Here is a 57671-nt window from a genome sequence, read left to right on the forward strand (position 1 = left end):
GTGCCATCATAAATAAGAGTTGACGCAGCCCTCAGCACATTCTGATCTCATAATAAATTTCGGGCCACATCATCAACGGGCGTTAGTTTTGTATCACGGCAATTGGCTGTGAGGTGTTCCTGTGCGTCGAAATCATTAAACCATTGATTGAAGTTGAATGATGAAAATGATCAGAAAATATTTATTGGCAGCCTTGGTTCTGGGGTTGCTGGCTCCTGTGATATATGCTGAAACCCCATCGTGGCTGGAGCTGTCTTCGGAGCCCTTATTCGGAACGGCACGCAATGCCAAACCCACGCTGACACTGGCGCTGTCAGTTGAGTTTCCTACCGTAGGGGCCCAATATCTGAGCGCCACGTATGATGAGGGTGCGGAATACATTGGCTATTTCAACCAGAACCTGTGTTACAACTATGACCGTACCCAGGGGTATTTCATCCCTGATAAAACCGCCAGCTCACATAAATGCGGGGGGCGCGGGTTCAGCGGCAACTTTTTAAACTGGGCAACGGGCTCAGCCATTGATGTGCTGCGCTACAGCCTGACAGGCGGAGACCGGATTCTGGATACGGAATCAAAAACCGTATTGCAGCGTGCTGTGCTGCAACAGGGATGGTATGGTTCCAACAGTAATTTTCCTGTCAAAACATTGACCCCTGCCCAGGCACTGCAAGCGGTGCCTGATGAATTAAGGCGGTTGCCAAATAACACGTTGCACAACGGTACGGTTTATATCTACAACTGCTCTGACCGGATATATTTCCGTTCAGCCACTGGTGGATCCTGTAGCGATAATAAAGATAATAACCAACTGGGCCGAAGTCTTTCATTAAAGGTTTACTTTTTTACCCGTGTCGAAGTCTGTACCAAGGCTGCAGATGGCAGTTTGTTCGATGTTCGGACCGTAGGCGGGGAAGATTACCCCTTGTGTGAAAAATATCCGTCCGGCTATTTCAAACCAACCGGAAAACTGCAGCGCTATAACGATGCATTGCGTGTGGCGGCATTTGGATACCCGATTCACAATGTGCAGTCAGAGTACTCGGGAGTATTGCGGGCGCCCATGAAATACGTGGGGCCCGTGACATTCAATGCAGACTATGAAAATGTTGGCGACAACCCGCGCAAAGAGTGGGATCCGCAAACCGGGGTCTTTTATAAAAATCCGGAAAAAGATACGCAGTTTGGCATCAGCGGAGTCATCAATTACCTGAACCAGTTTGGACGCACGGGCCAGTACGGAGTCTATAAAACATATGACCATGGCAATGAGCTGTATTATGAAGCGCTGCGCTATCTGCAGGGCTTGAAGCCGACCGCAAAAGCACTGGAACCATTAAGATCAACGAGTGCTTATGATGGTTTTCCGGCATACAAGGAATGGACCGACCCGCATCCGCCGGTTTCTAATTTAGGCGCCACCGGAGATTATTCCTGCTACAGGAACCATATCCTGTTTATTGGCGATAAAAATACCCACTATGACAACCAGATTCCCGGAAATACGGGTGGTGCATCTGCAAACCGGGCTGCAAATCCGGCGGCGAATGAGCCTGATTTTGTCTACTGGACACGTATTGCCAGCGGGTTTGAGAATAACAGTGCAATGACCTACCAGGATGGTGCGGGCGAGAACCGGTCCACCAGGGGAAATCCAAGTCCGTATTCCATTAATCTGGAAACAGCCTGGACAGGCTCGGGGGGTAAAACCCGTTTCTATTTAGCCGGTATGGGCTATTGGGCCAATACGCACGATATCCGCGGGGCGCAATGGACAAATCGCAATAATGCGTCGGGTTCTGGAGACCCGAGACGGCCGGGGATGCGCGCGCGCAGCTATTTTATTGATGTTAACGAAGGCAATGCATCAGCGACTGCAACGCAGCGGCGTACCAACCAGTTTGTTTATGGCGCCAAGTACGGTGGGTTTGACTCAGATGTCAGTTATGGCGGCAATCCTTTTACATCCGATGGTGTTCATTATGCCAATACGTTGTGGCTGCGCGAGCCGGCGGCAGCGCTTTTTCCGAAGACCTACTTTCTGGCTTCTGAGCCCGAAGCGGTGATTTCTGCATTTGATACCATCTTTGCTTCCATCGTATCAAGCAATTACAGTATTGCCGGCATGGCATTTAGCAACAACTATACCGGGTATGTTGCTGATGGCGATCAGACATACCAGGCCAGTTTTAACGGTTCTAACTGGAGCGGGGATATCACACTGAATGACGTGAAGGTTGATGCCGATGACAAGGTGACATTGGTCAGGCACGAAAACTGGGGGGTGGCCCAGCCTTTGAATGAAAAGCTATGGTCGGAGCGCCAGATTTTTGTCGGGCAGCGGCTGGCTGGTGAGTATAAGGCGGTGGCATTTACCTGGGACCGTCTTTCGTCTTCGCAAAGAACGGCGATTTCCAGCGGTGCTTCAGCAACAGTGGGCCAGCAGCGTACCGATTATCTGCGGGGAGACCGCTCCAATGAAAGCAAAATGCGGTTACGCAGTGGGGTGCTGGGAGACATCATCAATTCCGGGGTTGTGTATAAAGGAGCACCTTTCAATCTGAAATACGATGCCGATTACGCTACATTCCAAAATGCTTTGAGAGACCGCACGGGGGTAGTTTATGCCGGTGCGAATGACGGGATGTTGCATGCTTTCAGTGCGGAGTCGGGTGAAGAATTGTTTGCCTATATTCCAAGTTTTGTGGTGCCTGATTTGTATCTGCTGACGTTGCCTGACTACAAACACCACAGCTATGTGGATGCCACCCCCGTTGTTGACGAGGCTAAAGTGGGTGACGAATGGAAAACGGTTCTTGTGGGCGGCGCCGGCGCTGGCGGACAAGGCGTGTACGCGCTGGATGTGACAGACCCGACCAAATTTGGTGCTGACAATCTGATATGGGAATTTACGGATGAAGATGATCCCGAACTTGGCAACGTGATGGGAAGCCCGCGCATTGTGCGGATTGCAACCCAGTCTGCGCCCACGATGCCTATTGAGTACAAATGGTATGCCATTGTGCCCGGAGGCGTGAACGCTGAGGTAGAAGGCAACGCCAGTGTGACGTTAGGAATAAATACGCTGTTTATTCTGGATTTGTCCAAGCCAGCAGGGCAGCCGTGGCGTTTAAACAGCAACTACTATAAAGTGGTATTGCCTGGTGTTGCTAACCAGGCGCTGGGCATTATTAACCTGAGTGTGGCTGTGAATCGCAACAATACGCTGGAAGCGATTTATGCCGGGGATTTGTCGGGAACGTTATGGAAGGTTCCGCTGGGGACAAATCAAAGCTTATGGTCTGCTGACAGTGCGCAGTTGTTGTTTATGGCGCCGCGAGGGCAGTCAATTTCCATGCCGCCGATGGTCAGTTCGGACAATGCCAGAACGTATATTTCGTTTGGAACTGGTAAGTACCTGGAAGTGGCTGATAACAACCCGCCTTACAAAGAACAGGCGATTTATACGATTATAGATACCGGGGAGATGGTCGACCTTGAGATGCTGGCACAGGCAACGATTGGGGCGGACCAACAGTTCGCGGTACCCTCCTTTGTTTGGGGCTCGCCATCGGAAATTCAGAGTAACCCAACAATGCGTGCCGGCTGGTATCTGAATCTTCCGGACTCGGAGAGCCGGGGAGAGCGCATTGTCTACAACATGGCACTCAAAGACGGCATTCTGGTGGCCAATTCGGTCATACCGTCTTTGGGCGGATGTGATGTGGGCAGCAGCAACCGCTACACCATGAATTTACGCAACGGAAGTGGTGAGTATGAAAACGTGCCGGACCAGATGCTGGGCGGGGCCTTCATTGTTGAAGGCGGGTATCGGGTGTGGGTAGACCCTGGAACCGGAACTGTCGTAGGCGGAACCGGTGGCGTTGCCGGCAGCGGGGGAACAAAAGATCCTGTGTTTGGCGGCGAGCTGCCGATTCCCGGGTCTATCACTGGCATTCTGGACTGGCGCGAACTGAATAATTACGACCAGCTTAAAAGCAGTTTTTAAAAAGGGGCATGCCGGTTTTCTGATGGAGCCGGCATGACATGCTGGCGGGCAATGTTGAGACTTATAAGCGATAAGCGGCCAAAAGGTTTGTATATGCAAAAAGAACAATGGAGTTTAAAGCGGAAGACGCAGCGTGCTGGATTCACGCTGGTAGAAATTCTGGTTGCGATTGTGATTTTGGGAATAGGCGCGATTGCCGTACTTGGATTGCAGGTGGCTGCCGTGAAATCCAGCATTGATGCCAAATACCAGAGCACAGCGCTGCAACTGGCTTCGGATCTGTCGGCCATGATGAGGGGTAACCCGACGGTTGCCAGCATGAACAGCAGCAGCAATCCGTATCTGATCAACAAAAACAATACGACGCCAGATGCGGTCAGCTCAGGCTCGGGGCTGGCGTCTCAGGGCAGTGCGTCGGCTATTGCGGTGGCAGACATCAAACAATGGTACGCACGCGCCTATGAAACATTGCCTGCGGCAAAGGTCGTGGTCTGTTTTGACGCCAACCCTTATGACAGCGCAGGTGTGCCGCGGTGGGAATGCAGCGGGTCCGGTGCTACACCTTATATCAAAATCGGCTGGTCTTTGCGGCGGGGCAACTCCGCTTTGGATCAGAAAGTACCGGGCGTAGTGATTCCAGTGGGGGTCTGTAACCCGTTGGATGCCAATGCAACGGCAGCGTGTGTCAGCGGCATTGCTGCAACACCGTAAATATGGGTGGTGATAAAGATGAATTTAATGATGAAAAAACAAAGCCGCTTCATTCAGAGAAGCCACGCTTTGCGTTTTGCCTGGCAGACGGGGTTGACGCTGGTAGAGCTGATGGTGGCGATGGCACTGTCTTTGCTGGTGATTGCTGTGGCGCTGTTGTCGCTCATGGGCGTTGGGCAGGGGCTTCGCAGTACCAGTGCAACGGCGCAGCTCAATGATGCAGCGATGCTGGTAACTTCCGTGCTGCAGCGTTCGGCCGCACAGGCAGGCTATCAGCCTTCGGGGACAGAGACATTCACGCGTGAAACTTATTATTCCGCTTTTAATGAACGCCCCGAGCCCGATGTCTATGGGCGGGATGCAACCCAAATGGCAACGGCTGCTGCTGAAGTATCGTCCAGTGATATCAGTGGTTTTTATGCTGGCGGCGGCGGTGGCGGGCTGGCAACCAGTGGCAATGCGGCGGGCAATGATTTGCTGGCAATCAGGTTTCAAGCGGTTCCCGAAACCGATGAAGAGAAAAAAGGGCTGACCGCCATGGCTGATTTATGTACTGGCAAGCCATTGACGACCAATCCTTATGACACTTATTCGGCCGCTGACCGGTTTGAAATGCATAAGCCGATCTATACGTTTTTTGTAACGAATGATGTGTTGTATTGTAAAAGCTGGGCCCGCGCTGCCGGGAATACCGAAGCCGTTGCAACGCCTGTCATGGATGGCGTGCTTGCGTTTGAGGTGCTGTACGGTGTGTGGGACAGGACCACAGGGGCACAGGGTGCGCCTAACCAGTGGAAGTCGGCAAGTGATATGGAAGCGGATGACTGGTATAGGGTCAAGCGTATTCGCGTTGGGCTTCTGCTGCAAAGCAAGGTGAACGCCGGACCGGCCCGAAATGAGACGGTAGATTACTATCCTTTGGGGGAAGGGTTTTATACCAGTGCCGATCAGGGCTCCAAGGTGACGGTGAATTTCAAAGATGGCCGGGTGTTCAGAGTGGTGAACTTTACGGTCAATGTCAGCAACATGATGATACCTCGCAATGAGCAGTCATCTGATGAGGCGCATCAGGGCTGAGTCCCGTCTGGTGTGGGAATCTTATGAAAAATAATCAGTCAGAAAAAAAGTGTTCTTTCTTTAAAAGCGCAACATGGTGTAACGATTGTTGTGGTGTTGATTGTGCTGATGTTGATGTCGCTGTTAGGGGTAGCGGCAGCCAAGGTTGCAATGCTTTCAAGTCAGTCGACGCGTTATCAGCGGGACTACCGTGTGGCGTATGAGTCGGCGCAAGCAGCACTTACCGATGCCATCATGGATATTGAGTCGGGCAGCCGGAAAGATATGTTTTTTGCTGGAAACGAAGCACAGTTTCCGGCGAACTGCGGCAACAGCGGCAATACCAAGGGGCTTTGTTTATACGAAGAAGATCCGCAGAAGACACCGGAAATTTATGCCGTGGACTTTGCAAATAGCGACAAGGTGGTTCCTTATGGCGCATTTACCGGCCGCAGTTTTGCAAGCGGCGCAACCGGGCTGAAACCAGTCAAGCCACCCCGTTACATCATTGAACGGCGGGAAGATACTGTTGGCCTGTATGCCAACCCGGTAAGCGGGCACTATATTCCGCGCCCGCCCATTTATCGGATTACGGCAATGGGGTTTGGCCCGAGTGAATCCGTTTATGCCGTCATACAGGCGGATTATCGAAAAGCAAACTGACTGCGGATGATTGAAGAAGTCATGCAAATAAATCGACAAGGGAAATGAACCATATGTTTTTACGCAGCAAATTTCTTTATGCAAAGCAGCGCGGGTTTACTTTGCTTGAGTTGATGGTGGTGGTTGCAATTGTCGGGATCATTGCTGTGTTTGCCTACCCAAGCTACAGGGATTCAATCGTTAAGGGCTGGCGGACAGAAGGGCGGGCGGCGCTGGCGGCATTGCAGATGGAGCAGGAGCAATATATCAACCAGACGGGACAATATAAGGCGTTTTCTGCGGGCGCGGCAGCCAGCGGTTTTACAACATATTCCGGCTCCAACAAGGAGAGTTCGGCTTATCTGCTGGGCGCGCGTGAATGTGCCGGAAAAAGCCTGCGTGAATGTGTTGTTGTTTTTGGCAAGCCCTCAGCGTCTAAATCCGATCCTGTCATTACGGAGTTGACATTGGATAGCGCGGGAAGCAAATCGTGCTCCGGTGCTGCCCTATCGGTTTGCTGGCCATGAGCGGCCATGAAGGTGCGACTGCTACTGTCTGTAGTCTTGTAGCCTGTAGATAGCAAAACATGAAAGTTGGTATGAAAGATAGATATGCTGCAAAAGGGTTCACGCTGATCGAGCTGCTGGTAGTGCTCATGCTTTTGGTCATATTGATGACCTGGGCAGTTCCCGGATTTAACGACTTTAAAAGAAACTATCAACTGGAGTCTGCACTTGTCAGGCTGGACTCTTCAATTGGTTGGGCGCGCAGCCAGGCAATTCGCATGCAGTCGTTTGTTGTTGTGCAGCCTGTGGGAGGCTCCTGGGCGCAGGGGTGGCGGGTATTTGCCGATAAGAACCGCAATGGGAGTTACGATGCAGGCACTGATGAGGTCCTTCAAACGGAAGAGAAGTTTGCCGACACGCTGACGGTGACGGGCGGCAATTCCGTTCAGATCAATCCTTCCGGGATGATTACTGAAATTACGGCTGTGGCCCGTCTGTCAAATGGTGCCAGAACGCGCAATGTATCGGTGCGCATGAACCGTCTGTTCATTTGTGATCCGGTGACTTCAGGGCTTCCTTCCAATGCTTCGATTCCGTCGTGCTCCTGATGGCGGGTGAAGCAAGTGATGAAGCAGGTGGCCAATAAAAAAAGCCATCTGGTCAGATGGCTTCCCAAGGAAGATATACGAAGGTTATACGCTCAGGGCAGCAATGGCTGCTTTGGCGTTGTCCATGGCTTTTTTCCAGGCATCTGGCCCCATGCCGAGACCTTCGGCGCGGATAAACGTGATATCGGTCATGCCCATGAAGCCCAGTACGACTTTCAGATAGCTTTCCTGATGGTCCATCGCCTGTGCGGCTTCGGATGTTGAATAAAACCCGCCCCGGGCAGAAAGTACATAGACTTTTTTGCCGGTTACCAGGCCGATCGGGCCTTTTTCTGTGTATTTGAATGTTTTGCCGGCCTGGGCCAGACGGTCAATCCAGTTTTTAAGCTGGGCCGGTATGGAAAAGTTATACATGGGTGCGCCAATGGCGATGGTGTCGGCGGCTTGCAGCTCGTCAATCAGTTGCAGCGTCAGTTTGTTTTCAGTGCGTTGCGGTTCTGTCAGGTCTGCGTGGTCAAGTCCCAGGCGGAAACCGAGGGAATCCATGTCCAGCGGCTTAATCGGCTGTTTGATCAGGTCCAGGTGCTTCACTTGTGCCTGCGGGTGTTTGGCCTTGATGTGTGTGACCAGTGCAGCGGTAAGCTGGCGTGATGCGGATTTTTCTCCCAACGGGCTGGAGTCGACTTGCAAAATGTTCATTTTGTGAAATACCTTTTTCTAAAAAATAAGGAGAAGCACGTTGTTTCCCTTGGTTCGTATTATGAACATGCATCAGTATTTTGATAAGAGGGCATTTTTGCGATATATTGTTGCATGTATAGAACAATAGATGATTATGCAGGATTGGAACGACATTCAAATATTCACCGAGGTGGCGCAGTCTGGCAGCTTTACCGCAGCGGCGATAAAGCTGGAAGTGCCTAAATCCAAGGTTTCCAGAAGGGTGGCCGCGTTGGAGAGCCGTCTGGGTGTGCGGTTGCTGCACAGGACCACCCGCACTTTGTCATTAACCCAGGCGGGTACTGCTTTTTTGCAGCATTGCCAGGTTATGCGGCAGGAGGCCGAAGCTGCCGAAGACGTTGTGGCTGGTTTGTTACAGGAGCCACGCGGAACGGTGCGGATTACGTGCCCTGTTACGGTGGCGCATACATGGCTGGGGGCGTTAATGCCTGGATTTTTGCGTAAAAATCCGCTGGTACGGGTTGAAATGCAGGTGACTAACCGCGTGGTCAACCCGGTGGAAGAGGGCATTGATGTGGCCTTGCGGGTTCGCAGCAGTCTGGATGAAAGCGGTTCGCTGGTGATTAAACGGCTGGGATATTCAAGACAGGAACTGGTGGCTGCACGTGAGCTGTTGCCGCCTGCCGGGTTTTTAACCAGACCGGAAGATCTTGACGAGCTGGAAACGATCGCCATGTCTGCCCTGGACGGGCAAACCACCTGGGTATTGCAGGCAGAGGATGGGCGTGTACACGAGTTCACACACCGGCCGCGTTATGTGGCTGATGACCTGCAGACGCTGAGGCTGGCGGTTTTGCAGGGTGTGGGTATCACGCTGCTTCCCGTTGAGCTGTGCTGGGAAGATATACATGCCGGCCGGTTGCTTAAAGTGCTGCCCGGCTGGGCTATGCCGCGCGGGTATGTCCATGCGGTGTTTGCATCACGGCGGGGAATGTCAACGGCAGTGCGTTCTTTTCTGGATTATCTGGGGACGGAGCGTGAGCACAATGAACACTGGTTTGGCGCCATGCTTTAATTGACTATCAAAAAGACCGTGTTTGTCAGTGCGGGGAAGTCTGAATTTTACGGATGTCGATGGCACCAGATAAAAAGCCGAAGACGCTGGTTTTCGGGATATTTTCAGGTATGATGAGTTCGGACAAAAAAATGTGTATGCATCAGGCTATTCCATGCAGCAAACAGAAGCGACTTTAACTGCGGCTCCAGTGCCAAGCACTGAAAAAAATGGCGGTTTATATCCACCGATGGAAATATTGCAAAAGCAGAAAAAAAGTCAGCCAAAGCGAAGGCATTGGCTGGGAGCGGCAGGGTGGTTTCTGATGGTTGCGGTATTGACGATTGCATTTATGGAACCCCGTAGTCTGGATAAGGTGTGGGGGGACTGGATTTTTTACTTGGGGCTGGCTCTGATTTTTTTAACTATCAGCATACCAATCAATATCATTTTGCACGAAGTGGGACACATGCTTGCTGGGCTGTTCTGCGGGATGCGTTTGTTGGTCTTAAGCGTGGGGCGGTGGCGTTTTGAACGGTCTGTGCAGGGGTTTCGGCTGAGGAGGGCAACACCTATTGCCGGTATCAGCGGGTTGGCGATGATGGTGCCAGATGTGACGCATACGAGAGCTTCTCCTAAGCGCGATCATGTGATTATTTTTTTAGGCGGGCCGGTCATGAACCTGGCCTGTGCAGCGCTGGCGTTGGTGGCGGCCTATGCACTGTCACTGCATCTGATAGTCAATGTGTTTTTGTATACGTTTGGTGCAATGGCGCTGTTTGTTGGTGTGCTGAATTTGATGCCGCTCAAAATACAGAACTGGCGTACAGATGGTCTGCAAATCATAGATGTGTTCAGGCATAAAGAAGATATTCTGATGCAAAACATCCAGTATTTGTCGGGGTTGGCGCTGACAGGTATAAGAGCGCGGCAGTGGCCGCCGGAGTTGATACCGCAAGAACAAGTGGCTGGTGATGGAGCGCTTCCTTTTTTTACCCGGATCAGCGCACAGAATGCGCGGCTGATTTACGCATTGGATTGTGATGATGAAAAAATGGCACGGCCTTGTGTAGAGTGGCTGGCAAAGCATTTTGACCAGATTCCTGACGGTTTGCGGCAACTGGTTGCGGTTTTGATTGCAAGTTATGCAGCACAGATGTGTGGCGACAAAGATCTGCTGGCGGCGTGGCGCCCCTGGTGTGACGGGGGCTTGACTGATACCGGCGCGGTATGTCATTGGCTGGATGCCGAGCTTGCATGGCTGAACGGGGATGCTTTAAAAGCACGGAAATATATACAGCAGGCACAAGCTGCCATGTCTACAGTGATGAGCCGGGTTGACCAGCAGATGCTGGAGGAAAGCTTATCATCTCTTCAATTGCGAATGCGCGGTGGCCATCAGGAAATATGCCACACGGGTTCTTAAAATGCATACCGTATATACCACTGATGAATGAAAATACGCCCCTGGGCTCAGAGCCAATGCTGTATCCGCCGCCAAAACGCAAAACCGGGGCGCAGGACACATCTGCAACCGGTGGAAATGAATGGCTGTTTTATGTCATCTGGGGTGTGGTTCTGGCTGTCACGACGCTGGTGGTTGCTTTGTTCATGGAGGGTGCAGAGGGAGCCAGAAACTCGGTGCCTACATTGCTGGGTGTATTTGGTTTTGGCGTATTGCTGCTGGTGTGTTTCTGGTTCAATGTGGTTTTGCATGAAGCCGGGCATTGCATTGCAGGCAGCATGGGGGGGCGGCGTGTTTATATCATTGCCGTTGGGCCTTTGTGGTTTAAGCGTACCCCCTGGGGGTGGCGTTTGCGCTGGTATAAGCGTATCCAGGAGATTGGTGGCCTTGCGTTTATGTTGCCTAAAGTCGGGCGGCAGCCTTCCAAGGCGGAGGATGTGATGTATTCGCTGGGCGGTCCGCTGGCTAATTTTGTTCTGGCGCTGGTCTGCTGGGGTTTGTTGTCATCGGGGGCAGATGGTTTGTGGCGCATGGTGCTTTACACAGTGATGGTTCAATCATTGATTATTGGTGTCATGAATCTGCTGCCATTTCATGTCGGTGCCTGGAGGACGGATGGACAGGCGGTTCTTGATGCCTGCTTTGCACCGCTATCATCCTTGGGGCAGCAAATCACACAGTTGACCGCGTTGGAGTTTGAAGGCGTATCCACCCGGAACTGGCCGCAAGACCTGGTGCCAACGGAAGCGCAGTTCCAGGCGGCCGAGCATGTCACGGTGGCGCATCTGATTCAGATTTTTCGCCTGACGCATGCCATTGCCTGCAGGGATGATGTGCAGGCACAGCAGTGTGCATACTGGTTTGCGCAACATTATGATACGCCGGAACTGGATGCAACATTGCAGTCTCAGACCGCGCTGATGATGGCAATTTATGCGTTGGTGATGTGTAAGGATGTTGCCTTATGCAAAGCCTGGCGCAGCCATTGGTCACAGGACCAGGTGCAGGTGTTTGATGGTTCTGCACAGGCATATATTCACTGGCTGGATGCGGAGCTGGCGCTTGCGGCCGGAAATATCGGGCAGGCTAAACAAGCGTGTGTGAAGGCGTATGGAGCGTTGCAGGATTGCATGGCTAAGAGCGATGTGATGCAACTGCAGGCATATCTGATATCTGTTGTTCAGCGCATTGATGCACTTGAGAAGGATATGAGCGGGGGATTTAAACAAGCCGTTTAAGAAGCAGACGTACCCGGTATCAAGTCTGGATTTGGTCTGCCATATGCAGATTTGCAATGGATATGATAGATTGGCTCCATTCCATTCTAACCACAAAATTCTTTATTTTTATCTTTTAAGGAGAAGGCATTCATGAAATTTCGTCCTACTTCATTATTGACCGCCATGGCTGTTGCCTGCGGCTTTGCTTTTTCTGTTGCAGCTCACGCTGACAATATCAAAATTGCATTTGTCGGCCCGATCACCGGCCCGGTGACGCAATATGGCGATATGGTCAAAGAAGGGGTGCAGACCGCAGTGGAAATGATCAATGCCAATGGCGGTGTGAATGGCCAGCAACTGGAGATTGTTTACATTGACGATGCCTGTGAGCCCAAACAGGGCCCGACCGCAGCCAACCGTGTGGTGAATGAGGGTATCGGGTTTGTTGTCGGACATGTGTGCTCAGGCGCTACGATTTCCGCAGTCGATATTTATAACAACGAAGGTGTGGTCATGGTCACGCCTTCGGCTACAGCGCCGGGGGTGACAGATGGCAAGAACCTGGAAACCATTTTCCGTACCATCGGGCGTGATGATCAGCAGGGGCCTGCGGCGGCGAAATTCATCATTGAGCATGTCAAGCCGCAGCGTGTTGTGGTGTTGCATGACAAACAGTCTTACGGACAGGGTATTGCGACGTCCGTGCGCGATAACCTGCAAAGCGCTGGCGTGAATGTGGTGTTTTTTGAAGGGATCAATGCCGGAGACAGTGATTATTCGGCAACGATTACCCGTATCAAGAGTTCAGGGGCTGATTTTGTTTATTTCGGCGGCTACCATCCTGAGATGGGGTTGTTGATGCGTCAGGCAGCCGAGCAGGGCATTAAAGCGCGCTTCATGGGTCCAGAAGGCGCGGGCAACCCGGAGATTAACGCGATTGCAGGTAAAGCGGTTGAAGGGATGCTGGTGACGTTGCCGGCAGATTTTTCCAGCGACCCTGAAAACGGCAAGATTGTGCAGGCCTTTGAAAGCAAGGGGCGTAATGCCAGTGGCGCTTTCCAACTGACAGCTTATGCGGCAGTGCAAACGATTGCAGAAGGTATTAAGGGTGCGGGGTCAACTGATCCGGTGAAAGTAGCTCAGTACCTGCATGGAGCGACATTGAATACCACCATTGGTAAAACGTCGTGGAATGCTCAGGGGGATTTGAATGAGTTCAACTTCCAGGTGTATTCATGGCACCAGGATGGTTCACGATCGCCTGCCAAATGAGCATGACGTAATTTGTTGAGTCTGATTTGAAAACGCTGCGCCTTAGTATGGTGCAGCGTTTTTTTATGGGGTTTTACAAGGGATATAGGGTAACTACCTATGGCAGGAGAGGTGAAAAAGAAATTATTGTGTAACTTTTGCAAGGTACGCGCATAGCCCGATGGGTAGGGTAAACGGTATCAGGTAAAAATTAAAAAATGGATATGCTTGTGGTGTACAGGCCTTGACCAGCTTGCCTCAAACATGCTCCCGATACAACCGGATGGCATATTGAAGCGGGTCTGGAAAAGCCAGGGTTTCATTTTTACTGGGTATCAGGATAGACGTCAGGCCAGAACCTAACCGTGTGCGACTCGATGGCCAGGCACATGAGATTGATGCAAGTACGCGATGAAGTGTTAGACAATGTTGTATACGTTTTGCTGGGCGGCATGATTCTTGCGGGTTTGTCATAGCGATAGAACATTTGTCGGAAGATCTCAAAAAGGGGCATGTAAAGTGGCGCTTATGCACTGTTTCAGTGCGGAATGTTGCGGCAGGCTTCTTTTGTGGACAGATTGTGTTTCATTTTTTCAGGAGAATTTTTCATGAAATATGTGTTCCGCCCCCAATCCGTTTTGACTGCTTTGGCGCTGGCCTGCGGTTTTGCGCTGTCCGCGGCTAGCGCACAGGCCGATGTGATTAAGATTGCTGCTGTTGGGCCCATGACCGGGCCGGTCACGCAATATGGTGACCAGATCAAAGCCGGGGCATTGACGGCCATTGAGGCGATTAACGCGGCCGGAGGGGTTAACGGGCATACTTTTGAAATGGTGCCAGTGGACGATGCCTGTGAACCTAAACAGGGGCCGATTGCCGCCAATAAGGTGGTTAACGACGGGATTAAATTTGCCGTTGGCATTGCCTGTTCTGGCGCAGCAATTGCTTCGACCGACATTTACGAGAATGAAGGTGTTGTCCTGATCACACCGGGGGCTACTTCGCCGCTGGTGACAGAGGGCAAAGGGTATGAATACATTTTCCGCACCATTGGCCGTGATGACCAGCAGGGCCCTTTGGCAGCCAAGTTTATTGCAGAGCAGGTCAAGCCCAACCTGGTGGTTGTGCTGCATGACAAACAGTCTTACGGGCAGGGTATTGCTACTTCAGTTTATGAAGCGTTGAAAAAGGCGGGCGTGAATGTGGCTTTCTTTGAGGGCATCAACCCCGGAGACAGCGATTATTCGGCCATGATCACCCGTGTGAAGACCTCCGGTGCAGATTTTGTTTACTTTGGCGGCTATCACCCGGAAATGGGGCTGTTGCTGCGCCAGGCTGCCGAGCAGGGCCTGAAAGTGCAGTTCATGGGGCCGGAAGGGGTTGCAAACTCTGAGCTTAGCGCCATTGCCGGGCCGTCGTCGGAAGGTATGCTGCTGACATTCCCGGCAGATTTTTCGTCAGATCCGGCGAACGCCAAAATTGTGGAGGCTTTCAGAGCCAAAGGACGCGAGGCTGATGGTGCGTTTACATTGACGGCTTATGCCGCAGTGCAGGCGCTGGCCGAAGCCATCAAGCAAACAGGCTCAACCGATCCAGAAGTGATTGCCAAATATCTGCATACACATGCGATTGATACCGTGATTGGCAAAGGCACTGCATGGGATGAACAAGGCGATGTCAAGGACTTTGATTTTGCTGTGTTCCGCTGGCATGCCAATGGGCCAAAAACACCTGTGAAATAAGCATAAAAAGTTTGTATGCGGCACGGAACCCTTTTCTGGGTTCAGTGCCTGCATACACGGTGTCAATAGGAGAAAAATAGGTTTTTGTTCATCAGATAGCAGAAGATGGATTCGTCTTTGTTTGATTGTTGGGGCGTTTCAGGGCATAAAAAACATGGAATTAACTCGTGTTTATCGGCAACAGCTAAAGCATCATGCAATGAAATGGTATTCTTCTAAGTTCCCTGCTACCTTATACAGGGATAACGGCGGACATTTATATATAAGTCATATGAATGTAGATACCCAACTATCTTTCTGATGCCAAAAGTACAGAAGCTGTTGTTTGGTCTGCCACCATTTACCTTGACAGTACCAGTTAAACCGGGCGGCGCACGTATTTTTCCGTGCAGCATCCGGCATATGCTGTGTTGATTCTGTCTCAGGTAGACGCAGCGGAGGGCTGCAAAATGGTGCTCAATTAAAAATTAAAGGTCATGCATATGTCTGACATGTTGCCGCAACTTATACAGCAATGCTTCAACGGGCTGTCGCTTGGGGCCATTTATGCTTTGATCGCGATTGGTTATACGATTGTTTACGGCATTATCGGGATGATCAATTTTGCGCATGGCGAAATTTACATGGTGGGTGCTTACGTGGGCGTTGTGGCCTTGGCTGCCATGGGGACTCAGGCCGGGGCACCGGTCGCAACGGTTGCGTTGCTGATTGGCGCAGCGGTTCTGGTTTCGGTACTGGTGACAGGAACGTTTGGCTACAGCACAGAAAAGGTGGCTTATCGCCCGTTGCGCCAAAGCCCGCGTCTGGTGGCGCTGATTTCTGCCATCGGGATGTCCATCACATTACAGAATTATGTGGCCTTGGGTCAGGGTGCCAAAGACATGGCGGCCCCTTCTTTGGTCACGGGTGGTTTCGTATTTCATCTGGGAACAGATTTTGACGTGAACATTTCATATGGGCGGTTGATGATCATTGTGGTGACGGTGCTGCTGATGATTGCCCTGACATTGTTCATCAAGTACTCCCGCACGGGCCGTGCATCCCGCGCCTGTTCGCAGGATTTGCGCATGGCCAACCTGCTGGGGATTGATACCAACAAGATCATTTCCTCCATGTTTGTGCTGGGCGCGGTCCTGGCGGCTGTGGGCGGGGTGTTGTATGCGCTGACCTTTATCAAAATCAGCCCGTTCATTGGTTTTATTGCAGGGATCAAAGCGTTTACCGCCGCCGTATTGGGTGGCATTGGCAGTATTCCGGGGGCCATGCTCGGGGGCGTGATTCTGGGGCTGGCCGAGACGTTTGCCGCGGCCTATATTTCTGCTGAATACAAAGACATCGTTTCGTTTGGTTTGCTGGTGCTGATTCTGCTGTTTAAGCCGACCGGGTTGCTGGGCAAGCCGGAAGTGGAAAAGGTGTGATGATGGGCACGATGCAAAGCACATTTAAAAACGCTGTCATCGCCAGCATCCTGACGGCGATCATCCTGATGCCCATTGTGGGGATGCCCCTGCAGCGCGAAGGCATTAATCTGGTTATTAACTACCAGATATGGAAGGTCGGGGTCGGTTGTCTGGCCGTGTTTCTGTTCCAGATGGCAAGCCCGTTTTTTGTCAGGCTGCCATCGGTGAGCCGGTTGACCATCATTGTGGTGGCCGTTCTGTCGCTGATACTGATTGTGCATCCGCTGTATTCGGATTATGCGGCGGTTGCAACCATGTGGTCACTGGCCTGGCGTGTGGGCCTGGTTGTTTTTTGTGCAGTGGCTATACCGTTGCTGATTCGGTTGAATGAGCGCATTGCCTCTTCGCGCAGTGAATCCCGGCCGGCGCTCACATCAAACCCCTGGGTGGTGGCCGCTGTGATTGTGGTCGCCGTTGTCTGGCCGTTCATGGCAGACCGCAGTGCGTTGAACGTCAGTACGTTGGTGCTGATTTATATCGTTTTAGGCCTGGGGCTGAACATTGTGGTCGGGTTTGCCGGCTTGCTGGATCTGGGGTATGTCGGGTTTTATGCGATCGGGGCATATACCTACGCGCTTCTTTTCAAGTTTTGCGGATTAGGGTTCTGGGAGGCGCTGCCTGTTGCCGGATTGATTACCGCAATTTTCGGATTTATATTGGGATTCCCGGTGCTGCGGTTGCGGGGGGATTACCTTGCCATTGTGACGCTCGGGTTCGGTGAAATCATCCGTTTGCTACTGCTGAATCTGAACCAGTGGACAGGGGGGCCGGACGGTATATCCAATATTCCCAAGCCGTCGATATTCGGGTTGGAAATGTCCCGCCGCGCCAGCGATGGCGGACAAACGTTTCACCAGTTTGTTTTGTCCACATTGGGCATTGACTGGTCGTTCAACACCATGCATGTGATGATTTTCATGTACCTGATCGGGCTGCTCATGGCGCTGGTGACGCTGTGGGTTTCGAACCGGTTGATACGCATGCCCATTGGCCGCGCCTGGGAAGCGTTGCGCGAAGATGAAATTGCGTGCCGTTCGCTGGGGCTGAATCCGACCAATATCAAACTTTCGGCCTTTACGCTGGGTGCGATGTTTGCCGGATTTGCCGGCGCTTTGTTTGCTGCCATGCAAAGCAATGTGACGCCCAAATCGTTTGAGTTTATGGAGTCCGCGCTGATTCTGGCGATTGTCGTGCTGGGGGGTATGGGGTCGCAGTTGGGGGTGATTCTGGCGGCAATATTGATTACAGCGCTGCCGGAAATTGCGCGTGATTTCGCCGAATACCGCATGCTGGTGTTTGGCCTGATCATGGTGCTGATGATGCGCTGGCGGCCGCAGGGGCTGTTGCCAATGAAGCGTCCGCATGTGGAGCTCAGAACATGAGTAGTGTATTGTTGAATGTTGAGCAGTTGAGCATGCGTTTTGGCGGTCTGCTGGCTGTGGATGGCGTTGGGTTTGAGGTGCTGTCTGACGAGGTGTTTGCCATTATCGGCCCGAACGGGGCGGGCAAGACCACTGTGTTTAACTGTGTCGGAGGCTTTTATAAGCCGACGGCCGGCACGGTGGTATTTGACGGGAAGAATATTACAGGCTTGCCAAGCCATAAGGTGGCGCAGCATGGTGTTGTGCGCACTTTTCAAAATGTGCGGTTATTCAAAGGGCTGACGGTGCTGGAGAATTTGCTGGTGGCCCAGCATATGCGGCTGAAAAGCCGGATGATTGGCGGGCTGCTGAAGCTCAAGTCATTCAATCGTTCAGAGCAAAGGGCGCAGGAGCGGGCGGCACAGTGGCTTGATTTCATGGGGCTGCGTGAGTTTTCCAACCGCGAGGCGGGCAACCTGCCTTATGGCTATCAGCGTAAGCTCGAAATTGCCCGCTGTATGATCACCGAACCGCGTTTGCTGATGCTTGACGAGCCGGCGGCGGGGTTGAACCCGCAGGAAAAGTACGATTTGCAGAAGATGATTGACCGTTTGCGTCGTGAGTTTAATGTGGCGGTATTGCTCATTGAGCATGACATGAGCCTGGTGATGGGGGTGTCTGACCGGATTCTGGTGATGGAGCATGGCCGCCCGATCATCACGGGCACACCTGAGCAGGTGCGCAATGACGAGCGTGTGATTAAAGCGTATTTGGGAGAGGCCTGAGCATGGACGCAGCACAAGAAAAAAGCCCGGTCATTCTCCAACTGGAAGAGGTCAGAACTTTTTACGGTGCGATTCAGGCACTGCACGATGTGTCTGTTGAAGTTCGGCGCGGCGAGATTGTGACTCTGATTGGCAGCAATGGCGCCGGGAAAACCACCACGCTGATGACGATCTGCGGCAGCCCTCGTGCCGGAACGGGCAAGGTCTTTTTTGAAGGGGAAGATATCACGCTGTTGCCTACGCATGAAATTATGCGCAAGGGGATTGCTATTTCGCCAGAGGGGCGTCGTATTTTTTCCAGCCTGACGGTGACGGAAAACCTGCAAATGGGCGGTTTCTTCAGTGCCAAGCAGGAGATAGAGGCCGGGATCGAGCATGTCTTTGATTTATTTCCGCGGTTGCGCGAGCGTGCAACACAACGGGCTGGGACCATGTCCGGTGGTGAACAGCAAATGCTGGCGATTGGCCGTGCGCTGATGACCAAGCCTAAGCTTTTACTGCTGGATGAGCCGACACTGGGCTTGGCGCCTTTGATCATCAAGCAGATTTTTGACATCATTCAAACGATTCGTGCAAGCGGTGTGACGATTTTTCTGGTGGAGCAAAATGCCAATAAAGCACTGCAGGTGGCGGATCGCGGTTATGTGCTGGAAACAGGCCGGGTTGTGCTCAGCGATACAGGTGCCAACCTGATGATCAATGAAGATGTGAAAAAAGCCTATCTGGGGCATTGATGCTGCAAAGGGCAGCCCTAAAACGGCTGTTCAGGCACGCCGGGTTTGGCGTCCCATGCATCCGTGAAAATGCGCCCACTATCCTCGCTTGTCTTGTTAGATTCTGTGCCGTTTGATCCCCTAAGCCTGACAGAGTATGTCACAATGTAGGGCAGTAACAGGTATGACGGGGATGCAAAACGATGAGCAAGTCGTCTAATGAAGAGCAATGTGATGTTCTGGTGCGTGGCGGCGGTATTGCCGGTCGGACGCTGGCGATGCTGCTGGCGCGTGACGGGTTTAATATTGCGCTGGTTGAGCGGCCAACGCCCATGGATGAGTCTAAGGACCCCCGCGCCTATGCGCTGAATGCCGCAGCGGTCAAGCTGCTCAGGGATCTGCGGGTCTGGCCGAAAGAGGATGCCTGCCCGGTTTACGATATGCAGATTGCCGGAGACTCCGGCGGGCAACTGGCTTTTTCAGCCTGGCGGCAGGAGGTGGATACACTGACCTATATTGTGCCTGCAGTTGCCATTGAACGGGCGCTGGATAAAGCGCTTGATTTTCAGTCACGGGTGCAGCGGCTGAACACACAGGAAAATCCTCGCTTGCCCCAAACGCCATTGGTTGCCATTTGTGAAGGGCGTGACAGTGAAACCCGCGCCGCGTTCGGGTTCAAAATGAAAGCGTCGGAGTATGGACATTCTTCCTTGGCGGCGCGGCTGGTGTGTGAGCATGGTCATGGACACATTGCCCGCCAGTGGTTCAGCGGGCAGGACATTTTGGCGCTGTTGCCTCTGACATCGGAAAATGACAAGGAGGTCAGCCTGGTCTGGTCAGTGCCTTCAGCCCGGGCGGCAGAATTACAGGCTTTGCCTGCGGCAGAGTTTGAAGCGGTGTTGCGCGAAGCTTCTCATGGGGCCTTGGGTGAACTGCGCTTGAAAACACCGGTAGTCGGCTGGGCCTTGCGGTTTGCACACGCCGAGCGTTGGATTGCCCGTGCGCAGGGGCAGACGGCCGTGCTGGTTGCCGATGCCGCACATGCCATGCACCCGTTGGCGGGGCAGGGGCTTAATGTGGGCCTGGGCGATGTGATGGAACTGGCCCGCGTGCTGCGCGAAAAAGAAACCTGGCGCTCACTGGGCGATGAAAAAATGTTGCGTCCTTATGAACGTGCAAGGCAGACGGCGTTTTTGAAGGTCGGCGGAGCATGCAATGCGTTGTTCCATATTTATACGGACCAGGCCGCGCCGTTGAAAGCGGTGCGCAATGCGGGCATGAATGTGGTCAATGCCGTCAAACCGCTTAAACGCTGGCTGGTGGGCCAGGCCAGTCAAAATTAATGGAATTTATGGGTTATTTTTTAATCTGAGGGTGAAAGTCCGCTATTTCAAATTGATGAACAGGAGAATTGTGTTGAATAAGATATGGCGCAGCGTGTTGGCTGCAATGATGGGAATTGGTATTTTGTGCAGCGCAACGATGGCCTGGGCAGAGGATTTAGAGGCCATTAAAAAGGCCATCAGCCAGAAATGGACCCAGAATATGCCAGCATTGCCACCGGTACAGGAAGTGCGTGCAACGGGTATCAGCGGTTTGTATGAAATACGCCTGGGCGAAAGTGAAATTGTGTACGCCGATGCCAAGGGCGACTATATTCTCCAGGGCAACCTGCTTGATTTGCAGAACCGCCGGGATCTGACGCAAGAGCGTATTGACCAGTTGACCGCGGTGGATTTTAAGGCCTTGCCGTTTAAAGATGCGATTGTCATTAAACGTGGCGATGGCTCACGGCAGTTGGCGGTGTTTGAAGACCCGAATTGCGGCTACTGCCATAAATTTGAGCAGCAACTGGCAACCGTGGATAATGTGACGGTGTATGTATTCCTGTACCCGATTCTTTCCCCGGATTCACATGCCAAATCCAGAAATATCTGGTGTGCTGCCAACCCGGCGCAGGCATGGCAGGACTGGATGCTGCGTCAAAAGGCGCCCAGCAATGCGGCGTGCGATACCGCACCGTTGGTGCGCAATGTGGCGTTTGGAGAAAAGTACCGTATTACCGGAACACCAACTCTGATTTTTGCCGATGGCTCTAGGATTCCGGGAGCGGTAGATCCGGCAACCATCGAGCAGCGCCTGGCAGTGGCGCATGCACAATAATACGGCAATGTCAGTGCTGATTTGTTGACAGAAAGAGTACGTATGCTGGAATACGGGTTGCGCATCCAGAGTGCCAAAGCACATGTTTTTGAACTGTCGCTGGTGATTCCAGCGCCTGCGCAAATGCAGCGTGTCAGCCTGCCGGTGTGGATTCCGGGCAGTTATCTGGTGCGTGAGTTTGCCAAACACCTGTCAGGCCTGCAGGCATGGCAGGATGGCCGGGCCAGGAAAATTCGCCAGTTGGATAAATGCTCCTGGGAGATTGCGTGCGATTCCAGCGCCGGGGCGCTCGAATTGAACTGGCAGGTGTATGCGTTTGATACATCGGTGCGTACAGCGTTTCTGGATCAGCGGCGTGGCTTTCTCAATGGCACCAGTGCATTTTTACGCGTTCATGGACGGGAAGATGAAGCTGTTCGTTTGAACGTGGCAAAACCGCATGAACCGGAATTGCATGACTGGTCTGTGGCATGTGCATTGCCGTGCACGAAGGGTGACTCACAAGGATTTGGCGTCTACAAGGCGGCCAATTATGATGAACTGGTTGATTCGCCAATAGAGCTGGGGACATTCTGGCGTGGGCGGTTCCGTGCTGCTGGTGTGGTGCATGAGTTTGTTGTGGCGGGTGCTCCTGCCACTTTTGATGGCAAGCGCCTGCTGGCCGATACGCAGCGGATCTGCGAAGCGGAAATTGCATTCTGGCATGGTAAAAACGGCAAACCGCCGTTTAAGCGGTATGTGTTTATGCTCAATGCAATGAGTGATGCCTATGGCGGGCTGGAACACCGTGCCAGCACTGCGCTGGTATGCCAGCGGGGCGATTTGCCTCGTAAAGGAGAGCCTGCCGGAGAAAAGCTGCGCTCTGGTTATCAGACGTTGCTGGGGCTGATCAGCCATGAATACTTTCATGCCTGGAATGTGAAGCGCCTGCGGCCGGCATCTTTTGAGCGTTATGACTACACGCAGGAAAACTACACCGAGCTGTTGTGGTTTTTTGAAGGGTTTACCAGCTATTACGATGACCTGATGTTGCGCCGTGCCGACCTGGTGGATGACCAGCAATATCTGGCTTTGCTGGCTAAAAATATCAATGCGGTTCAGGCCATGCCCGGGCGCTTGAAGCAAACGGTTGCGCAGGCCAGTTTTGATGCCTGGATCAAATACTACCGGGTAGATGAAAATACGCCTAATGCAACCGTCAGCTATTACACCAAGGGCGCTTTGGTGGCTTTGTGTCTGGATTTGACTTTGCGTGCTCAGGGCAAAGGATCATTGGATGATGTGATGCGGCTGCTTTGGCAAAAGCACGGTGGGCCTGTTTCTGAGGCTGACATTGCCAGCGCGTTTAAATCCATCAGCGGGCGTTCATATGCAAGAGAGTTGCGTGCCTGGGTGCACAGCACAGCAGACTTGCCGGCAGAGAAGTTATTGCGCAGCGCCGGGGTTGAAGTTAAACACGCAACGGCAACTGTGGAGCAGCAACTGGGCTTGAAGGTGGCTGAAAGCGCTTCGGGGGTGGTGGTTAAGACGGTGCTGAATGAATCAGCGGCGCAGCGGGCGGGAATTGCGGCTGGCGACGAACTGATTGCAGTGAATGGCTGGCGTCTGAAAACGCTGAAAGACTGGTGTCTTTATGTGCCCACAGAAACAAGTGCTGAGCTGACACTGGCGCGTGATGCAATGCTGCTGACGGTGACGCTGGAGCTGGCGCACTCTCCTGTGGCGCGGACGGCCCGCCTGACACGGCTGCCTGAAGCCAAATTGAAACAACAGGCTGCGGCGTTGAGAAACTGGCCTCGTAAATAACACTGCCGATAAACCATCATACGGTGCTTCATATTCAAAATGGCACCATGCTCCAGTAAATGGCATAGAGTGCTGCACATGTAGTGAACCAGACACCATAAATCTGTGTCGTGGAAAGCCAGCGGCGCAGCAGTTTGACAATGCCTGCCATGATCAGCATATAACAGGTAAAGCGCAGCCAGCGCGCGCCTGCGCCCATAAAAAGGAATGCTGCAAAATCAAGTTGCTGGCTGCCGGCGTACCAGGCGTATATTTTGTAGGGCATGCCGCTGAATCCGCCGCTGAGCATACTGAAAGCGCCATGCTGCTGGTATTGCAGTGCCACCTTTTCTATCAGGGAGGGCGAAATCCATGGCACCGTTTCGAGCACTTTGCGGGCCAGTTCCGGGGCATGCACAGCGAAGAAGTAGGCACAGCTACCACCAAGTATTGCGCCGGCCCATGCGGCGAAAACAGCCTGAAAAGCCAGCCGGAAAGAAAGAATGACAATGGCAGTTAAAAAGACGTCCGGAACAATGAAAAAGACAGTGGCTTCTGAAAACCCCCACAGAAAAGCGATAACTAACAAAATACCGCACATGCGGGGAGAAAGCGTGTTTTCAGCAGGCATTGTGATAGGGTTCAATGGTGGTGCAGTATCCTGGCTAATCCAGAGGTGATAGAAAATCTAAAATCTGTTGCAGGTGCACAGTATCCAGTTTGCCATAAATGGGTTGTGAATTTGTGCCCGTTGAGTCTGGCGAAAATTGCCAGAAAGTAGCGTGCAGTGACAGTATGCCCAATGGCTGCTGGTCTGCATAAAAATGCAGTTGAACGGTAACCGGTTCTGCGGCATCCGAAAGGCCGATAGTCAGAGGCTGACCAGCAGCAATGGTTTGCTCCAGCAGGCGATTCAGTCCGGGGGCTTGCTGTTTGGCGATGTGAAGCCATGTTTGATTGCCCGGCCTGTGAATGTTAACCACCGTCCATTGTGAAAGCAGTTGATTCATGGTGGACAGTGCATCAGCTGATGGGAGCATTCGGCCTGTCAGTGTGGCGGATGATGGGGCGCTATCGGCGGTTTCCCGAGATGGGAAGCCGGAGGCAGAGGCCGCTGCCGCTGGTGCAGGGTGCAACATGGCATCCGGCGCAGGTGGTGGTTCTGCTGCAGATGCCGGCGATGCTGATTGTGCGCTGCTGAGGGGGCTTGTTGCGGCTATGGGTGCTGGTGAACGCGAAGGCACTGCAGAACCTGCAACAGAGGCAAGCCTGTCATCAATATGGCGGGACTGTTGCTGTGGCGCTGACTGTTGACGCGCTGCGGGTACAGAGGCCAAGCGGTCAGATCCTATAGCTGATGTCGGCGCAGGAGACATTTGCATTGCAGGTGCTGCCGGTGTTTCCGGTCTTGCAGCAGATGCAGATGTACCAGCCGCTGTCACAACCGACGTATCTCTGCCGGTGGCAGGCAGCGCAATGCTCTGAGAAAAAGATGCCGAAGATGCTGGCGCTGGTGTTCTTTGTGCTGCAAGGCGCTCTGAAACAGTGTCTTCGGTGATCGACAGGCGATCAGATGGTGCTGGCTGACGCGGTGAGGCTGTTGCCACAGGTGGTTGCGGCATAGCCTGAGCCGGCTTTTCTTCTACCTCTGTTTTCTCCGCAGAAATGGATGCCGTTGGCGCTGACTCAAGGGCGGGGCGAGGTATTTGGGCGATAGGGGGTGCTTCTGCAACAGATAGGGTGTCATGTGCGGGTGGCGAAAAAACGCGGGGCTCTGCAGTAATGATCTCTATGGAAGGAGAAAGATTTGCGTCCTGACGCAGGCGGCTTTGTTCGGCTTGATCAGGCACCGCAGCAGGTTCTGCCAGTTGGGGTACTGGCCGAGGTGCTTGCTGAGGTATTGGGGCTGGCAGTGTGTTGACTGGCACAGGCATGCTGGCCGTTCGGCGATCGTCTTCATCCAGGAACTGTTGCGGGTCATTGATGGCCCATAGCAGCCCGATAAAGCCGGCCACCAGCAATGTCGCAAATGCTGCATTCCACGGCATGTGCGAGCTTCCAAACAAAGCGTTGAGTACACGCTTCCACCAAGGCGCGGGTGGCGGCGTGGTCGGGGCTGGTGTGACAGCATCATGCGCAGCTTTGAGTATGGCATCGCGTGTGGCCGCAGCAGGCCTGGCTTGCGCATCCGGAGCCTGCTCCAGTGCTTTTTGAAGGCGGGCATCCTGCCAGTGATGTTGTGGCCCGGTCATGATGAGCCCCCTAGTTCATTCAAATAGCGCTGCATGCAATGGCGCAGCTTCTGCATGGCATAACGCAGGCGGCTTTTCACGGTCTCAAAAGGCAGTGACAGGCTTTGGGCCATTTCTTCTATGGAAGCATCGTTTTCATGGTGCAGCAAAAAAGCGCTGCGTTGCACGGGTGGCAGGTCATCAATGCATTTGAGCAACTGTGAGCCTGCGGCACGCCAGTAGGCGGTGTCTTCGCTGGAGTGTGCCGTCATGCCCAAAGTGGCCTGAATCCATTCCATCGGGTCGCCGGTATTTTCTTCCGTTTCAATGGTTACGTATTTGTTCTGGCTGCGGAACCGGTCAATGGCGGCATGGTGTGCAATCGTGTAAGCCCAGGTTTTCCATGACGCACCGCCCTGATCCGGTGGCAAAAACCCGGCCCGGTTGGCAATGATACGCATCCAGACGTCCTGAAACACTTCTTCAGCCTGCGAAACCAGCGCAGAGCCAAGTATCCGCCGGATAAAACGCAGCATGGCGCTTTCATGGCGGGTGTAGAGGGTGTCAAAAGCGGCACTGTTGCCGCAAACGTAAGCAATCATCAGTTCTTCGTCGCTAAAGTGTTGATGCGAAATGGACATTCAGCAATGGTTCTTAGATGTTTTACGTTGGATGTACTGGCAAAGGGTTAGTTTAATCTCAGAAAGTAAAAAACTTTTTTAACCCCTAACCCCGGTGGGCTGCGTATAAAACATCATCTTAACAAGGAGTGGACCATGGCGCACCATTGTCGAACAGAAAAAAGGTATTTATGGGGAACGGGGCGATTGCAAAAGCAGGCTTTGGCCTGGCTGGGGCTGTTTGTTTTTATGATCACGGTTCTGCTGGTCAATTCTGCTGCGTGGGCACAACAGGAAAATACACGGCAGACAACACAAAGCCCTTACTTTTATATTCCAGGTGGGAAAGAAGGGGTCGATGAACTGCCGCTTAAAAATACGGATGTGGATGTGCGTATTTCCGGTGTCATTGCTGATGTGACCATCGTGCAGCATTACAGCAATACCGGTTCGCAGCCGATTGAAGCCAAATATGTGTTTCCAGGTTCTACCCGTGCAGCGGTATATGCAATGAATGTACGCATTGGCGAGCGGCTGATTGAGGCGGATATCCGCGAAAAGCAGCAGGCGCGTGCCGAGTATGAGGCGGCCCGTGAAGAGGGCAAAACAGCAGCCTTGCTGGAAGAACACTTGCCGAATGTGTTTCAGATGAATGTGGCTAACATCATGCCGGGTGACGATGTGCGGGTTGAGCTTCATTACACGGAACTGCTGGTGCCGCAGTCGGCAAACTACCAGTTTGTGTTTCCGACCGTGGTGGGGCCGCGTTACAACAGCCCGCATACGCAGGACCGGCGCTCACAGGCAGCGGCTTCCGCGACCAGCCTGCCATACCTGCATGCCGGAGAGCCCAGCAGCAGTGACTTCCATCTGAAAGCCGTTATTGTGTCGCCGCTGGGGATTAAAGAGGTATCATCGCCATCGCACGAGCTTCAGGTGGCGCTGGCAGAGCACGATCAGCGTGCAAGCATTGATCTGGGGCAGAGTGCGCAGGCCAATAACCGTGATTTCATTTTGAACTATCGCCTGGCCGGAGACCAGATCGAATCCGGCGTAATGTTGTATCAGGGGGAAAATGAAAATTTCTTTTTAGCCATGGTGCAGCCGCCCAAGGCCATCAGCAGTGAGATGATTCCACCGCGGGACTATATTTTTGTGGTGGATATTTCGGGTTCGATGGGCGGGTTTCCGCTTGATACCGCCAAACAGGTGGTGAAAGAACTGATGGGCACCCTGCGCCCGAATGACACGTTCAATGTGCTGCTGTTTTCCGGCAGCAGCAGCACACTGGCGCCGCAGTCGGTGGCTGCAACAGAAGAAAATATCCAGAAGGCGCTGCAGATGCTGAGCACCTACCATGGCAGCGGCAGTACCGAGCTGATTCCTGCACTGCGCCACGTGTATGGTTTGGAAAAGGCTCCCAACCTGTCGCGCACCGTGGTGATTGTGACCGATGGTTATGTCAGCGTAGAGAAGGAAGCGTTTGATCTGGTGCGCCAGAACCTGGATAAAGCCAATGTGTTTGCCTTTGGCATCGGCTCTTCTGTGAACCGCTACCTGATCGAAGGGCTGGCACGTGCCGGTATGGGCGAGCCGTTTGTCATTACGAACGCGGCCCAGGCCGCTGAGCAGGCGCAGGTATTTCAGCGCATGATTGCCTCCCCCGTGCTGACCAGTGTCAAAGCTGGTTTCCAGGGGTTTGATGTGTATGATGTGGAGCCCAGCCATCTGCCCGATGTGCTGGGAGAGCGCCCGGTGATTGTGTTTGGCAAATGGCGTGGCGAAGCTACGGGCAGTATTGTGATCGAGGGTCAAAGCGCAAGCGGCCCCTATCAGCAGGTGCTGACCGTATCCGGGCAGGCCAGCCGGGATGCCTCTGCTTTGCGTTACCTGTGGGCACGCAGCCGTATTGACGGGCTGATGGATAAAGAGCATCTGGGCTATGGCAATTCCTACAAAGAGCAGATCATCGAACTGGGTTTGAAATACAGCATGCTGACGCCGTATACCAGTTTTGTCGCTGTGGACCATACCGTGCGCAACCAGGGGGGTGAATCGACTTCTGTGACACAACCTTTGCCGATGCCGCAAGGGGTCAGTGATCTGGCGGTTGGCGCACAGGAAAATATGCGCTTCCAGGCATCGGCAAGTCTTGCAATACAAGCGTCTCCCGCGCCGACATCAGCGATGGGGTCTGGCCGTTTGGCCACTGCAGCTGTAGCGCAACCGGCTGATGAGCGCAAAGAAGAACTGGCACGGGAAGCTCCTTCAGTTGTTGCAGAGCCTGTCTTATCTGAACCAGTCTCCACAACGGCGACGGGAACTGCAACGACAGTGGATACGGCTGCTTTTGCACAGAATCAACCGGCGCAAGAAACATCTCTATCAGAGCGGGATAGCCAGGCCGTTGTGGACAAGCCTGTGGTGGTGGATGAAGGTGGTTTGCCGGGCTGGGTTCTGCCTTTGTTGCTTGTGGTTGCCGCCAGTGTGCTTTGGGCTATTTTGGGGTATGTCCGGCGCAGCCGCCAGCACAAAGGATAGGCTCAGTTTCTGAGAGGATGTTTTTAACAGGTTAAGGGTATACCGGAGGAGTGAAGCGCGTAATGCAGGTCATTGCTCCGGCGCCCGGATTCAAATTTGAATAAAGGAATACATCATGATGCAACGATTCTGGATTGGGCGCCGACATCCATTGGCGGCGGCCGTTTGTTTTTCGCTGTTATTGACTTCAGGAGGCCCGGCTGTTTATGGCAGGACACCGGCGGTTGCTTCGTCAGTGGTCTGGCCCCAGCCTCAGGTGCAGATGCCTTTGGAGCCGGGGCGTGCGGTACAGGTACAGATACAGATGGTGCCGAATTTCAGAGCCCCCAGCGCAACGTCATGCAACCGTGCCCCGGTGATGCGGGAGGTTCCTGGCGGCAGGTCACAAGGCGGAGGGGCGTATGAAAGCCATGCTGAAGACCGGTTAGTGTTGTCACGCAGCGATGCAATGCCGTTGCGTGATGAGAGCAGTGCCCCTGTTTCTGCTGCAGCACCCCCTGTCGCTCCAACGGTGGCAGCGCGGCCGTCTCCTGTGACGGGGAGTAGCAGTGCCGCCAGCGAACGTGTCAGAGGAGCAGATGTTGTCCGCCCTGAACCTACACAGCAAACCCGTGTAACCGCCGGCATGGTGGATGACAATGCGGACTTTGGTGAATACCTGGCGTATTTAAAACGGCATGCCCAGGTTGTACACCGTGAGCGCGATGTGAGTGAGCGCCATGTGTTATGGGTGCGTGATGAGCAAGGCCGTTCTGTGCCGGATGCCGAAGTGGCGATCATGTCCCAGCAAGGTGCTGCCATGTGGGCACGGACTGATGCGGCGGGCCGTGTCTGGGTACACCCCAACGCGTTTGATCCTCAAAAAACAGCATCCACCTACCAGGTGTATGTGCGTAAGGGGGATCTGCAGACACAAGGCATACTGCGCCGCGCTGACCGGAGTGCGCTGGAACTGGTATTGCCGTCCGTGCCGGTGGTCCAGCGTGCCCAATTGGATCTGGTTTTTCTGATAGATTCTACAGGTTCGATGGGCGATGAAATCGCCAAATTGCGGGCCAGCCTGAAAAGCATCACCGCAGAAGTCGCGCAACTGCCAAGCCAGCCGGATTTATGCCTGGGGCTGGTGACGTACCGGGATCAGGGGGATGCCTATTTGTTGCGCAGCTACGATATGACCAATGACGTGGATGCCTTTCAGCGCATTCTCAACCAGTTGCAGGCCAATGGGGGCGGCGATGAACCGGAAGCCATGAACGAAGCCTTCAATGAAACGGTACATAATCTGAGCTGGCGTGGCAGCGGCGCCACACGGCTGGTGGTTTTGCTGGCAGATGCGCCTCCTCATCTCGATTATGGTGGCCCGCAGTACGATGACGACATGGTGGCGGCTTTGGGGATGGGGATTAAAGTGTTCAGTGTAGGGGCCAGCGGGCTGAATGAACAGGGAGAGTACATTCAGCGACAGATTGCCCAGTACACGGGGGGTAAATTCGTGTTTCTGACCTATAAAGACGCCAGCAACCCCGCCAGTGGCCCGGGAGCCCAGACGGTGCATGATGTGCGCAATTATTCTGTGGAAACGCTGGATCAGTTGATTGTGCGTCTGGTACGGGAGGAACTGGCCTACTTGCCAAGCGCACAATAAATGATTAAAATCACACACTCCCGGTTCTGACAGAATGCAGGGTAATATATCGGGTATGTATAAAACGGCGCATTAGCTCAGTTGGTTAGAGCGGTGGAATCATAATCCATGTGTCCGCGGTTCGAGTCCGTGATGCGCCACCAATACTACATGACTTGCTCGGCACGCCAGACGTCTGGGTGCCGTTTTTGTTTTTCTGTTGGCGTTTTTATGGCAGACTGTATCATTGAACGTTGACAGTAAAAATTTCAAGGGACATGTCATGATGCAAAATCTTTCCGCGCGCTCCTCTTTCCTTCGGATGTTCCTGCTTGCATTGTTGATGGTGGCAGGGCTGGCTTTGCTGGTGTCGGAGTCACATGCACAGAATTACCGGGCGCATATTGGCGGGCCGTACGGGCGTGTTTTCCCGCCGCAGGCCTATCGCGGGGTTCTGACCGTGGTTCAGTATCCGGTGGTGGAACTGGATGGCGAGCGCGAAAGAATGGTGCCTGGTACGCGACTGATTGACACCAGTAACCGTTCTATCACCCCTGCTTCGGTTACAGGCAAGCGCCTGGTGGTAAATTACGTGCGCTATGCCAACGGGCAGCTCCATACAATCTGGATTTTGACCCCGAAAGAAGCGCAGGAACGGCGTGCCGTGGCCAATCCCTCCTGGTGGGAAGGGCTGGTGGAAAGCCTGGGCTCCTGGGCAAATGTGGTGAATTGGTTAGGGTATTGAGAAACCGGTATGAATCGTTTGTTTGAGGCACATGACCAGGAGGTCATGCAACCGGCCGACACTGTGGCAGACCGTCAGCCTGATGGGCGTGTGCGCAAGGTGTTTATCAAAACATTTGGCTGCCAGATGAATACCTATGACTCGGACAAAATGGTTGATGTGCTCAAAGCGCAGCAGGGCTATGAGCTGACGGACGACCCGGAGCAGGCCGACCTGATTCTGTTTAACACTTGTTCAGTGCGTGAAAAAGCACAGGAAAAGGTGTTTTCCGATTTGGGGCGGGTCAAGCATCTGAAAGAAAAAGGGGTGCTGATTGGTGTGGGCGGCTGTGTGGCCTCACAGGAAGGGCAAACCATCATTGACCGGGCTCCTTATGTGGACGTGGTTTTCGGGCCGCAGACGCTGCACCGCTTGCCTGCCATGCTGGAGGCGCGCCGGCGTCAGCAGCAGCCACAGGTGGACATCAGTTTTCCTGAAATTGAAAAATTTGATAACCTGCCCCCGGCAAAGGTCGAGGGCGGCAGCGCTTTTGTCTCCATCATGGAGGGCTGCTCCAAGTACTGTTCTTATTGCGTTGTGCCTTATACCCGTGGGGAAGAGGTGTCACGCCCGTTTGAAGATGTGCTGGTTGAAGTGGCCGGGCTGGTTGAGCAGGGCGTGAAGGAAATCAACCTGCTGGGGCAAAACGTCAATGCCTATCGGGGTGTTATGGGTGCATCGGGTGAAATTGCAGATTTTGCCCTGTTGCTGGAGTATATTGCCGAAATTCCTGGAATTGAGCGTTTGCGTTATACGACCAGCCATCCCAATGAGTTTACCCAAAGGCTGGTTGACGCCTACGGCAAAATCCCTCAGTTGGTGAGCCACCTGCACCTGCCGGTGCAACATGGTTCCGACCGCATTTTGATGGCGATGAAACGTGGCTATACTGCGCTTGAGTACAAAAACATCATCCGGCGTTTGCGCGAGGTAAGGCCGCAAATCAGTTTGTCTTCCGATTTTATTGTGGGTTTTCCAGGAGAAACCGCAGACGATTTTGCTAAGCTGATGAAGCTGGTGGAGGATGTCGGGTTCGATAATTCGTTTTCTTTCATTTACAGCCCCCGTCCGGGGACGCCGGCAGCCAATTTGCAGGACGATACCCCCCATAAAGAAAAAGTACGCCGCTTTCAAATGCTGCAGGAAGTGCTGGAAGCCAATATCAACCGGATATCACAAGGTATGGTGGGAAGTGTTCAGCGCATTCTGGTTGAAAGCGCCGCACGCCGTCCGGGGCCTGATGGCCGTCCGGAGATGATGGGCCGCACAGAATGTAACCGCAAGGTGAATTTCCAGGCCGGTCCGGTTGGAGCGAGACTGACGGGGCAGTTTGTCGATGTACGCATTACGGATGCATTTTCTCACTCTCTGAGAGGGCAGATTCTGACCGATGAAGTCGTTAGCCCATCAGGAGCGTAAAAGAAAAATTGAAAAGTAGAACAGATAGGGATGCTTTTTTGACAATCGTGCTACTATGTCAGATACACCATAATCAAGCGGCATAGTTGACTGGATAGTGTATATATACTTTTGAATTGGCCTGGTGCCCTTATCTAGGGCAGAGAGGCTATTAAAAGCTGTTGAAAAAGCCGTTGATGGTGAAAAGCGGGTATGCCAATGGGTATGTCTGCTGCTTGACTGATTTTGACCGTAATGCCGGAGCTTTAATGCCGGGGCATCGGATTTAGGACGATTTTGAATGGAACTGATACCTGTAACGATTCTGACGGGTTTTCTGGGCGCAGGGAAAACCACTTTACTGCAACGTGTGCTGACAGAGGCGCATGGGCAGAAAATTGCCGTGATTGAAAATGAATTCGGCGAGGAAAGCATTGATAACGATCTGCTGGTTTCGGAAACGAATGAGCAGATTGTTCAGTTGAATAATGGTTGTGTTTGCTGCTCGATCCGGGAGGATCTGCGCTCAGCTTTGGTGATGCTGGCAGACAAAAAGCGGCAGGGAGAACTGCATTTTGAGCGTGTTGTGGTGGAAACCACTGGCATGGCTGATCCGGGGCCGGTGGCGCAGACCTTTTTCATGAATGAAGATGTGGCGCAAACGTATATGCTGGATTCAATCATCACCATTGTCGATGCCAAACATGGCAATCAGACGCTGGATGAGCGCATTGAAGCACAGCAGCAGGTGGGTTTTGCCGACCAGATTTTTATCAGCAAGGCCGATCTGGTTTCCCAGGAGGAACTTGCGGATTTGCAGCATCGTCTGAAACACATGAACCCCAGAGCCTCACAGCGGGTGGTGCATTTTGGTGAGGTGCCGATTGCTGAAGTATTTGACCTGCGCGGATTCAATCTGAACGCACAACTGGAAATTGACCCGGATTTTCTATCGGAACAAGAGCACGAACATCAGCATCACCACCATGACCACGACGGTCACCATCATCATGAGCATGATGAGCACTGCGGTCATGAAGGAGGGTGCGGTTGCGGCCACGCACACCATCACCACCATGATGACGATGTGAAGTCGTTTGTATTCCGGTCTATGCGTCCTTTCAGTGCCGCCAAGCTGGAAGACTTTCTGGGTGCGGTGGTACAGATTTATGGTCCCAAAATGTTGCGGTATAAAGGCGTGTTGAACATTGTGGGGACGGACCGCAAAGTGATTTTCCAGGGTGTACACCAGATGATGGGGTCGGATCTGGGGCCCAAATGGGCAGAGGGCGAACCGAAAGAGTCAAAAATGGTTTTCATCGGGATTGACCTGCCCAAGGATATATTTATGCAGGGTTTAGAGCAATCTCTCGAGTGATTGCACAGATCATGTGATAATTAATGAACGGCAAAAGAACGAGTTAAAGTAAAATTTAACCAAGGAAGGCAGTACGGATAAGGTTTTATGGAATAGGAGGTTCAGGCTATTATGCGCTACGCTCTAGCCTGATTTGTGGCCAGAAGATTGACGCTTCCTGCAGCATGGGTTGCAGAGGTTTGGATTTTGAAGGCGTTTATGGCAAAAAGACGTTGAATGGGGTACCTGTTCAACATAAGGGGGCTTTGAAAATCAAGGCCTGTATTCTGCAGTAAAGCAATGGATTCTGAGAACCCATGAAAAAAACCAATACATCTGAAAAAAAGGCGTCCGCTAAAGCGGATCAATCCCTAGCCTGGAAGAATAAACCCGGAGACGAGCTGACCTCTGAAGAGTTGCTTGCTATGCCGGATTCTGAGTACATGAATGAGCAGCAAAGAGCGTTTTTCCGTAAATTGCTGGAGCAGCAAAAGTATGATCTGCTGCACAATGCGGATAAAACAACCGAAAATCTGAAGCAGGAAACCGTGATTGTGCCTGATCCCGCAGATCGGGCCACAATTGAGGAAGAACACGCCTTGGAGTTGCGGACACGCGATAGAGAGCGTAAACTGCTCAAAAAGATTGAACAGGCCATTGCCCGCATTGATTCGGGAGAATATGGCTATTGCGATGAAACGGGAGAGGCTATCGGATTGGCGCGACTGCTTGCCAGACCAACGGCAACATTGTCTTTGGAAGCGCAGCAACGGCGTGAACTTCGACAAAAAATGTTTGGTGATTAATAGGGCGTGTAAAAGGCAAGGGTTATATTGATAGTTGTACAAGAAGGCTGCTTGTACAAAGGAAGCTAAAATGAGCAGCAATGATCAGGATAACAGCACGCAGGCAAGCCAGGGTGGTTTGTTCAAGCGTGTGATGAAATTAGTCTCTAACCCGAAGCTTGGGGACAAGCCTTATGCGGCGGATCAGTTGTCTGCTGAAGAAAAGACGCAAATGCTGATTCGAAAGCAGCGCAACGATTTGGCGCGCCGCAGAGAATTTGAAGAGCTCCGGCAGTTGCGGCGTCAGCAGGCTGCCAGCGAAGAGGGCTCACGATCGTTGTTGAGTGGAGATATGAGTAGCAAACCCAGCACCCGTCAGATTGAAACCCTCAATAAAATTAATCAGATTGAAAATCAGATGGCTAGCCGCTGGGCGCAGCCACCTGCAGCCAATTTGAATCCAGGCACTTCAGCGGGGGCTGGCCCGGCAGCGACTAACCCGGCACTTTCTCAGGTACCAACTGAAATTGCTTCTGACCATGTCAAAACAACCCCTCTTGAGGGCGGTAATGTACAGAACAGTCCACCACCACCAGAGGTTGATCCCACTCAGATATTGGCTACCCTGGATGCGTCTGATGCCGCAGAAGACCAGGAGCTGGCCGAACTGGCTGATCCATTGCTGGAGGAAGCCGCTGTTTTGTTTGCCAGCAATGAAGATGCGCAGGTGGAGCAGAACCTGAAAGCGCTGCTGGCTAAAAATTCGCCACAACGCAATAAACGCGGCACCTGGTTAACGTTGATGGATTTTTACCGTGCGACGGGGAACCAGGTTGCGTTTGAATCTCTGGCGATGAATTACATGACGCTGTTTGCCGAGTCGGCACCGCAGTGGCAGCTGTTTGATCCCTCTTTGCTCAAGAAGCTGCAGGCCAGTAAATCGGCCTCAGGTTCTTCGGTCTACTGGCAGTCTCCTGCAGAGTTGAATGTGGAAGCTGCCCAGGATATGCAGCAGAAATTCCTGGCTGCAGAGGATAAGCTGATCCGGATCATGGACTGGAGTGGATTGAAACAGTTGTCTGTGGATGGTGTTCAGATTGTTCTGGAAACGCTGATCAAACTGGATCGGGCGGGCATTACCCTGCAGGTGACAGGGCTGGCAACGATCATGATGCTGCTGGCTGCGCAGACCAAAGTCAACGGGGCGGAAGCCGACCAGTTTATCTGGCAGTTGCGGCTGGAGTTGTTGCGTATGTTTGATACGCCGGAAGAGTTTGACATGGAGGCCATGGAATACTGTCTGGCACATGAAATATCACCCCCGGCCTGGACCAAACCACAATGCACCTGTGAGGATCTGGACCGTGATCCAGATACAGATGGCATGGACGATGAGGTCAGTTCTACCGGATTAGGAGGGGCGACCACGATTGGTGCCTCTACCGGATTTTATGGGCAGAATGTCGGGGCACCGTTGCGCCTGCGTGGTGCACTGAAAGGCAGCCTGTCTCAGGAACTGAAAGACTTTGACGAGAAAATTCCTGCTGAAGAAGGCGGCTTTTTACGGATTACCTGTGAACGGCTGGTCCGTATTGATTTTGCTGCTGCGGGTGACCTGCTCAACTGGGTGTCTGAGAAGGCCGCCAGAGGCTATTCTGTGCAATTGGTGAAAGTACATCGTCTGGTGGCGCTGTTTTTTGCTGTCATGGGAATTTCTGTCTCGGCGCGGGTTTTGCTTAGAAAAGATTGATGGATGAGGTGCTCTGAACGGTAAAGTGATCTCAGGGGCATAATCGGGCTGTGTGGTATTCACAGCCCTTTATTTTTTATAGGTGCAGATCTTGAATTCGGCAGCTTAACCTTTATCTAAAAAAGCTATGGAACAATATCACGGAACAACGATTATTTGCGTGCGTCGCGATGGCAAGGTGGCCCTGGGGGGTGACGGCCAGGTGACTTTGGGCAACACGGTGGTTAAAGCGACTGCCCGTAAAATACGGCGGCTTTACCATGATCAGGTCTTGGCCGGATTTGCAGGCAGCACGGCAGATGCTTTTACCTTGTTTGAAAAATTTGAAGGCCAATTGGAAAAACACCAGGGGAACCTGGTACGTGCCGCCATTGAGATGGCGAAAGACTGGCGCACCAACCGTGCGTTGCAGCGGCTGGAAGCAATGCTGATTGTGGCTGACCGGGAAAGCTCACTGATCATTACCGGAAATGGTGATGTGCTGGAACCCGAACATGGCATTGCCGCTATTGGTTCCGGTGGTTCGTTTGCACTGTCTGCCGCACGGGCACTGGTGACGTACAGCACACTGGACGCTGAACAGATTGTCAAAGAAGCGCTGAATATTGCTGGGGACATCTGTATCTATACCAACCACAACCATCTGATTGAAACCATTGGCTGATAGCCACCGGGTGGAAATCAGGCCGTTTGTATTTTTGCGCCCGTTCGGGCACTGATTCATGACAGGATAATTATGTCGAGCATGACACCGCAGGAAATTGTTTCTGAGTTGGACCGTTATATCATTGGGCAGCAGTCTGCCAAGCGTGCTGTGGCGATTGCCATGCGTAACCGCTGGCGGCGCCAGCAGGTGGATGAAAAGCTGCGTGTGGAGATCACGCCCAAGAATATTCTGATGATTGGTCCTACAGGGGTTGGAAAGACAGAGATTGCCCGCCGCCTCGCCCGCCTGGCTGATGCCCCCTTCATCAAGGTAGAGGCGACCAAATTCACTGAGGTCGGGTATGTCGGCAAGGATGTGGACTCAATTATCCGCGATTTGATTGACACCGCTGTCAAGCAAGAGCGTGAACATGCCATGCATACCATGCGCAACCAGGCAGAAGATGCGGCAGAAGACCGTATTCTGGATGTTCTGGTTCCGCCTGGTGGTGGCGTGGAAGCCGTTGGCAAAAGCTCTGATGGTGCGGCACGGCAGGTTTTTCGCAAAAAACTGCGCGAAGGCCAGTTGGATGACAAGGAAATTGAAATTGCCGTGGCTGATGCTGGGCCCAAGGTTGAATTGATGGGCCCCCCCGGCATGGAGGAAATGACAGAGCAACTGCGTGGTATGTTTGCCGGCATGTCTCAGGGAAAAAAGAGTACCCGGAAATTAAAAATTGCGGATGCCCGTAAATTGCTAGTCGATGAAGAGGCCGCACGGTTGATCAACGAAGACGAAATCAAAACCAGGGCGGTACACAATGCCGAACAAAATGGCATTGTTTTCATTGACGAAATAGATAAAGTAGCCGCCCGTTCAGAAGGACAGGGGGCCGATGTGTCGCGCCAGGGTGTGCAGCGGGATCTGCTGCCGCTGGTGGAGGGCACCACAGTCAATACAAAGTACGGCATGGTGAAAACCGATCACATGCTGTTCATTGCTTCCGGTGCATTTCATTTAAGCCGCCCCAGTGATCTGATTCCTGAACTGCAAGGCCGTTTTCCAATCCGTGTAGAGCTGCAATCGCTTTCGGTAGACGACTTCAAGGCGATCCTGACGCAAACGCATGCCAACCTGCCGGATCAGTACAAGGCATTGCTGGCCACGGAAAATGTAACGCTGGAATTTGCCAGCGACGGCATTGAGCGTCTGGCGGATATTGCATTTTCCGTCAATGAGCGCACAGAAAATATTGGCGCCAGACGCCTTTCCACCGTGATGGAGCGGTTGTTGGAAGAGGTTTCTTATGATGCCAGCAAACTGGGCGGGCAATCGGTTCACATTGATGCGGCTTATGTGAATAGCCGCCTGGGAGACCTGTCGACCAATGAAGACCTGTCCCGCTATATTCTCTAACAGCTAAGCTGTTTTCTCAGCGGCAGGGCCAGACGAAGCATCGTCACCCAAGGGGGTGGCGGTGCTTTGGTCTTTTTCTGCCGGGCTATCTGCTGCTGTTGATGTTTCTGCTGCCTGCGCTGATGCAGCAGGCGCATTGTCTTCAGAGCCAGGAGCCGGATCCGGCATCATTTCCAGCGCTGTGGTACTGGTATTGACCATCGGTACAAACTGGGCAAACGGCTCGGCAATTTTGTTTCTGACAAAGCGGATCTGGTAGAACGTATAAGCGGCCAGTAAAGCAATGACCGTAAAGAAATAAAGCGGCAGGGCATTGGCGCCAAAAGGCTGCATCAGCAAACCAGCCAGTGTCGGGGCAAAAGCAGCCCCCACCCCGTTGACCAGCAGAAGGCTGGCTGAACCGGCCAGGATTTCTTCCGGTTTGAGCTGGTCAATCAATTGGGCCACTGAAACAGGATAAACCGTAAACGACAGGCCGCCCCACAGGCAGAAAAGGGCAAACAGCCAATGGTTGGCCAACGGCAATGCAATGATGGCTGAGCAAAGGGCGGAAGCGCATAAGACAGTAAACAAAACGCGCCGCCGGTCAAACCGGTCGGAAATCCGGCCAATAGGGTATTGCAGCAGCGCACCGCCTAAAATCGTCATGGACATCAGCGTAGCCACTTCGCCAGTGGAGAAGTTTTTCATGCTGGCGTATACAGAGGCCATGCCCCAGAACGCGCCGGTATTCAGTCCGGATAAGGCAGAAGCGACCAAAGGCAAAGGCGCTTTGCGAAACAGGGTGCGTAACCCGATGGTTTGTTTTTCCGGCAGGGTTGGTTGAATGCGGCGCGTCAGCATCACAGGGGTTAACGATGCGCACATGGCCATGGCCGCCACTGCAAATACGGTGAACCCCAACGTTTCGTCCAGGCGCAGCAGTTGTTGTCCTGTAGCCAGAGCCAGAAAGTTCGCCACCATATAAACGGCAAAAATACGCCCCCGGTGAGAATTGGGTGCCTGCGCATTCAGCCAGCTTTCAACCACCATGTAGAGGCCGATCAGTGCAATGCCATAGACAATGCGCAGTGTTGCCCAGACCCACGGGTCAATGAGCAGGATATGCAGTAATACGGCAATCGCTGCAACAGAAGCAAACAAGGCAAAAGAGCGGATATGTCCGATCCGGCGAATAATGGGTGCGTCAACCCAGTTACCGATGAAAAAGCCACCATAGTATGCAGACATGAGCAGGCCAATGGTGGTGGTGGTATAGCCCTCACTGAGGCCGCGCAACTGCAACAGCGTATTGAGCAGGCCGTTGCCGGTGAGGAAGAATGCGATCCCCAGCAACAGTGAACTGATGGCAGCGATGTGAGAGATCATACCGATTCAAAACAAAACAAGCCCGCCTGAGGGCAGACGGGCAATGGAAAATGGAGTTTGTTCATAGGCATCATACGCAAAATAGCTGCCTTTGACCAGGAAATATCTCACAGAAACAGTTTTAATACGGCAGGCCGTGTGTTTGAAGCAATGATTTTAGACGGCGGATTTCCTGCGAAAGTTCCATCAGCATGGCAACGGCATCCAGATTGGTGTTGAGCAGATGTTCAAGCCGGCGCGCTTCCAGCGCACGGGCAATGTCCTGACTGACAAATTGCCATTGGCTGATATCAGTGTTTTGCATGGGTTGAAGAATACCGACCTCGACGACGCGAATCACCCAGTCGCGCTGTACGCCGCACAGGTGGGCAAGGTCATCGGCATTAACCGGGTCGGTTGTACTGATCAAGGTAGCAGAAACGGTGGTTTTATTCATATCCTCAATGCCTCTTGCTTTACTCTATACCATCAAAATGACCTTGGGTTCAGCGGGGCGGCTTCTGCCAATGCACGGTATGCCTGTTTGGCTGCCTCTGTGTTGGCAGCAGGCAGTACCACTTCAATGTTCAGATACAAATGCCCTGCCGGGTTGCCTGGAAAGCCCCGGTCCTTGACGCGCAATTTGCTGCTGTTTTTGGTATTGGGCGGAATTTTGATATTGACCTTCTGCCCGTCCGGCAGCGGAACCTGTAGTTCTGTTCCCAGCGCCGCTTCAGTGGGGGTAACCGGCAGCTTCATGTAAATATCTTTGTTTTCAACCTGGTACAGAGGATGGGGTGCAATATGCACTTCCAGATACAGGTCCCCATTGGGAGCCCCGCCCCGCCCAGGCAGACCCTGGCCGCTCAGGCGTATGAACTGGCCCTGGTGGGTACCTGCGGGAATCTTGACCCGTAAAGTACGTGGCTGCCATTGCATCATGCCTACGCCATCTTCTGCCAGATTGCGTAAGGTGATGTCACGTTGTGCACCTTGCAGTGCGTCTTCCAGGGAAATTTCAATACTGGCATGCTGGTCTTCCCCTGGCACGCGAAAGTGTGTTTGAGCACCGGCTCTGGCTCCGCCTTGTGGTCTGCCGCCCTGGCGCATGGAGCCGAACAGGGATGAAAAAAAGTCGCTGAAACCGGCCTCATCGGCTGCCCCAGTGCTGCTGCGGAAAGTAAATCCTTCATCCCATCCCGGTGGCGGCTGGAAATTACCGTCCGACCATTGCGCCTTACCGTTTTTGGCGCGGTCATACAAGGTGTCATAGGCTTTGCGCTTTTCTGCATCACCCAGGACATCATTGGCTTCATTCACGTCACGCATGCGTTCCTGTGCATCCGGCTCTTTGCTCACATCGGGGTGATATTTACGAACCAGCTTGCGATATGCTTTGCGGATATCGTCGCCGGAGGCTGCCTTGTCAATGCCGAGAATTTTGTAATAGTCTTTGAAGTCCATGATGATTGCTTGAGACGTGCGGTGGAATAAACCTGGTGAAATGTATGCAGACCAGTTTATCCGCTTTATTTACATATGCAATAGAGGTGGGAGCAAAAGCAGAAAAATCAATACGGTGCCGGCCAATGGAAATAGCCGGAAATAGAGCCTTTTCCGGTATCGTACGGATGAGACAAACCCATTGAAGAAATATGGTATTGGCTGGTGCCAGACAAGGCTAGCGAAAAGATAACACCAGATGTTTTAGGCTGCCAATATCGGTGGGGATGTGGTCCACGTTTCTGCGGCCACAGAAAGCAGGCCGTCAAAAATCAGTGATTCAGCCAGCGTGAATGGCCGTGTCAGGCTGGGCGCTACTTTCCAGGCTGCGCCACCGGTCAGATAGATGCGGGGTTCCTGCTGAGTATGTTGTTGCAGGTTGTGTGCCATGCGCTCAATGGCACCTGTGATGGCATAAGTGCCGCCTGTGGCCAGTGCGTCACTGGTATTGGTGGGAAATGTGTGCACTTCCCCGGTAGGAACGTGCAGTCCGGCGGTACCGCTTTGCAATGCATGCATCATGATGCCGTACCCGGGCATGATCAGACCGCCAAGGAATTGCCCTTCGGCGGTCAGCGCATCTACCGTAACCGCTGTGCCCACCATGACGACAACGGCCGGGCAGGTCTGCTGTTCAGCCTGCAGGCGCTGGCGCACGCCAATGAGCGCCATCCAGCGGTCGATGCCTAAACGGGTCGGAAAGTCATAATTGTTGCTCACGCCACATTGCTGTTCACGCACTTGTGCCCACACCGGGGTGATGCGCCAGCGTTCTTCCAGTTGGGTATTGACGCTGATTTTCGCGGCTTCTGCCGCAACGCAACAACCCAGCACATGAACGGGCTGAGGCAGATTGCGCCAGTCCTTTTCCCCCAGCTCTTCAATGCGCTCAAGAAATACTGCACCTTGCGCCAGAGGCGACTGGCAGATACCGGGGCGCTGATACAAAGCCCATTTGAGACGGGTGTTTCCGATGTCGATAGCGAGCAGTGTCATGGGGGGAACGTTATGCAGTAGAAACCAGATTGTCTAAGGGGTAGTATAGGATATGTCTAGAATAAGTTCATAAAAATCACGCAGGAGAAATTCAAAATGAATGATCAAAAGCCATTTAGCCCTCAGGATATCCGTCCTGCCGCAGGTTATGCCGGGGATATTACACCCCAGAAGGCCTGGGAATGGGTGCACCAGGATAAAGCGCTGCTTATTGACGTGCGTACCAGTGCGGAGCTGGCATGGGTTGGGTACGTGCCAGGGGGAGTACATATCGCATGGAAAGAATGGCCCGGCATGGTGGGCAATGAGCAGTTTGATCACCGTTTGGAGGAGGTTGCGCCCGATCTGACCCGGCCGCTGTTGTTTTTATGCCGCTCAGGCCAGCGCTCGGTTTTTGCTGCGCAACGGGCCACGGCGCTGGGATACACGGCAGCGTATAACATCCTGGATGGTTTTGAAGGCGTACTGGATGCCCACGGGCACCGTAACACCGTTTCCGGCTGGCGCTCCCTGGACTTGCCGTGGCAGCAGGGGTAAGCACGGGTTTTGCATGGCAAAACAACAGATAAAGCTAAAAGTACCCTCCGGATTCCGCCTGCGTGGTCTTGTGCAATTGAAAAATTGTTCATTTTTGAGGAAAATGGCTCGATAGAGATATCAGGCTGACGCGGGGCGGCTTTTTAAAGCCAGAGCCCCACGGTGACAAGCATTAACGTATTTGTCAAAGCCTGCACGCGGATTTTCAAAAGAAATCCTGTCATGACATTGGTCTTTGCTACAAGTAGAGCATTGGTAGCACCCTGAATAGGTTCGTTAAGTCAGAATCTGAAAAGATCCTGGCTTTCATTCATTTGGGGGAACGGCTGTTCGGCGGCTAGATGGTATTGTTACGATTACCGGGCGCTGAAAATCAGAGATACATGTAAAAGGAGATTATGTTGAAAATCACACGTCGTCAGGCCATCGCCTGGGCTGCAGCCAGTACGGCAGCCATGGGGTTCCCGGCAATTCTGCGGGCGCAATCACTGGAGCAGGAAAAAATCACTATCGCAGTGGGCGGTAAACCGCTGTTCTATTACCTGCCACTGTCTATTGCCGAAGAAAAAGGGTTTTTCAAGGATGAGGGGCTGCAGGTCAAGATTGTTGATTTTGCCGGTGGCTCCAAGTCATTACAGGCTGTGCTTGGGGGGAGTGCGGACGTGGTGTCAGGGGCGTTTGAGCACACCATCTCCATGCATGCCAAAGGGCAGCCTTTCCGCGCGTTTGTGGCCCAGGGCCGCACGCCGCTGATTGTGTTTGGCGTGTCGAAAAAGACCATGCCAGATTACAAATCTGTGGCAGAGCTCAAAGGCAAGCGCATTGGTGTGAGCGCCCCGGGCTCATCCACCAACGTGATGGCCAGTCTGCTGCTTACCAAACATGGCATTAATCCAAAAGATGTTTCATTTGTCGGTGTGGGTACTGGTGTGAGCGCGCTCAATGCCATGCGCAGCGGGCAGATTGATGCCATTACCAGCCTGGACCCGGTGACCTCCATGCTGGTGGGTGGCGATGAAATGACCGTGGTGGTGGATACGCGCTCGGTGCAGGAAACGATCGATTTGTATGGTGGCGAAATGCCCTCAAGCTGCTTGTATGCGCCGGAAGACTTTATCGTTAAAAAGCACAATGTGACCCAGGCGCTTACCAACGCCATTGTGCGTGCAGACAAATGGATTCAGCAGGCCGGGGTGGAAGAAATTGCCAAAACCGTTCCTTCTGCTTACCTGCTGGGCGACCCGGCGCTTTACAAAACGTCGCTGGGTCATAACCTGCAGGGGCTGTCTCCTGACGGCATGTTCCCGGAAGATGGCGCACAAACCGCACTGAAGGTGCTGGCAGCATTTACGCCCAGGTTTGAAGCCGATAAGGTGGATACAGCCAAGGCCTGGACCAATGACTTTGTCCGAGTTGCTAACCAGAAGTATCCCAATGCCTGATATTGCGCTTTCTTTGAATCAGGTCACGTGTACTTTTCCTGCACGTGACCATGCCGGACAGTCCTATACAGCGGTGAAGGATGTCACGCTGCATATTGCGGCCGGCGAATTTGTTTCTGTGGTGGGGCCTACCGGGTGCGGTAAGTCCACGTTGCTGAATGTGGGTGCCGGCCTGTTACAGCCCACGCAGGGCAGCGTGCAGGTGTTTGGTCAGCCGCTGACGGGGCTGAACAAAAGAGCAGGCTATATGTTCCAGGGCGAGTCACTGATGCCTTGGCGCAATGCTTTGGATAATGTGACTGCCGGGCTTGAGTTTGGAGGTACGGCCAAATCGGCTGCACGTGCGTTGGGGCTGGAGTGGATGCAGCGTGTGGGCTTAAACGGTTTTGAAGACCGCTATCCGCATGAAATGTCTGGCGGTATGCGCAAGCGTACCATGCTGGCACAGGTGCTGATTCGCAACCCAGATATTATTTTGATGGATGAGCCGTTTTCCGCGCTTGATATCCAGACACGACAGTTGATGGAAGACGAAGTGCTGGATATCTGGATGAAAGAGCGCAAGGCCGTGCTGTTCATCACGCATGACCTGGACGAGGCCATTGCCATGAGTGACCGGGTGGTGGTGCTCTCAGCCGGGCCGGCCACACACCCGATCGGCGAGTTTGAAATTGATCTGCCGCGCCCGCGCCATGTGGCCGAAATCCGAACGGACCCGCGTTTTGTCGAACTGCATGAAGCCATCTGGGCGGAGCTGCGGGAAGAAGTGCTTAAAGGCTACGCTCAGCAAAAGAAAAAGTGAGTAAAAACATGTCTGAATACGTGCGTCAACGGGTCATGCTGCGGGTGTGGCAGGTTCTGGTGCTGGTTGTTTTAATTGGTGTCTGGTGGGGTGTGTCGCGCAACCAGACCTGGGTCATGTATTTCGGTGAGCCGCTTGAGGTGGCGCGGCGCATCTGGGACTGGTTTGTCGTTGAGCATGACATTTATGAGCACTTGGCTGTGACCATGATTGAAACCGTACTTGCATTTGTGCTGGGCACTGCTGCCGGGCTGGCGGTGGGGTTGTGGCTGGGGCTTTCCCGGCGGGCCAGCGAAATTCTGGCGCCGTACATTACCGCAGCCAATTCCATGCCGCGTGTCATTCTGGCGCCTATTTTTGCGCTGTGGTTCGGGCTGGATGTGGAATCCAAAGTTGCCTTGGCGTTCACACTGGTTTTTTTCATCGTGTTTTTTAATGTCTACCAGGGCATACGCGAGGTCAGTTCTGTGTTGCTGAACAATGCGCGTATGCTGGGGGCTAACCGCCGGCAGTTATTGCGCTATGTCTACCTGCCTTCCGCCACCAGTTGGGTGTTTTCCAGCCTGCATACATCTGTGGGCATGGCGTTTGTCGGGGCGGTGGTGGGTGAATACCTGGGGTCTTACCGCGGGGTGGGGCACCTGATTTTACAGGCCGAAGGCAGCTTTGATACCAATACGGTGGTTGCCGGCATTATCGTGCTGACACTGTGTGCACTGGTGCTGGACTATATGGTGACACTGGTAGAAAAGCGGCTGCTGAAATGGCAGCCCAATAACAATGCCGGGTCATCCATGTGACCCATCATGATGGCACATGATAATTCTCTGCAAAAAAAGGCACGCAAGTGCCCTTTTTGATGGGGTGGTGTGTGGTCTCACGTTTGGATATATAAAACAGATGCTTGCAATAGGGGTTGCCAGGAGGTGAGCGCGTGCGCTGCCGGTGTGTGCAGTGAAGAAGCCACCGGTGCCTCAGGCTTACCGACGCCAAACCACAGCACCCACACGCCGATGCCTACAAAAAACAGGGCCGCAATGCCGCGGATCAGTTTCAACGGCATTTTGTGTGCCGCGGTGTGACCGAGCCAGACGGCAGGCACATCGGCAATCAGCATACCCAATGTGGTGCCTGCAATCACACCGGTCAGGGAGTCAAAGTGCGCTGCCAGACCAACGGTTGCCAACTGGGTTTTATCGCCCATTTCAGCCAGAAAGAACGTTGTCAGCGTGACCAGAAATACCGTCCAGGCGTTCTTGGGTGCCGAAGCGTTTTCCTGTTCACCGGTATCATCCAGTTTGTCGGGAACCAATACCCATACGCCCATGGCAATAAAGGCACCGCCCAATACCCAGCGCAGTACATCCGGGGACAGGGTGGTACGTATCCAGCCGCCCAGCAGGCCTGCCAGTGTGTGGTTAAGCAAAGTGGCGCACAGAATACCCAGCACAATGATCCAGGGACGGCGGAAACGTGCGGCCAGCATCAGTGCCAGAAGTTGTGTCTTATCGCCGATTTCGCCCAGCGTAACCAGGCCGGCAGAGGTGAGAAAAGCTTCCATTGAGTTGTGAGCAGTATCATGGGCTGGGCAAGAGACAACAAAAGCGCGATTACCCCGGCCCAACCCGGCAACAGGATAATCTCGCTATGGTCTCGCCAGAACCGCATGCAGCCTTGAATGCATTAAGCTGAAGGCCTCTGCTGGAACCAAACGCGCCATGCTGATCAGTACAGCAAGCATGTTGACGCGATCCTGCAATCTGCCGGCCTGTTCGGCCCAACGATTACAGCGGCTACTCCCCACAGGAGTAGCGCCATTGTAATGGCTTTATTTAAAAAGAGTGAAATGCCTGACTGTCAGGAGGCACATTGTGCGTTCAGGGCGCAGGCAGAGGCAGTTGGGTCGTGAACTTGCTGCGCTGGGTGCAGAAGAAAGCACGCACATTGCGTACATTGTGGTGGGCAGAGAACACGTCATGGGCCAGGGCCTGATAAGCCGCCATGTCTGCCACAGTGATCACCAGTATAAAATCCGGCCCTGCGCTGACGCGGTAGCACTGCTGTACGGCATCTACCGAGGCGACCAGGGCGTCAAATTCATCTTGTGCAGCGCTATCCTGCCGGTCCAGTGTGATTTCGGCGATCACCTGCAGGTAAGCACCCAGCCGGGCCGGACTGAGAATGGCAACCTGCCGTTCAATATGCCCGGTCTGCTTCAGGCGATTAATGCGCCTTAACGCTGTTGCCGCAGAGATATGCACTTTTTCAGCCAGTTGCCGCTGGGTTAAAGAGGCATCTGTTTGCAGCAAATGCAATAATTTCAGATCAATGCTATCCATGGCTGTCAATCAACAATATAAATATAATTTCTTTTTTATTTAAAAAATGAAATTATATTTCTTAATCTATATTGAGTGAAAATAAATTTCATATTTGTATGATATATGAAAGCACATTTTTCTGCGGGTTGAGTAAGATATTGACAATTTGAAACGATAAGTGCCAGGACATTGGCACACATAGCAGTAGCAGAAAAGAGGTCAACCATGTGCGGCATTGTAGGGGCAGTCAGTTATCACAATATTGTTCCGGTATTGATCGAGGGGCTTAAACGGCTGGAATACCGCGGCTATGACTCGTGTGGTGTGGCGGTGCATCAGGATGGTGAGCTCAAACGCGCGCGCAGTACGGCTCGCGTTTCTGAACTGGAACAGCAGATACAGCAGACGGGGCTGAATGGCGTAACCGGCATTGCACACACCCGCTGGGCAACACATGGTGCACCGGTGACCGACAATGCGCACCCGCATTTTTCATTTGGGATTCATCAGGGCGACAAAGTCCGGGCCCGGGTGGCCGTGGTCCATAACGGCATCATTGAAAATTATGAGGCGTTGCGCAGCGAACTGCAACAAAAGGGCTACCACTTCAGCAGCCAGACCGATTCAGAAGTGATTGCGCACCTGGTTGACTATCACTACCAGGGCGACCTGTTTGAAGCGGTACAGCAGGTTCGCTCGCAATTGCGGGGGGCATATGCCATTGCCGTTTTCTGTGCCGATGAACCGCACCGCCTGGTGGGTGCACGGCAGGGCTCGCCACTGGTGCTGGGTGTGGGAGAGAGAGAAAACTTTCTGGCATCCGACGCTATGGCGCTGGTTGGCGTGTCAGACCAGATCGTTTATCTGGAAGACGGCGATGTGGTTGATGTGCAGACCGACCGCTACTGGGTGCTGGATGCGCAGGGTAAATCGGCCGAGCGTCTGCCGCGTACGGTTCATGCGCATACGGGGGCAGCGGAACTGGGACCGTACCGCCACTACATGCAAAAAGAAATTTTTGAACAGCCCCGTGCCATTGCCGATACGCTGGAGGGTGTGGCAGGCATTTCTCCGACTCTGTTTGGCGAAGATGCAAAAACAGTTTTCAAAGACATTGATTCCATCCTGATTCTGGCCTGCGGCACCAGCTATTATGCCGGCATGACGGCACGCTACTGGCTGGAGGGCATTGCGCGCATTCCAACCACAGTGGAAATTGCCAGCGAATACCGCTATCGCTACAGTGTGCCTAATCCGAAAACACTGGTGGTCACCATCAGCCAAAGCGGAGAAACGGCGGATACATTGGCCGCATTGCGCCATGCACAGTCGATGAGCATGTTTCAAACACTGACGATTTGCAATGTGGCGACCAGCGCTATGGTGCGCGAATGCAAGCTGTCGTATGTGACCCGTGCCGGGGTTGAAATTGGTGTGGCGTCGACCAAAGCGTTTACCACGCAACTTGCTGCGCTGTTTTTGTTAACCCTGACACTGGCCAAAGTCAAAGAACGCTTGCCTGCCGAGCATGAAGAAAAATACCTGACTGCCATGCGGCACCTGCCCAATGCATTGCAGGCCGTGTTGGCGCTGGAGCCGCAGATCATGGCATGGGCGGAAACTTTTGCCCGTAAAGAAAATGCGCTGTTTCTGGGGCGCGGTTTGCATTACCCGATAGCGCTGGAAGGCGCGCTAAAACTCAAAGAGATCAGCTATATCCATGCAGAGGGTTATCCGGCGGGTGAGTTGAAACACGGGCCACTGGCCTTGGTGACTGACCAGATGCCGGTGGTGGTGGTAGCGCCCAACGATGAGTTGCTGGAAAAACTCAAGAGCAACATGCAGGAAGTGCGCGCGCGTGGCGGGCAACTGTATGTGTTCGCCGATGGTGGTACGCAGATTGACAGTGAGCCGGGTGTCCATGCCATCCACATGCCGGAGCACTACGGGCAACTCTCACCGATACTGCATGTGGTGCCGCTGCAATTGCTGGCTTACCATACCGCCGGCGCACGTGGTACTGATGTGGACAAGCCGCGCAATTTGGCCAAGAGTGTGACGGTGGAGTGAAATGAGAAAGACGTCGCGCAATCCACCCTGGATAAGAGATGAGCTTATTCTGGCGTTGGATTTGTATTTTAAATGTCGTCAATCTTTACCAGGACCTAAAAGTGCTTCAGTTATAGAGTTATCACATTTGCTTAATCAAATGGGGGTGATGCTTCAACGCACCAAAGACAACGCTACATATAGAAACCCGAACGGGGTTTCTATGAAGTTGATGAATTTTCGCCGTTTAGATCCTCTGTATATTAACGAAGGTAAAAAAGGGTTAACTGCAGGAAATAAAGAAGAAATAGTTGTATGGGATGAATTTGCCCATCAACCAAATCAGCTTTCTGTCGTAGCGCACGCAATTCGCCAAGCGATTGCAGTCAGCGAGCCCGAAAAACTTAACATAGAGTTAAGTGAGGATTGGGAAATGAGCGAAGCATCAGAAGGGCGTGTATTAACGCGCATGCATCGTATTCGAGAGCGTAACCCTAAATTAGTGAAACAAGTAAAAAATAATGTATTGAAAAAATACGGGAAGCTATTTTGTTTTGCGTGTCATTTTGATTTTGCAGAAAAGTATGGTGAGGCAGGTAAGGGGTTGATAGATGTTCACCATACAAAGCCAATTCATACATTGGGTGAGCATAGTAAAACAAAAATAGAGGATTTGGTTTTACTGTGTCCAAATTGTCATAGAGTGGTACACGCTAAGCGTCCATGGCTTTCTCTCGATGAGTTAATTTCATTGGTGAGGCAATAATAAGGTAAAGTTCAACAGCAGGGAGCCGGTCGTATATCACTGTCTATACACGGTCTTCGCTGCCATTTGTTAATTGGAAACCGGCTTTGTCTTTCTCTGATAAAAATACCACTTCAGGCAGAGAACCAAAAACAGCAAAGCGCACAGAAGATAAACGGAGTTAATGCCCCAGTAGGCATTCATGAAGTAGGCCACCAGCGGGCCAATCGCAGCGCCAACATCGACCATCAGTGCAAAGCTCATGAGCAATGCCCGCCCACCGTTTTTGGATGCCGTGTCCGAGGCCAGGGCTTCAGTCACCGTATTGAGAATCGTGGCAATCAGTTGCACGATCAGCAGGCATAAAAACCACAGAAACAATGGCAGGTTCAATGCCAGCAACAGCATACCGGCAGCGCCAACGCCGAATGTGGCATACATCATGCCTGTACGCGTGAAGCGCTGGTCTGACAGTTGGCCGACAAAGGGAGCAAGCCATGGTTCCCAGCCCCAGCGCAGGGCCTGAAAAAATCCGGCCAATGTCGCTGCACCCAGCATCATGCCCCAGATGGTGATGTCTCCATTTGTGTGCGTGTTAATCAGCCGGCTTAACGTTGAAGCAATGACACCTTGTGTAACAAACGCAACGGCAGCGCCACTGGCCATGATCCACAACACGTGGGGTTGTCCGACCAGTTCAGCGAAAGCTCTGATGACACTGCGCTGTTTTGTAACTGTTGTTTCGGATGTTGCCATGCTTTTGGGCAACCGGGAAAATGCCAGAAAACCCGCACAGGCGGTTACGGCGCCGAAAATCAATACCGTATTTTGAAAACCGATCAGGTCAGCCAGCAACCCGCCCAGCAACATGCCACCAAGGCTGCCCAGGCGGTACAGGCCGTTGTACTTGCCTGTCAGTTGTCCGCGGTTTTCTGTGGTGCTGACCCGCAAGATGCTGAAAAGCGCGCCCAGTCGTAACAGCGTCCAGGCAACACCCCACAGGCAACGGGCCACAATCCACCACACCAGCCCCGGCAGCCAGCCATAAGCTATGGTGGTCAGCACAGCAAGTGCTACAGCGATGAGTATGCCGGTGCGCTCACTGATGTGGTTATAAAACCAGCCAATGAGCGGATTGAGTGGCAGGCGCACCAGCCGGTTAACCGACAGAACAATGCCGACTTCCCACAGCGAACTGAGTCCGACTTGCTGGTAATAAACCGGCAGCACAATGTAAAGCATAGAGTCTCCCAGCAGGCATAAGGCGGTGATGATTGCCAGTATGCTGATGTGGGAGTTTTTGTCGCTGTGCATGAATCGGTGTGTTGTTCAGGGCAGATCAATTGAAAGCGTACTGTGTCCTGAATTTCCGATTCTACATCACGGCCCCTTCTCAAGGGGCGTGCATATCAATGTGCATGCCCTGCACGCGATAAAAAATAACCTGACCCAAGGTGATGCAGTTGTGACTGGGTCGTTTGCATTTTTTACCGGTGGATTTCATGCTGACAAAACTATAGGTACAAAAATAGTTTGATACGTGAGCGAATGCAGTATGGAAACCACATCCGCTCAAAGTCACCCTTTCACGCACACCACCTGCTTGAGGGTATGCACAACCTCAACCAGATCCTGCTGCGCCTGCATGACAGCGTCAATGTTTTTATACGCTTGTGGCGTTTCATCAATAACGGCCTCGTCTTTTCGGCACTCCACACCGGCGGTGGCTGCTTTGTGGTCTGCCAGCGTAAAAGCTTTTTTGGCCGCAGTACGGCTCATGACGCGACCTGCGCCGTGTGAGCAGCTGGTAAAGCTTTCCGGGTTGCCCTTACCGCGCACAATGTAGCTGCACGCACCCATGCTGCCCGGAATGATTCCCAGCTCTCCGGCCTTGGCGCTCACCGCACCTTTGCGTGTAACAAAAACATCTGCACCGAAGTGATGTTCTTTTTGCACATAATTGTGGTGGCAGTTGACCGCTTCTACATGCGTTTCAAACGGCTTGGTGATGATTTCACGGGTAGCGCCAATCACACGCTGCATCATCACTTCGCGGTTCATCCGGGCAAACTTCTGCGCCCAGTTGACCGCACGCACATAGTCGCCAAAGTAGTGTGAACCTTCTTCCAGATACGCCAGGTTCTGATCCGGCAGGTGCACGTCATTGCGTATGGCATCTTCTTTGGCTAGATTGATAAACAATGTGCCAATCGCATTGCCTACACCGCGTGAGCCGGAGTGCAGCATGAACCAGACAAAACCTGTTTCGTCCAGGCACACTTCAATGAAATGGTTGCCTGTTCCTAGAGTTCCCAAATGGGTGTAGTTGTTGGTTTTCTCCAGTTTGGGGTAGTCTTCGCAAATGGCTTTGAATTCCGGTTGCAGTTGTGCCCAGGCGTTATCAACGGCAGAAGGTGGCCGGTTCCATGCGCCTGGGTCACGCGGGCCGGGCTCGCGACCATGCGGAATACTTTTTTCAATGGCTTTACGCAGCGGTGCCAGATTATCCGGCAGGTCTTCTGCGCGCAGCGTGGTGCGGCAGGCCATCATGCCGCAACCAATATCCACACCCACCGCAGCCGGAATAATGGCCTTGATGGTAGGAATAACAGAGCCGACTGTCGCACCTTTACCCACATGCACATCGGGCATGGCGGCAATGTGTTTGAACACCACGGGCAGGCGCGCAGCGTTTTTCAACTGCTCACGGGCCCCTGGTTCCACAGGAACGCCTTTTACCCACATTTTCAGTGGTACGCCGTTTTCGACAGGTTCTTCAAGATAGTTATTTTGTGATGTCATGATATATTTTATTTTCTATTGGAAATAAGGAGAAAAGTGCCTGCAACAAGGGGTTGTGAAACACCTGCTCTACCAACTGAGCTACGTTGATGGTGGCTGGCACCCTCAACGGCAGGACTCGAACCTGCGACCCGGACATTAAAAGTGTGTAGTTTCACATGCATTTGCAAACACTTTTCAAAAAATGGTACTTCAACTGAGTGGCTGCTTTAAAGGCGGCAACCTTAAAAGTAATTCATTCTGGATGCAGTGTTGGGCATTCATGATCATATCAACGATCAGTTCAAAGTTTTTCTTTGGTGAGCCATGATGGTTCCATGCAAATTTTCTCCAGAGTGCTAAAACAGGTACGCCATTGATTTGCCCCTTTTGTCTTTGAAGCAGGTCGGTTGCATATGCACATATTGCTACAGGCTCATGCAGGCTTTTATCTTTCAGCATGGTTTGCAGTTGCTCAGGGTCGGTTTCTAAGCCCAGCCTTTCGGCTGTATGAGCTAATTGGGCAATCATCATTTTTTCTGCCTCTAATTTATCGGCTTTGGTGACATGTCTGAGAGAGAGGTAAAAGAAGCCACGAAATACAAAAAGAAGAGCATGTTTTAATGTGCTATATGGCGTTTTAAAATCTCCAGTCAGAACGAAAGAAATGTGAAAGTAAGAGTGAAGCAAATGGCTGAACGCAGGTATTTCTTCAGGCAAAGGCTTGCAGTGCTCAGGAATGAGAGCGTAATGTTGTTTCACCCACTTTTCAGTGTCAACAGCTACTTCAGCAAAAGCCCGGACTTTTGATAAGGAGCGGCTTTTGTATATGACGCTGTTAATCCACATTAACGTGTTGTAGGACTTTGATTTGATTTCCAGCGTGTGTTTCAATTCATTTGGATTAAACATATCAATACTCTTTATGGTGTGTTTTTGTATTCATGGTGAAAACATGAGCTTGAACCGTAAGTTGCTATCAGAGTGACAAGTGAGTGAGCAAGACGGAAGCATTTCCTCAAAATGTAGTCCTGTTCTGGCATTCACCCTTTTAGCAACGAAACCAGATCAATCACAAAACAAACCACACTGCTGACAAACAAATTGGTGAGACGTTTGTGCCTGTAACAAAGGAATGTAGTCACACCAGGCATTCAGCAGCGGATTTGTATTTTTTCTTTCAATATCTTTTTTAGTGCAGCCTGCACAACTTGTGCCGCACAGGCTGCGGTTATCAAAACAGCATTTCGGTTTTAAATCTGGGCCAACGAAATGTTTTCAATCACATCAACCCAGTGGTTGGCTCCAGCGTCATTTTGTGCAAATGTGGCGATGGTATCGAACACAGCGTCTGAGAACCCGCCCACATTCATGATGTCGGCCTGTTCTGCCGCCTGCGTGGTCCCGTATGGCTGGATATCAATGCACACCAGTTTTGCTTTTGGGCAGCGGTTTTTAATCTGCGCCCATTCACGCATGGTCTGCGTTGCACCGTGGCCGCGGTTATCCAGCCACGATTCGTTATCCGATACCAGAATCACCAGGTCCACTTTGGCATTTTTCGAATTCAACCATGCCAGTGGCGCACTCACATTGGTTCCGCCTCCGGGCATGCTGGCCAGCTTTTCGGCGTTGGTCATAACCGAATCCCGCAGATTCAGGTTAATTTTGCGCACAACGTTTTCAAACGGCAACACTCTGGTCTGCGGATTCTTGCGCACCATGGCTGCGGTAACCAGTGCAGCCACATCAATGCAGCGTACAGACGATGTTGCACCACGTCGATAGCCGGTAGCAGGCGAGAGCATGGAGCCTGAAATATCAGGACATACCACCACCTGGCCATTGATCGCAGGCACATTGGCCAGAGCGATTTCCATCGCATCCTGCAACGCTTCCCGAACCACATGCGGCACTGTATCACCCGTCATTTTGTAGGCGGACATCAACTGGTACGGCATTACATTGGCGTTGGCAATGGCTTTACGGGTCCGCAGTTTTGCGGCAACCAGACCTGCCATGCCTTTTTGCTTAAACACTCCGTGGCGTGCAAATGTGTTCAGGTTTTGCCGAACCATCTGCCATGACCCCTTGCGGGCAATTTCTGCCCACTGCGTATCTGTCACCTCCAGTGCAGTCAGCATCTGAAACGGCACATCAGGCAGTGCGGGCAGCGGTTGCCCGCTTCGAAGGGCCTGTTTAAACTGTTCAAATGTCTGTGTTGCAGGCGGCAGGTCAGCCATGTTGTAATCACGACCGATCAACCATGCAAACCATGCGGTACGCCACGCCTGCTCCGGTTTAGGGTGCACCATTTTCACGACATCGGCCAGGGTTGGGTTGTTACCAACGGCAGCGTTCAGCAACTGTTTTTCAGACGCGTTCAGCAACCATTGCTGCACCAGCTTTTTAGGGCGGGTTCCCAGTGATTTACGTCCAACAGCGCCGCTGCGCATGATCTGCACAAAGTTACGCAGCATCTTGCCGTTGTTGATCACACGGCCAAATACCTGCGAGAGCAATTGCACATCACGCACGGCCAATACTGCGGCTAGCAAGGCGGGCATGTCTTTCATGTAGCCTGCTTCGCGAGCATAAACCGCTGTTTTGGCAATGAATGCGGGTTCCATGTTTTTTGTCAAAGCCAATACTGTATCCAGTTGCGATTCGGCGTTGGCGTAAAAAGTCTGGTTCAGGCAACCTGTGGCTGCCAGTTGCGCCAGTCGATGCCGCGGGCTCAATGCGTAAGCAATGGCATTGGCTTCGTTTTTGGCATTTGCCTGCGGCAAGGCTTTTCCGCGAAAAGTTTGAAATACATTGATGTTGACCATTTTGATTCACTCATTCAACTTGTTGTTATGCTTTATGTATTGCAACAGGCATGCCAGGAATGGATAAATAATGCATAAAAGTTTTTAACGCTTTGTTTTTATGAGTAAAAATTATTTTTATCTCAAAATAAGAGTTTGATTGCATGGTTTTAAAATATATAATTATTATTTTTATAACTATATTTTTATAAAATTAGATAATGAATAAAAAAACAGTTGTCATTGGTTTTTTGGGAACACAGTTGGATTCCGGTATGTCTGCACGGCGCTGGGATAAATGGCGTCCCACTGTTTCGGTGACACAGCAGCCGGATAAGCCGGTAGACCGGATTGAGTTGTTTTATGCGCCACAGCATGAAACACTGGCAAAGTGGGTTGTTGCCGATATTGCGCAGGTTTCTCCGCATACGCAGGTTAATCTGGTGCTGATGCCTTTAGCCAACCCCTGGGATTTTGACGCGGTGTATACCGCCGTTTATGACTGGGCTCGGACATATCCGTTTGACCTGGAAAAAGAACAATATTGGGCACACATTACAACCGGGACACACGTGGCGCAGATCTGCATGTTTTTGATGGTGGAGGCGCACTTTATTCCCGGTGTGTTGCTGCAGACAGCACCACCCCCTAAAAGTGAGCCGAAAGGGGCTGGGCGTGTAGAACTGATCGATCTGGATTTGTCGCGCTATGACCGGATTGCACAGCGTTTTAATGCGGATCGGGAAGATGCGCTGACATTTTTGAAAAGCGGCATTGCAACGCGTAATACACGTTTTAACGCAATGATTGAAGAGATAGAGCGCATTGCGGTGCGCTCCAAAGCGCCTGTGCTGCTGGTGGGGCCAACCGGGGCGGGCAAGTCTTTTCTCGCGCGTAAAGTGTATGAGCTGAAAAAGGCGCGGCATCAGGTCTCAGGCGAATTTGTGGAGGTGAACTGTGCCACCTTGCGGGGCGATGGTGCGGCTTCTACATTGTTCGGGCATAAAAAGGGTGCGTTTACCGGCGCTGTGGTGGATCGCTCCGGTTTGCTGCGGCTGGCGCATAAAGGTGTGCTGTTTCTGGATGAAATTGGTGAGCTGGGCATGGATGAGCAGGCCATGCTACTTAAAGCGATTGAAGAAAAGCGTTTTTTGCCGGTGGGGGCTGATCACGAGGTGCAAAGCGAGTTTCAACTGATTGCAGGGACCAATCGCGATTTGCGAAAAGAAGTGGCGGCTGGTCATTTTCGTGAAGACTTGTTTGCGCGCATCAATTTGTGGACATACGTGTTGCCTGGGCTGAGTGAGCGTGTGGAGGATATTGAGCCTAACGTTGATTACCTGTTGACGCTGGTGGCACAGGATACGGGGCGTAAAGCCAGATTCAATGTCGAGGCTAAAAAATGTTATTTTAATTTTGCCCAGTCGGCTGAGGCCTGCTGGCTGGGAAACTTCCGCGACCTGACGGCTTCTATCGCACGTATGGCCACACTGGCTGACGGGGGACGGATTACCGTGGAACTGGTAGATGCGGAAATTCAGCGCCTGCAATGGATGTGGCACAGACCGGATGGCATGGCAGAAAAAACAGGGCGTGTGGATGTGGAATTTTTGCAGGCATTGCTGGGCGAAGAGGCATGGGCGCAGACGGATCTGTTTGACCGGATGCAGTTGCAGTCGGTTGTAGCCGTATGCCGTCAAAGCAAAACGCTGTCAGAAGCTGGCAGGAAGCTGTTTAATGCAACCCGTGAACAGCGCGCAGTGGTTAATGATGCGGACCGGTTAAGAAAGTATTTGCAAAAGTTTGGTTTAAGCTGGAAAACTGTTTCTGCCTAGCATGCGATGTGTGTTTGACAGCAGCGGAGGTTGATACAGCAGTTGTCAATTGATTCATGCTCGTCTGGAGGCTGGTGCATATTGTGCACATGGCTGCAAACAAAGAAAAAGCGCAGAGCAGCGAAACACCTTTGCTGAG

48 protein-coding genes and 1 tRNA gene are annotated in these 57671 nt (G+C 52.6%); 35 read left to right on the forward strand and 14 right to left on the reverse strand.

The window, feature by feature from the left end; translation table 11 throughout:
- The first annotated feature begins 157 nt into the window (after positions 1 to 157).
- From CUZ56_RS04405 to CUZ56_RS04430, 6 genes are all read left to right on the forward strand, one after another.
- Entirely contained in the window at positions 158 to 4009 is a 3852-nt protein-coding gene (locus CUZ56_RS04405) for a pilus assembly protein (RefSeq protein WP_126978674.1), read from the forward strand.
- Positions 4010 to 4102: 93 nt separating this feature from the next.
- Positions 4103 to 4720 carry a type IV pilus modification protein PilV gene (pilV, locus tag CUZ56_RS04410; RefSeq protein WP_162615251.1) on the forward strand — a complete coding sequence of 206 codons (618 nt, stop codon included), beginning with the start codon at positions 4103 to 4105 and terminating at the stop codon, positions 4718 to 4720.
- A 27-nt stretch (positions 4721 to 4747) separates the two neighbouring features.
- A complete protein-coding gene (locus CUZ56_RS04415) occupies positions 4748 to 5797 on the forward strand; it encodes a PilW family protein (RefSeq protein WP_162615252.1) in 1050 nt (349 codons plus the stop codon).
- Positions 5798 to 5881: 84 nt separating this feature from the next.
- Positions 5882 to 6439: a pilus assembly PilX family protein gene (locus CUZ56_RS04420; RefSeq protein WP_275427137.1), complete on the forward strand. Its 558-nt coding sequence runs from the start codon at positions 5882 to 5884 to the stop codon at positions 6437 to 6439.
- 53 nt (positions 6440 to 6492) lie between these two features.
- Positions 6493 to 6945, forward strand: coding sequence for a type IV pilin protein (locus CUZ56_RS04425; protein ID WP_126978682.1), 453 nt, complete (start codon positions 6493 to 6495; stop codon positions 6943 to 6945).
- A 71-nt stretch (positions 6946 to 7016) separates the two neighbouring features.
- On the forward strand, positions 7017 to 7532 hold the full coding sequence (locus CUZ56_RS04430; RefSeq protein WP_162615253.1) for a GspH/FimT family protein: 516 nt from the start codon (positions 7017 to 7019) through the stop codon (positions 7530 to 7532).
- Between the two features lie 84 nt (positions 7533 to 7616).
- Here CUZ56_RS04430 and CUZ56_RS04435 read toward each other — a convergent pair whose 3' ends face one another.
- Positions 7617 to 8231, reverse strand: a complete 615-nt coding sequence (locus tag CUZ56_RS04435) for an FMN-dependent NADH-azoreductase (RefSeq protein ID WP_126978684.1) — start codon at positions 8229 to 8231, stop codon at positions 7617 to 7619.
- A gap of 130 nt (positions 8232 to 8361) precedes the next feature.
- Here CUZ56_RS04435 and CUZ56_RS04440 point away from each other — a divergent pair, with 130 nt between their 5' ends.
- The 12 genes from CUZ56_RS04440 to CUZ56_RS04495 all read left to right on the forward strand — a co-directional run bounded on the left by CUZ56_RS04440 (position 8362) and on the right by CUZ56_RS04495 (position 23233).
- Positions 8362 to 9288, forward strand: a complete 927-nt coding sequence (locus CUZ56_RS04440) for a LysR family transcriptional regulator (protein WP_338056646.1) — start codon at positions 8362 to 8364, stop codon at positions 9286 to 9288.
- A gap of 331 nt (positions 9289 to 9619) precedes the next feature.
- Positions 9620 to 10693 carry a M50 family metallopeptidase gene (locus CUZ56_RS04445; RefSeq protein ID WP_162615254.1) on the forward strand — a complete coding sequence of 358 codons (1074 nt, stop codon included), beginning with the start codon at positions 9620 to 9622 and terminating at the stop codon, positions 10691 to 10693.
- A 23-nt stretch (positions 10694 to 10716) separates the two neighbouring features.
- Positions 10717 to 11970 carry a M50 family metallopeptidase gene (locus CUZ56_RS04450; protein ID WP_126978688.1) on the forward strand — a complete coding sequence of 418 codons (1254 nt, stop codon included), beginning with the start codon at positions 10717 to 10719 and terminating at the stop codon, positions 11968 to 11970.
- Between the two features lie 132 nt (positions 11971 to 12102).
- Complete coding sequence (locus CUZ56_RS04455; protein WP_126978690.1) at positions 12103 to 13224, forward strand: branched-chain amino acid ABC transporter substrate-binding protein; 1122 nt, start codon at positions 12103 to 12105, stop codon at positions 13222 to 13224.
- Positions 13225 to 13811: 587 nt separating this feature from the next.
- Entirely contained in the window at positions 13812 to 14945 is a 1134-nt protein-coding gene (locus CUZ56_RS04460; protein WP_126978692.1) for a high-affinity branched-chain amino acid ABC transporter substrate-binding protein, read from the forward strand.
- A gap of 482 nt (positions 14946 to 15427) precedes the next feature.
- Complete coding sequence (livH, locus tag CUZ56_RS04465) at positions 15428 to 16363, forward strand: high-affinity branched-chain amino acid ABC transporter permease LivH (protein ID WP_126978694.1); 936 nt, start codon at positions 15428 to 15430, stop codon at positions 16361 to 16363.
- Between the two features lie 11 nt (positions 16364 to 16374).
- Positions 16375 to 17787, forward strand: a complete 1413-nt coding sequence (gene livM / locus CUZ56_RS04470; RefSeq protein ID WP_162615255.1) for a high-affinity branched-chain amino acid ABC transporter permease LivM — start codon at positions 16375 to 16377, stop codon at positions 17785 to 17787.
- Positions 17784 to 18551, forward strand: coding sequence for a high-affinity branched-chain amino acid ABC transporter ATP-binding protein LivG (livG, locus tag CUZ56_RS04475; RefSeq protein WP_126978698.1), 768 nt, complete (start codon positions 17784 to 17786; stop codon positions 18549 to 18551). Before livM ends, livG begins: the two co-directional genes overlap by 4 nt.
- Positions 18552 to 18583: 32 nt before the next feature.
- Complete coding sequence (locus tag CUZ56_RS04480; protein WP_126979634.1) at positions 18584 to 19285, forward strand: ABC transporter ATP-binding protein; 702 nt, start codon at positions 18584 to 18586, stop codon at positions 19283 to 19285.
- A 182-nt stretch (positions 19286 to 19467) separates the two neighbouring features.
- Positions 19468 to 20607: an FAD-dependent monooxygenase gene (locus tag CUZ56_RS04485; protein WP_126978700.1), complete on the forward strand. Its 1140-nt coding sequence runs from the start codon at positions 19468 to 19470 to the stop codon at positions 20605 to 20607.
- Between the two features lie 106 nt (positions 20608 to 20713).
- On the forward strand, positions 20714 to 21427 hold the full coding sequence (locus CUZ56_RS04490; RefSeq protein WP_126979636.1) for a DsbC family protein: 714 nt from the start codon (positions 20714 to 20716) through the stop codon (positions 21425 to 21427).
- A gap of 42 nt (positions 21428 to 21469) precedes the next feature.
- Positions 21470 to 23233, forward strand: a complete 1764-nt coding sequence (locus tag CUZ56_RS04495) for a M61 family metallopeptidase (RefSeq protein WP_126978702.1) — start codon at positions 21470 to 21472, stop codon at positions 23231 to 23233.
- Positions 23234 to 23267: 34 nt separating this feature from the next.
- On the opposite strand, the gene CUZ56_RS04500 is transcribed toward CUZ56_RS04495, so the two are convergent.
- Genes CUZ56_RS04500 through CUZ56_RS04510 form a run of 3 tightly spaced genes read right to left on the reverse strand, consistent with a single transcriptional unit; the run spans position 23268 to position 26084 of the window.
- Positions 23268 to 23843, reverse strand: a complete 576-nt coding sequence (locus tag CUZ56_RS04500) for a YqaA family protein (protein WP_126978704.1) — start codon at positions 23841 to 23843, stop codon at positions 23268 to 23270.
- Between the two features lie 34 nt (positions 23844 to 23877).
- On the reverse strand, positions 23878 to 25464 hold the full coding sequence (locus CUZ56_RS04505) for a hypothetical protein (protein ID WP_126978706.1): 1587 nt from the start codon (positions 25462 to 25464) through the stop codon (positions 23878 to 23880).
- Positions 25461 to 26084 carry a sigma-70 family RNA polymerase sigma factor gene (locus tag CUZ56_RS04510; protein WP_126978708.1) on the reverse strand — a complete coding sequence of 208 codons (624 nt, stop codon included), beginning with the start codon at positions 26082 to 26084 and terminating at the stop codon, positions 25461 to 25463. The genes CUZ56_RS04505 and CUZ56_RS04510 overlap by 4 nt, the downstream gene beginning before the upstream one ends.
- A 135-nt stretch (positions 26085 to 26219) precedes the next feature.
- Between CUZ56_RS04510 and CUZ56_RS04515 the strand changes: the two genes are divergently transcribed.
- From CUZ56_RS04515 to hslU, 10 genes are all read left to right on the forward strand, one after another.
- Positions 26220 to 28604 (forward strand): VIT and vWA domain-containing protein, encoded by a 2385-nt coding sequence (locus CUZ56_RS04515; RefSeq protein WP_239442042.1) that lies wholly within the window; start codon positions 26220 to 26222, stop codon positions 28602 to 28604.
- Positions 28605 to 28719: 115 nt separating this feature from the next.
- Positions 28720 to 30249: a VWA domain-containing protein gene (locus CUZ56_RS04520; protein WP_126978710.1), complete on the forward strand. Its 1530-nt coding sequence runs from the start codon at positions 28720 to 28722 to the stop codon at positions 30247 to 30249.
- A gap of 66 nt (positions 30250 to 30315) precedes the next feature.
- Positions 30316 to 30392, forward strand: a tRNA-Met gene (locus tag CUZ56_RS04525).
- Positions 30393 to 30511: 119 nt separating this feature from the next.
- Positions 30512 to 30973, forward strand: coding sequence for a hypothetical protein (locus tag CUZ56_RS04530; protein ID WP_126978713.1), 462 nt, complete (start codon positions 30512 to 30514; stop codon positions 30971 to 30973).
- A 45-nt stretch (positions 30974 to 31018) separates the two neighbouring features.
- Positions 31019 to 32431: a tRNA (N6-isopentenyl adenosine(37)-C2)-methylthiotransferase MiaB gene (gene miaB, locus CUZ56_RS04535; RefSeq protein WP_126979640.1), complete on the forward strand. Its 1413-nt coding sequence runs from the start codon at positions 31019 to 31021 to the stop codon at positions 32429 to 32431.
- 280 nt (positions 32432 to 32711) lie between these two features.
- A complete protein-coding gene (locus CUZ56_RS04540) occupies positions 32712 to 33788 on the forward strand; it encodes a CobW family GTP-binding protein (protein WP_126978715.1) in 1077 nt (358 codons plus the stop codon).
- A 296-nt stretch (positions 33789 to 34084) separates the two neighbouring features.
- Positions 34085 to 34573, forward strand: a complete 489-nt coding sequence (gene dksA, locus CUZ56_RS04545; RefSeq protein WP_126978717.1) for an RNA polymerase-binding protein DksA — start codon at positions 34085 to 34087, stop codon at positions 34571 to 34573.
- Between the two features lie 70 nt (positions 34574 to 34643).
- Positions 34644 to 36302: an STAS domain-containing protein gene (locus CUZ56_RS04550; protein WP_126978719.1), complete on the forward strand. Its 1659-nt coding sequence runs from the start codon at positions 34644 to 34646 to the stop codon at positions 36300 to 36302.
- Positions 36303 to 36429: 127 nt separating this feature from the next.
- Complete coding sequence (hslV, locus tag CUZ56_RS04555; protein ID WP_126978721.1) at positions 36430 to 36966, forward strand: ATP-dependent protease subunit HslV; 537 nt, start codon at positions 36430 to 36432, stop codon at positions 36964 to 36966.
- Positions 36967 to 37038: 72 nt separating this feature from the next.
- Positions 37039 to 38364, forward strand: a complete 1326-nt coding sequence (gene hslU / locus CUZ56_RS04560) for an ATP-dependent protease ATPase subunit HslU (RefSeq protein WP_126978723.1) — start codon at positions 37039 to 37041, stop codon at positions 38362 to 38364.
- A gap of 3 nt (positions 38365 to 38367) precedes the next feature.
- On the opposite strand, the gene CUZ56_RS04565 is transcribed toward hslU, so the two are convergent.
- The 4 genes from CUZ56_RS04565 to CUZ56_RS04580 all read right to left on the reverse strand — a co-directional run bounded on the left by CUZ56_RS04565 (position 38368) and on the right by CUZ56_RS04580 (position 42210).
- The gene (locus CUZ56_RS04565; protein ID WP_126978725.1) at positions 38368 to 39732 is read right to left on the reverse strand and encodes an MFS transporter; all 1365 of its coding nucleotides are present in this window, start codon (positions 39730 to 39732) and stop codon (positions 38368 to 38370) included.
- Between the two features lie 121 nt (positions 39733 to 39853).
- Positions 39854 to 40168 carry a chaperone modulator CbpM gene (locus tag CUZ56_RS04570; RefSeq protein ID WP_126978727.1) on the reverse strand — a complete coding sequence of 105 codons (315 nt, stop codon included), beginning with the start codon at positions 40166 to 40168 and terminating at the stop codon, positions 39854 to 39856.
- A gap of 32 nt (positions 40169 to 40200) precedes the next feature.
- A complete protein-coding gene (locus CUZ56_RS04575) occupies positions 40201 to 41175 on the reverse strand; it encodes a DnaJ C-terminal domain-containing protein (RefSeq protein WP_126978729.1) in 975 nt (324 codons plus the stop codon).
- Between the two features lie 243 nt (positions 41176 to 41418).
- On the reverse strand, positions 41419 to 42210 hold the full coding sequence (locus tag CUZ56_RS04580) for a type III pantothenate kinase (RefSeq protein WP_126978731.1): 792 nt from the start codon (positions 42208 to 42210) through the stop codon (positions 41419 to 41421).
- Between the two features lie 96 nt (positions 42211 to 42306).
- Here CUZ56_RS04580 and CUZ56_RS04585 point away from each other — a divergent pair, with 96 nt between their 5' ends.
- From CUZ56_RS04585 to CUZ56_RS04600, 4 genes are all read left to right on the forward strand, one after another.
- Positions 42307 to 42747: a rhodanese-like domain-containing protein gene (locus CUZ56_RS04585; RefSeq protein ID WP_126978733.1), complete on the forward strand. Its 441-nt coding sequence runs from the start codon at positions 42307 to 42309 to the stop codon at positions 42745 to 42747.
- A 401-nt stretch (positions 42748 to 43148) separates the two neighbouring features.
- Positions 43149 to 44189, forward strand: a complete 1041-nt coding sequence (locus tag CUZ56_RS04590; RefSeq protein ID WP_404948031.1) for an ABC transporter substrate-binding protein — start codon at positions 43149 to 43151, stop codon at positions 44187 to 44189.
- A complete protein-coding gene (locus CUZ56_RS04595; protein WP_126978737.1) occupies positions 44182 to 44991 on the forward strand; it encodes an ABC transporter ATP-binding protein in 810 nt (269 codons plus the stop codon). Before CUZ56_RS04590 ends, CUZ56_RS04595 begins: the two co-directional genes overlap by 8 nt.
- An 8-nt stretch (positions 44992 to 44999) precedes the next feature.
- Complete coding sequence (locus CUZ56_RS04600) at positions 45000 to 45791, forward strand: ABC transporter permease (protein ID WP_126978739.1); 792 nt, start codon at positions 45000 to 45002, stop codon at positions 45789 to 45791.
- A 77-nt stretch (positions 45792 to 45868) separates the two neighbouring features.
- Here the strand turns inward: CUZ56_RS04600 and CUZ56_RS04605 are convergent, their stop codons facing one another.
- The gene (locus CUZ56_RS04605) at positions 45869 to 46552 is read right to left on the reverse strand and encodes a TMEM165/GDT1 family protein (RefSeq protein WP_126978741.1); all 684 of its coding nucleotides are present in this window, start codon (positions 46550 to 46552) and stop codon (positions 45869 to 45871) included.
- A gap of 316 nt (positions 46553 to 46868) precedes the next feature.
- The gene (locus tag CUZ56_RS04610; RefSeq protein WP_126978743.1) at positions 46869 to 47330 is read right to left on the reverse strand and encodes an Lrp/AsnC family transcriptional regulator; all 462 of its coding nucleotides are present in this window, start codon (positions 47328 to 47330) and stop codon (positions 46869 to 46871) included.
- A gap of 207 nt (positions 47331 to 47537) precedes the next feature.
- Here CUZ56_RS04610 and glmS point away from each other — a divergent pair, with 207 nt between their 5' ends.
- On the forward strand, positions 47538 to 49382 hold the full coding sequence (glmS, locus tag CUZ56_RS04615; RefSeq protein ID WP_126978745.1) for a glutamine--fructose-6-phosphate transaminase (isomerizing): 1845 nt from the start codon (positions 47538 to 47540) through the stop codon (positions 49380 to 49382).
- Position 49383: 1 nt separating this feature from the next.
- The gene (locus CUZ56_RS04620) at positions 49384 to 50127 is read left to right on the forward strand and encodes an HNH endonuclease (protein WP_126978747.1); all 744 of its coding nucleotides are present in this window, start codon (positions 49384 to 49386) and stop codon (positions 50125 to 50127) included.
- A gap of 69 nt (positions 50128 to 50196) precedes the next feature.
- Here the strand turns inward: CUZ56_RS04620 and CUZ56_RS04625 are convergent, their stop codons facing one another.
- The 4 genes from CUZ56_RS04625 to CUZ56_RS04640 form a co-directional block, all read right to left on the reverse strand.
- Positions 50197 to 51420, reverse strand: a complete 1224-nt coding sequence (locus tag CUZ56_RS04625) for an MFS transporter (protein ID WP_126978749.1) — start codon at positions 51418 to 51420, stop codon at positions 50197 to 50199.
- Positions 51421 to 51684: 264 nt separating this feature from the next.
- Positions 51685 to 52908: an RtcB family protein gene (locus tag CUZ56_RS04630; protein WP_126978751.1), complete on the reverse strand. Its 1224-nt coding sequence runs from the start codon at positions 52906 to 52908 to the stop codon at positions 51685 to 51687.
- A 192-nt stretch (positions 52909 to 53100) separates the two neighbouring features.
- Positions 53101 to 53799 (reverse strand): hypothetical protein, encoded by a 699-nt coding sequence (locus CUZ56_RS04635; protein WP_126978753.1) that lies wholly within the window; start codon positions 53797 to 53799, stop codon positions 53101 to 53103.
- Positions 53800 to 54140: 341 nt separating this feature from the next.
- Positions 54141 to 55718 (reverse strand): vWA domain-containing protein, encoded by a 1578-nt coding sequence (locus CUZ56_RS04640; protein ID WP_126978755.1) that lies wholly within the window; start codon positions 55716 to 55718, stop codon positions 54141 to 54143.
- A 200-nt stretch (positions 55719 to 55918) separates the two neighbouring features.
- Here CUZ56_RS04640 and rtcR point away from each other — a divergent pair, with 200 nt between their 5' ends.
- Positions 55919 to 57532 (forward strand): RNA repair transcriptional activator RtcR, encoded by a 1614-nt coding sequence (gene rtcR, locus CUZ56_RS04645; protein WP_126978757.1) that lies wholly within the window; start codon positions 55919 to 55921, stop codon positions 57530 to 57532.
- Positions 57533 to 57671: the final 139 nt, after the last annotated feature.

Source organism: Saezia sanguinis, from assembly GCF_003991585.1.
In the GTDB taxonomy this organism is placed as follows: domain Bacteria; phylum Pseudomonadota; class Gammaproteobacteria; order Burkholderiales; family Burkholderiaceae_C; genus Saezia; species Saezia sanguinis.

Coding starts and splice junctions, on each gene's coding strand:
- CUZ56_RS04405 (WP_126978674.1), top strand. CDS start 158: ATGATGAAAATGATCAGAAAATATTTATTGGCAGCCTTGGTTCTGGGG.
- pilV (WP_162615251.1), top strand. CDS start 4,103: ATGCAAAAAGAACAATGGAGTTTAAAGCGGAAGACGCAGCGTGCTGGA.
- CUZ56_RS04415 (WP_162615252.1), top strand. CDS start 4,748: ATGATGAAAAAACAAAGCCGCTTCATTCAGAGAAGCCACGCTTTGCGT.
- CUZ56_RS04425 (WP_126978682.1), top strand. CDS start 6,493: ATGTTTTTACGCAGCAAATTTCTTTATGCAAAGCAGCGCGGGTTTACT.
- CUZ56_RS04430 (WP_162615253.1), top strand. CDS start 7,017: ATGAAAGATAGATATGCTGCAAAAGGGTTCACGCTGATCGAGCTGCTG.
- CUZ56_RS04435 (WP_126978684.1), bottom strand. CDS start 8,231: ATGAACATTTTGCAAGTCGACTCCAGCCCGTTGGGAGAAAAATCCGCA.
- CUZ56_RS04440 (WP_338056646.1), top strand. CDS start 8,362: ATGATTATGCAGGATTGGAACGACATTCAAATATTCACCGAGGTGGCG.
- CUZ56_RS04445 (WP_162615254.1), top strand. CDS start 9,620: ATGGAACCCCGTAGTCTGGATAAGGTGTGGGGGGACTGGATTTTTTAC.
- CUZ56_RS04450 (WP_126978688.1), top strand. CDS start 10,717: ATGAATGAAAATACGCCCCTGGGCTCAGAGCCAATGCTGTATCCGCCG.
- CUZ56_RS04455 (WP_126978690.1), top strand. CDS start 12,103: ATGAAATTTCGTCCTACTTCATTATTGACCGCCATGGCTGTTGCCTGC.
- CUZ56_RS04460 (WP_126978692.1), top strand. CDS start 13,812: ATGAAATATGTGTTCCGCCCCCAATCCGTTTTGACTGCTTTGGCGCTG.
- livH (WP_126978694.1), top strand. CDS start 15,428: ATGTCTGACATGTTGCCGCAACTTATACAGCAATGCTTCAACGGGCTG.
- livM (WP_162615255.1), top strand. CDS start 16,375: ATGCAAAGCACATTTAAAAACGCTGTCATCGCCAGCATCCTGACGGCG.
- livG (WP_126978698.1), top strand. CDS start 17,784: ATGAGTAGTGTATTGTTGAATGTTGAGCAGTTGAGCATGCGTTTTGGC.
- CUZ56_RS04485 (WP_126978700.1), top strand. CDS start 19,468: ATGAGCAAGTCGTCTAATGAAGAGCAATGTGATGTTCTGGTGCGTGGC.
- CUZ56_RS04490 (WP_126979636.1), top strand. CDS start 20,714: ATGATGGGAATTGGTATTTTGTGCAGCGCAACGATGGCCTGGGCAGAG.
- CUZ56_RS04495 (WP_126978702.1), top strand. CDS start 21,470: ATGCTGGAATACGGGTTGCGCATCCAGAGTGCCAAAGCACATGTTTTT.
- CUZ56_RS04500 (WP_126978704.1), bottom strand. CDS start 23,843: ATGCCTGCTGAAAACACGCTTTCTCCCCGCATGTGCGGTATTTTGTTA.
- CUZ56_RS04505 (WP_126978706.1), bottom strand. CDS start 25,464: ATGACCGGGCCACAACATCACTGGCAGGATGCCCGCCTTCAAAAAGCA.
- CUZ56_RS04510 (WP_126978708.1), bottom strand. CDS start 26,084: ATGTCCATTTCGCATCAACACTTTAGCGACGAAGAACTGATGATTGCT.
- CUZ56_RS04515 (WP_239442042.1), top strand. CDS start 26,220: ATGGCGCACCATTGTCGAACAGAAAAAAGGTATTTATGGGGAACGGGG.
- CUZ56_RS04520 (WP_126978710.1), top strand. CDS start 28,720: ATGATGCAACGATTCTGGATTGGGCGCCGACATCCATTGGCGGCGGCC.
- CUZ56_RS04530 (WP_126978713.1), top strand. CDS start 30,512: ATGATGCAAAATCTTTCCGCGCGCTCCTCTTTCCTTCGGATGTTCCTG.
- miaB (WP_126979640.1), top strand. CDS start 31,019: ATGCAACCGGCCGACACTGTGGCAGACCGTCAGCCTGATGGGCGTGTG.
- CUZ56_RS04540 (WP_126978715.1), top strand. CDS start 32,712: ATGGAACTGATACCTGTAACGATTCTGACGGGTTTTCTGGGCGCAGGG.
- dksA (WP_126978717.1), top strand. CDS start 34,085: ATGAAAAAAACCAATACATCTGAAAAAAAGGCGTCCGCTAAAGCGGAT.
- CUZ56_RS04550 (WP_126978719.1), top strand. CDS start 34,644: ATGAGCAGCAATGATCAGGATAACAGCACGCAGGCAAGCCAGGGTGGT.
- hslV (WP_126978721.1), top strand. CDS start 36,430: ATGGAACAATATCACGGAACAACGATTATTTGCGTGCGTCGCGATGGC.
- hslU (WP_126978723.1), top strand. CDS start 37,039: ATGTCGAGCATGACACCGCAGGAAATTGTTTCTGAGTTGGACCGTTAT.
- CUZ56_RS04565 (WP_126978725.1), bottom strand. CDS start 39,732: ATGATCTCTCACATCGCTGCCATCAGTTCACTGTTGCTGGGGATCGCA.
- CUZ56_RS04570 (WP_126978727.1), bottom strand. CDS start 40,168: ATGAATAAAACCACCGTTTCTGCTACCTTGATCAGTACAACCGACCCG.
- CUZ56_RS04575 (WP_126978729.1), bottom strand. CDS start 41,175: ATGGACTTCAAAGACTATTACAAAATTCTCGGCATTGACAAGGCAGCC.
- CUZ56_RS04580 (WP_126978731.1), bottom strand. CDS start 42,210: ATGACACTGCTCGCTATCGACATCGGAAACACCCGTCTCAAATGGGCT.
- CUZ56_RS04585 (WP_126978733.1), top strand. CDS start 42,307: ATGAATGATCAAAAGCCATTTAGCCCTCAGGATATCCGTCCTGCCGCA.
- CUZ56_RS04595 (WP_126978737.1), top strand. CDS start 44,182: ATGCCTGATATTGCGCTTTCTTTGAATCAGGTCACGTGTACTTTTCCT.
- CUZ56_RS04600 (WP_126978739.1), top strand. CDS start 45,000: ATGTCTGAATACGTGCGTCAACGGGTCATGCTGCGGGTGTGGCAGGTT.
- CUZ56_RS04605 (WP_126978741.1), bottom strand. CDS start 46,552: ATGGAAGCTTTTCTCACCTCTGCCGGCCTGGTTACGCTGGGCGAAATC.
- CUZ56_RS04610 (WP_126978743.1), bottom strand. CDS start 47,330: ATGGATAGCATTGATCTGAAATTATTGCATTTGCTGCAAACAGATGCC.
- glmS (WP_126978745.1), top strand. CDS start 47,538: ATGTGCGGCATTGTAGGGGCAGTCAGTTATCACAATATTGTTCCGGTA.
- CUZ56_RS04620 (WP_126978747.1), top strand. CDS start 49,384: ATGAGAAAGACGTCGCGCAATCCACCCTGGATAAGAGATGAGCTTATT.
- CUZ56_RS04625 (WP_126978749.1), bottom strand. CDS start 51,420: ATGCACAGCGACAAAAACTCCCACATCAGCATACTGGCAATCATCACC.
- CUZ56_RS04630 (WP_126978751.1), bottom strand. CDS start 52,908: ATGACATCACAAAATAACTATCTTGAAGAACCTGTCGAAAACGGCGTA.
- CUZ56_RS04635 (WP_126978753.1), bottom strand. CDS start 53,799: ATGTTTAATCCAAATGAATTGAAACACACGCTGGAAATCAAATCAAAG.
- CUZ56_RS04640 (WP_126978755.1), bottom strand. CDS start 55,718: ATGGTCAACATCAATGTATTTCAAACTTTTCGCGGAAAAGCCTTGCCG.
- rtcR (WP_126978757.1), top strand. CDS start 55,919: ATGAATAAAAAAACAGTTGTCATTGGTTTTTTGGGAACACAGTTGGAT.